40 protein-coding genes, 5 tRNA genes and 1 pseudogene are annotated in these 54,008 nt (G+C 70.3%); 21 read left to right on the top strand and 25 right to left on the bottom strand.

Annotation, left to right across the window (positions count from 1 at the left end; all coding sequences use genetic code 11):
* Positions 1–372 precede the first annotated feature (372 nt).
* The 4 genes and pseudogenes from AB0M29_RS37065 to AB0M29_RS37050 all read right to left on the bottom strand — a co-directional run.
* A pseudogene (locus tag AB0M29_RS37065) lies at positions 373–666 on the bottom strand (NUDIX domain-containing protein); the annotation flags it as partial.
* A gap of 191 nt (positions 667–857) precedes the next feature.
* Positions 858–1,241 (bottom strand): hypothetical protein, encoded by a 384-nt coding sequence (locus tag AB0M29_RS37060; protein WP_365391078.1) that lies wholly within the window; start codon positions 1,239–1,241, stop codon positions 858–860.
* Positions 1,242–1,708: 467 nt separating this feature from the next.
* Positions 1,709–2,938, bottom strand: coding sequence for a DUF3631 domain-containing protein (locus AB0M29_RS37055; RefSeq protein ID WP_365391082.1), 1,230 nt, complete (start codon positions 2,936–2,938; stop codon positions 1,709–1,711).
* 695 nt (positions 2,939–3,633) lie between these two features.
* Positions 3,634–3,867 (bottom strand): hypothetical protein, encoded by a 234-nt coding sequence (locus AB0M29_RS37050; RefSeq protein ID WP_365391076.1) that lies wholly within the window; start codon positions 3,865–3,867, stop codon positions 3,634–3,636.
* A gap of 97 nt (positions 3,868–3,964) precedes the next feature.
* Between AB0M29_RS37050 and AB0M29_RS37045 the strand changes: the two genes are divergently transcribed.
* Complete coding sequence (locus AB0M29_RS37045) at positions 3,965–4,660, top strand: helix-turn-helix transcriptional regulator (RefSeq protein ID WP_365391074.1); 696 nt, start codon at positions 3,965–3,967, stop codon at positions 4,658–4,660.
* Positions 4,657–6,216 carry a site-specific integrase gene (locus tag AB0M29_RS37040; RefSeq protein WP_365391072.1) on the top strand — a complete coding sequence of 520 codons (1,560 nt, stop codon included), beginning with the start codon at positions 4,657–4,659 and terminating at the stop codon, positions 6,214–6,216. The genes AB0M29_RS37045 and AB0M29_RS37040 overlap by 4 nt, the downstream gene beginning before the upstream one ends.
* Positions 6,217–6,271: 55 nt before the next feature.
* On the opposite strand, the gene AB0M29_RS37035 is transcribed toward AB0M29_RS37040, so the two are convergent.
* Both AB0M29_RS37035 and AB0M29_RS37030 read right to left on the bottom strand, forming a co-directional pair.
* Positions 6,272–7,303, bottom strand: coding sequence for an ImmA/IrrE family metallo-endopeptidase (locus tag AB0M29_RS37035; protein ID WP_365391070.1), 1,032 nt, complete (start codon positions 7,301–7,303; stop codon positions 6,272–6,274).
* 182 nt (positions 7,304–7,485) lie between these two features.
* On the bottom strand, positions 7,486–8,289 hold the full coding sequence (locus AB0M29_RS37030; protein ID WP_365391068.1) for a hypothetical protein: 804 nt from the start codon (positions 8,287–8,289) through the stop codon (positions 7,486–7,488).
* A 109-nt stretch (positions 8,290–8,398) separates the two neighbouring features.
* Between AB0M29_RS37030 and AB0M29_RS37025 the strand changes: the two genes are divergently transcribed.
* The 4 genes from AB0M29_RS37025 (at position 8,399) to AB0M29_RS37010 (ending at position 11,710) form a co-directional block, all read left to right on the top strand.
* Positions 8,399–9,289 carry a hypothetical protein gene (locus AB0M29_RS37025; RefSeq protein WP_365391066.1) on the top strand — a complete coding sequence of 297 codons (891 nt, stop codon included), beginning with the start codon at positions 8,399–8,401 and terminating at the stop codon, positions 9,287–9,289.
* 224 nt (positions 9,290–9,513) lie between these two features.
* The gene (locus AB0M29_RS37020) at positions 9,514–10,425 is read left to right on the top strand and encodes a hypothetical protein (RefSeq protein ID WP_365391064.1); all 912 of its coding nucleotides are present in this window, start codon (positions 9,514–9,516) and stop codon (positions 10,423–10,425) included.
* The gene (locus AB0M29_RS37015; protein WP_365391062.1) at positions 10,422–11,393 is read left to right on the top strand and encodes a DUF4365 domain-containing protein; all 972 of its coding nucleotides are present in this window, start codon (positions 10,422–10,424) and stop codon (positions 11,391–11,393) included. Before AB0M29_RS37020 ends, AB0M29_RS37015 begins: the two co-directional genes overlap by 4 nt.
* 41 nt (positions 11,394–11,434) lie before the next feature.
* Positions 11,435–11,710 carry a hypothetical protein gene (locus AB0M29_RS37010; RefSeq protein ID WP_365391060.1) on the top strand — a complete coding sequence of 92 codons (276 nt, stop codon included), beginning with the start codon at positions 11,435–11,437 and terminating at the stop codon, positions 11,708–11,710.
* Between the two features lie 263 nt (positions 11,711–11,973).
* Here the strand turns inward: AB0M29_RS37010 and AB0M29_RS37005 are convergent.
* The 7 genes from AB0M29_RS37005 to AB0M29_RS36975 form a co-directional block, all read right to left on the bottom strand.
* A tRNA-Lys gene (locus AB0M29_RS37005) sits at positions 11,974–12,046 on the bottom strand.
* Between the two features lie 126 nt (positions 12,047–12,172).
* A complete protein-coding gene (locus tag AB0M29_RS37000; RefSeq protein WP_365391058.1) occupies positions 12,173–15,328 on the bottom strand; it encodes an FG-GAP-like repeat-containing protein in 3,156 nt (1,051 codons plus the stop codon).
* A complete protein-coding gene (locus AB0M29_RS36995; protein ID WP_365391056.1) occupies positions 15,325–18,411 on the bottom strand; it encodes an FG-GAP-like repeat-containing protein in 3,087 nt (1,028 codons plus the stop codon). The genes AB0M29_RS37000 and AB0M29_RS36995 overlap by 4 nt, the downstream gene beginning before the upstream one ends.
* A gap of 231 nt (positions 18,412–18,642) precedes the next feature.
* Positions 18,643–21,360 (bottom strand): FG-GAP-like repeat-containing protein, encoded by a 2,718-nt coding sequence (locus tag AB0M29_RS36990; RefSeq protein ID WP_365391054.1) that lies wholly within the window; start codon positions 21,358–21,360, stop codon positions 18,643–18,645.
* A 471-nt stretch (positions 21,361–21,831) separates the two neighbouring features.
* Complete coding sequence (locus tag AB0M29_RS36985; protein WP_365391052.1) at positions 21,832–24,018, bottom strand: DEAD/DEAH box helicase; 2,187 nt, start codon at positions 24,016–24,018, stop codon at positions 21,832–21,834.
* Positions 24,019–24,346: 328 nt separating this feature from the next.
* Positions 24,347–24,826, bottom strand: coding sequence for a hypothetical protein (locus tag AB0M29_RS36980; protein ID WP_365391050.1), 480 nt, complete (start codon positions 24,824–24,826; stop codon positions 24,347–24,349).
* A gap of 180 nt (positions 24,827–25,006) precedes the next feature.
* Positions 25,007–25,357: a metallopeptidase family protein gene (locus AB0M29_RS36975; RefSeq protein ID WP_365391080.1), complete on the bottom strand. Its 351-nt coding sequence runs from the start codon at positions 25,355–25,357 to the stop codon at positions 25,007–25,009.
* A gap of 218 nt (positions 25,358–25,575) precedes the next feature.
* On the opposite strand from AB0M29_RS36975, the gene AB0M29_RS36970 reads away from it, so the two are divergent.
* Positions 25,576–25,651, top strand: a tRNA-Glu gene (locus tag AB0M29_RS36970).
* Between the two features lie 195 nt (positions 25,652–25,846).
* On the opposite strand, the gene AB0M29_RS36965 is transcribed toward AB0M29_RS36970, so the two are convergent.
* Entirely contained in the window at positions 25,847–26,533 is a 687-nt protein-coding gene (locus AB0M29_RS36965; RefSeq protein WP_365391048.1) for a hypothetical protein, read from the bottom strand.
* Between the two features lie 45 nt (positions 26,534–26,578).
* Positions 26,579–28,015: a cytosine permease gene (locus tag AB0M29_RS36960; RefSeq protein WP_365391046.1), complete on the bottom strand. Its 1,437-nt coding sequence runs from the start codon at positions 28,013–28,015 to the stop codon at positions 26,579–26,581.
* Positions 28,016–28,292: 277 nt separating this feature from the next.
* Here AB0M29_RS36960 and AB0M29_RS36955 point away from each other — a divergent pair, with 277 nt between their 5' ends.
* Positions 28,293–30,047 carry a TIGR03767 family metallophosphoesterase gene (locus AB0M29_RS36955; protein ID WP_365391044.1) on the top strand — a complete coding sequence of 585 codons (1,755 nt, stop codon included), beginning with the start codon at positions 28,293–28,295 and terminating at the stop codon, positions 30,045–30,047.
* 141 nt (positions 30,048–30,188) lie between these two features.
* Positions 30,189–31,235 carry an alpha/beta hydrolase gene (locus AB0M29_RS36950; protein ID WP_365391042.1) on the top strand — a complete coding sequence of 349 codons (1,047 nt, stop codon included), beginning with the start codon at positions 30,189–30,191 and terminating at the stop codon, positions 31,233–31,235.
* A 25-nt stretch (positions 31,236–31,260) separates the two neighbouring features.
* Here the strand turns inward: AB0M29_RS36950 and AB0M29_RS36945 are convergent, their stop codons facing one another.
* Positions 31,261–31,824, bottom strand: a complete 564-nt coding sequence (locus tag AB0M29_RS36945; protein WP_365391040.1) for a GNAT family N-acetyltransferase — start codon at positions 31,822–31,824, stop codon at positions 31,261–31,263.
* Between the two features lie 58 nt (positions 31,825–31,882).
* Here AB0M29_RS36945 and AB0M29_RS36940 point away from each other — a divergent pair, with 58 nt between their 5' ends.
* Together AB0M29_RS36940 and AB0M29_RS36935 are read left to right on the top strand one after the other, a co-directional pair.
* Positions 31,883–32,860, top strand: coding sequence for a serine hydrolase domain-containing protein (locus AB0M29_RS36940; protein WP_365391038.1), 978 nt, complete (start codon positions 31,883–31,885; stop codon positions 32,858–32,860).
* Positions 32,861–32,978: 118 nt separating this feature from the next.
* Entirely contained in the window at positions 32,979–33,794 is an 816-nt protein-coding gene (locus tag AB0M29_RS36935; RefSeq protein ID WP_365391036.1) for an alpha/beta hydrolase, read from the top strand.
* A 21-nt stretch (positions 33,795–33,815) separates the two neighbouring features.
* Here AB0M29_RS36935 and lepB read toward each other — a convergent pair whose 3' ends face one another.
* Positions 33,816–34,619: a signal peptidase I gene (lepB, locus tag AB0M29_RS36930; protein WP_365391079.1), complete on the bottom strand. Its 804-nt coding sequence runs from the start codon at positions 34,617–34,619 to the stop codon at positions 33,816–33,818.
* A gap of 303 nt (positions 34,620–34,922) precedes the next feature.
* Between lepB and AB0M29_RS36925 the strand changes: the two genes are divergently transcribed.
* Both AB0M29_RS36925 and AB0M29_RS36920 read left to right on the top strand, forming a co-directional pair.
* Positions 34,923–34,997: transfer RNA gene (locus AB0M29_RS36925), tRNA-Asp, on the top strand.
* Positions 34,998–35,001: 4 nt separating this feature from the next.
* Positions 35,002–35,075, top strand: a tRNA-Phe gene (locus AB0M29_RS36920).
* Between the two features lie 33 nt (positions 35,076–35,108).
* Here AB0M29_RS36920 and AB0M29_RS36915 read toward each other — a convergent pair.
* Positions 35,109–36,185, bottom strand: coding sequence for an ABC transporter permease (locus AB0M29_RS36915; RefSeq protein ID WP_365391034.1), 1,077 nt, complete (start codon positions 36,183–36,185; stop codon positions 35,109–35,111).
* A gap of 163 nt (positions 36,186–36,348) precedes the next feature.
* Between AB0M29_RS36915 and hrpA the strand changes: the two genes are divergently transcribed.
* A complete protein-coding gene (hrpA, locus tag AB0M29_RS36910; protein WP_365391032.1) occupies positions 36,349–40,281 on the top strand; it encodes an ATP-dependent RNA helicase HrpA in 3,933 nt (1,310 codons plus the stop codon).
* Between the two features lie 81 nt (positions 40,282–40,362).
* Positions 40,363–40,437 (top strand) — tRNA-Asp (locus AB0M29_RS36905).
* Positions 40,438–41,155: 718 nt separating this feature from the next.
* Here the strand turns inward: AB0M29_RS36905 and bldC are convergent.
* Together bldC and AB0M29_RS36895 are read right to left on the bottom strand one after the other, a co-directional pair.
* The gene (gene bldC, locus AB0M29_RS36900) at positions 41,156–41,362 is read right to left on the bottom strand and encodes a developmental transcriptional regulator BldC (protein WP_003949541.1); all 207 of its coding nucleotides are present in this window, start codon (positions 41,360–41,362) and stop codon (positions 41,156–41,158) included.
* Positions 41,363–41,791: 429 nt separating this feature from the next.
* Positions 41,792–42,637 carry a hypothetical protein gene (locus AB0M29_RS36895; protein WP_365391030.1) on the bottom strand — a complete coding sequence of 282 codons (846 nt, stop codon included), beginning with the start codon at positions 42,635–42,637 and terminating at the stop codon, positions 41,792–41,794.
* 255 nt (positions 42,638–42,892) lie between these two features.
* Here AB0M29_RS36895 and AB0M29_RS36890 point away from each other — a divergent pair, with 255 nt between their 5' ends.
* Entirely contained in the window at positions 42,893–44,032 is a 1,140-nt protein-coding gene (locus AB0M29_RS36890; protein WP_365391028.1) for a Glu/Leu/Phe/Val dehydrogenase dimerization domain-containing protein, read from the top strand.
* Positions 44,033–44,381: 349 nt separating this feature from the next.
* Complete coding sequence (locus AB0M29_RS36885; RefSeq protein ID WP_365391026.1) at positions 44,382–44,633, top strand: DUF3073 domain-containing protein; 252 nt, start codon at positions 44,382–44,384, stop codon at positions 44,631–44,633.
* 78 nt (positions 44,634–44,711) lie between these two features.
* On the opposite strand, the gene purM is transcribed toward AB0M29_RS36885, so the two are convergent.
* From purM to AB0M29_RS36860, 5 genes are all read right to left on the bottom strand, one after another.
* Complete coding sequence (gene purM, locus AB0M29_RS36880; protein ID WP_365391024.1) at positions 44,712–45,779, bottom strand: phosphoribosylformylglycinamidine cyclo-ligase; 1,068 nt, start codon at positions 45,777–45,779, stop codon at positions 44,712–44,714.
* A gap of 46 nt (positions 45,780–45,825) precedes the next feature.
* Complete coding sequence (gene purF, locus AB0M29_RS36875; protein ID WP_365391022.1) at positions 45,826–47,343, bottom strand: amidophosphoribosyltransferase; 1,518 nt, start codon at positions 47,341–47,343, stop codon at positions 45,826–45,828.
* Between the two features lie 158 nt (positions 47,344–47,501).
* Positions 47,502–48,308 (bottom strand): sterol carrier family protein, encoded by an 807-nt coding sequence (locus AB0M29_RS36870; protein WP_365391020.1) that lies wholly within the window; start codon positions 48,306–48,308, stop codon positions 47,502–47,504.
* 76 nt (positions 48,309–48,384) lie between these two features.
* Positions 48,385–48,588, bottom strand: a complete 204-nt coding sequence (locus AB0M29_RS36865) for a DUF4177 domain-containing protein (RefSeq protein WP_365391018.1) — start codon at positions 48,586–48,588, stop codon at positions 48,385–48,387.
* Positions 48,589–48,725: 137 nt separating this feature from the next.
* Entirely contained in the window at positions 48,726–49,361 is a 636-nt protein-coding gene (locus AB0M29_RS36860; RefSeq protein WP_365391016.1) for a TetR/AcrR family transcriptional regulator, read from the bottom strand.
* Between the two features lie 96 nt (positions 49,362–49,457).
* Here AB0M29_RS36860 and AB0M29_RS36855 point away from each other — a divergent pair, with 96 nt between their 5' ends.
* The 4 genes from AB0M29_RS36855 (at position 49,458) to fusA (ending at position 53,915) form a co-directional block, all read left to right on the top strand.
* Entirely contained in the window at positions 49,458–51,008 is a 1,551-nt protein-coding gene (locus AB0M29_RS36855; RefSeq protein ID WP_365391014.1) for an MFS transporter, read from the top strand.
* A 99-nt stretch (positions 51,009–51,107) separates the two neighbouring features.
* On the top strand, positions 51,108–51,464 hold the full coding sequence (locus tag AB0M29_RS36850; RefSeq protein ID WP_365391012.1) for a hypothetical protein: 357 nt from the start codon (positions 51,108–51,110) through the stop codon (positions 51,462–51,464).
* A gap of 131 nt (positions 51,465–51,595) precedes the next feature.
* Positions 51,596–51,736 carry a hypothetical protein gene (locus AB0M29_RS36845; RefSeq protein WP_365391010.1) on the top strand — a complete coding sequence of 47 codons (141 nt, stop codon included), beginning with the start codon at positions 51,596–51,598 and terminating at the stop codon, positions 51,734–51,736.
* Positions 51,737–51,848: 112 nt separating this feature from the next.
* On the top strand, positions 51,849–53,915 hold the full coding sequence (gene fusA / locus AB0M29_RS36840; RefSeq protein WP_365391008.1) for an elongation factor G: 2,067 nt from the start codon (positions 51,849–51,851) through the stop codon (positions 53,913–53,915).
* Positions 53,916–54,008: the final 93 nt, after the last annotated feature.

The raw sequence follows: 54,008 nt of genomic DNA, 5'->3' as shown, positions 1-54,008 counted from the left end.
AGTTGTCTGGCGATGCGCCCGGTGTACTCGTCGGGCTGCCCCTCGATCTTCGGGCCGACAGGCACGGCGGGCACTGAGAAGATCGAAGCGTTGTCGGTCTCGGACAGCACGGCCACCCCCCCCGGGTGCTCACTCCGCCAATCCCGGCGGAAGTGTCGATAGTGCCGAGGCGGCAACCTTTGCGCCACATGGCAAAAGAAACGAGTCCGACATAGGGGTCCCGAGAAGGAGAAACGGCCGAAAGTCGTCAGTCTTGCGAGGCGGGCGATCCTGCCGTCGCGGCAGTCGTCCGGCGAGCGGTGTCGTAGCCGGGCCTCCGCTTGCAGCAGATCCGCACCCATGTAGATCTGGCGAAGGCATCCCAGCGGCGGCTCAGTCGAGGCAGGAGTAGGTGCCGGCGAGGTAGTCGCCGACTTGCTGGCGCATGCTTGCGTGGATGTCGTACGCGTTGAGGTCGGAGGGATGGATACAACGAACATCGTCAGCTTCGTCGTTGCTGGTGGGTTCGCCGCCGGTGGGGCGGCCGATGTAGGTGTTCTCGCACTGCTCACGGATCTCGCCGTCGGTGTAGGCGACGATGTGTTTAGGGTTGGTGTAGACGCCGAGGAAGCCGGTGATCTCAGCGCTGATGCCGGTCTCTTCAGGGCATTCGCGGATGGCGCACTGTAATACTCAGTCCTGCCCATGCGTCTCCTCCAGCCTCAGACGTCCACGGGTGTGGCCGACCCAGACGGCGTAGAAACTGCGAGCGCAGTCCTCCAACCAGCCGCTGGTCTCTGCCCGCTTGAGGTGGAGGACGCGATTGGCGCTGGCGAGCTGCCGGACACGCAGAGGGTGCCCGGCAGCCAACAGGGGTGCTACTCGTCCGTGGGGGCGAAGAGGTAGCCGTCGGGGGCGAGGATGTCGCGGAGCCGGTCGTATGCGGCGCGGTCCTCATCGCTCATCTGGGGGAGGACGTCGCTGACGGTGGAGCCGTCGGGGACCTGGGCGAGGTAGGGAAGCAGCAGCTTGGGCAGTGCCTCGACGGCTTCCTCGTACTCGCGGTGGTAGTCGACTTCGCGGTTGATCTGGTCAGCGGCGATCATGAACTCCTCCCGGGTGGCGCTGAAGGCGAGGGCCTGCTCAGCCTTGCTGAAGGGCCGGCCGTCGCGGTGTGACCACCTGTTGGTGTCGGGGCGGCGGCGGAAGTCCGCGTCGCACAGCAGAGTGACGACGTCGAGGCGGATGTTGCGGTGGGTCAAGGAACTCCTTGTGAGGTAATTCGGGAAGGGTGTGTTCTTGCGGCGTACTGGGTGGGTGGCGTGGCTGACGCATCGCGTCGGTCGGACGACGGAGAGATCGCTTCGCGCGCTGTCAGGCGGGCGGTGGTCGGGCACTGCTTGGCCCAGGGACCTCCGAGAGGTCCGGTCCCGCCACCCCCGGGGCGGGAGTCGGCGAAGGCGCCTTCGCCGGGCGGCGAAGAGTGTCTTCGCAGATATCTTGCTCCCGCTCGCGGGGGCCTGCGAGAGCAATGCTCTCGCTATATCTTGCTCCTCTCGATTCGGGCGGTGGGTCGACCGTCAGCGACGTGTCCCACCCGTTGCGGGGCTGGTCAGGGCAGCTACGGGTCACCGTCCTGGTACGGGTTGACCCGTCACACCCGTGCCACCCGTCCCACGCTGACCTGCGGCGGGACGGGTGATGCGGGTCGGGGAGGGTCGGCTGCCGGTCAGCGGCGCGGACCCGTACCAGGCGAGGGTGGTGGCGGTGGCGGCCTGCCCGAACCCGGCAATTTGGACCTGGCCTCCGGGAGTGACGTCAGCCGGGCCTGAACGTCACTCCCGGCTGTCTCGGCGAGGGCGAGGGGTAGGGTCGGCTGGGGTTCGGGGACGGTAGGGGCGGTGTGTTCGGGCAGGGGGCAGTAGCGGTTCCAGGGGTCGATGAAATCGGCCTTGGCGTAGCCGCGGCGCTGGGTGCCGTCGGGGAAGCGGCGGTTGGCGGAGTGGATCTCGTAGTCCGCCAGCAGGATCTGGAGTTTGCGGGCGGTCAGTCCGGCCGGGCCTTGTTCGTGCCAGGGCGCTTCGGGGTCGGCGTTCAGGGTGTGCAAAAGCGTCTCCGTGGCCAGCAGGGGTGGGTCGCCGTGCCGGGCGAACGCGGCCCGCAGGTCGGCCAGGATCCGGACCTTGGCACCCCTGTCCTGCTCGTTGCCCTTCTCCCGCTCCGTCATCACCCGGCACGCCGTGCGCGCCCGCTGCGGCCACGCACCGCCGGCCAAGTCGGCTACCGCGACCAGCGGCTCCCACGTGTCCGCTGCCCGGTCCCGCACCGGCATCGCAGGGACCAAGTCGGATGCCTCCTCCAGCAGGGGGACCAGCCAGTCAGCGAGCCGGTCCCGCACGGTCTGCAGGAACGGCACGTCGGTGCGGGTGCGGAAGTCGTCCACGTGCTCGGTCTCCAGGCGCTTTCGCATCCGGATGATGACGGCCCGGTCCATGATCGTGTCGGGCAGGTCACCGATCCCGGCGATCGCCGCCATCGCGAAGGTCGGGAACCTCACCGGCTTGTGCTCCGCCCCCATCACACGGGTGGTGGGGCGGTTGCGCTGGTGGCCGGCGTTGAGCAGCCCTCGCATCTCCTCGTTCTTCTCCGCGACCTTGGCGCTGCCAAAGATGGTGTCGGCTTCGTCCACCAGCAGCGTCGGCGGCTCCTCTGTGATCGACCGGAAGATCGCCGCCGGAGTCGAGTTCACAGTGATGAACGGAGCGTGGACCGTCTCGTGCAGCACGTCCAGCAGCCGCGACTTCCCGCACGCCTTCGTCGGCGCCACGATCGCAAGCCGCGGTGCGTGCTGCCACGCCGGCTGCAGATGTGACGCCGCGATCCACAAAGTGATCGCATCCAGAGCCTCGGGGCTCGGCGGAACCACGTATCGGGCCACGGCGGACCGCAGTTCGTCCAGCGGTCTTGCCCCGTCACCCGACGAACGGTCCGGCGTCGGCTGGTCTGGTCCGCGCGGACCAGACGGCTTCTGGTCCGCCGGTCCGGTCCCCGCGCCTGGTCCGCTGTTCCCCTCCGCTGGTCCGCGGTCCGGTCCCCCGGCTCCGCTGGACTGGTCCACAGCCGCTTGGCCCGGACCGGTCGGTCCGCCCACGTCATCACCGCCGGTCCGCTGACCGGAACTTCCGGTCAGCGCTTCAAGTGCCGGAGCGCCGTGGTCCGCGGTGTCCAGCGTTGTGACCTGCGGGGACCACGGCCGGTTCGCGCCCTGGTCCGAGCCGGTCGCTGGTCCGGACACCAGCCTCTCGTTGCGGGTCCGGTCCGCAGCCTGCGGACCGCCAGTCCGGTCCCCAGCCGCACCGGCGTGGATCTTGTCGGACCAGTCACCGCCGGTCCGCCGGACCAGCCTCCTTGTGGTCCGCTGGTCCGCCGACCGCTCGCGGTCCGGTCCGTCCGCTTCAGCCAGTGGTCCGCTCGTCACTCTGCCTGATCCGCCGGGTATCGCGGCTGGTGGCCACGCGGGTGTCGGGGGTGCGCCGTCGGCGCCTGGGGTCATACGGGGCATGCATCACTCCTCGGAAGGTGGGGTGCAGGCAGGAACGCCCGTCCCACCGGTATTGGTTGTCCAGGACGTCGTGCGGGCTGAAGGAACGGGCCTCAGGCCGCCAAGCCGAGCAGGGTCTGCAACTCGGCAGTCACGACTCGATAGGCGTTGCCCAGCCGCAGCACCCGGCACGGGTACTCGCCCCTCTTCGCCAGCTCGTAGCCCTTGCTGCGGCCCAGGCCCAGTGCCCGGTTCGCTGTCTCCAGGTCGACCGCTGCAGGCAGTGCCAGCAACTCGTCCCGGCTCATTCCCCTGGTTATCGGACGGGCCGTATCGGCCACACCCATGCATAACTCCGCTCGTTTCGTGGAGCTCTCGGCGAACACCGTCTGGTGCTCGTTCTCCCGGCTCCAGAAACAATCATGGTGAAGGTATTGTGTCTCTGTGACACAGATCGATTCCGAAGATGAAGAGGCCGACTACTACGAGGGCGAGGAGGAGAACGACGATGTCCCAGAGTGGACCGATCAAGTCATGGCGACCGTCGCAGCCGAAGTCCGACGCCGCAGGAAGGAGCAAAGCCTGAGCGCACAGGAACTGGCGGACGCCTGCGCGGCGATCGGCCACCCGATCCCCCGCAACGTGATCGCCAACATGGAGTCCGGGCGTCGCTCCGTACTCCCCCTCGTTGACGTCATCGTGCTCGCGGAGGCACTCGATACCCACCCCGCGTTGCTGATCTACCCGTTGGGACACGTCCGCGAACTGCAACGCCTTCCCCTCCAGCACCCCATCTCCCCCTGGGACGCGATGAGTTGGTTCGTCGGAGAATCTGGCGAGGGCCAGGACTCAGCTCTCGTTAACGCTTTCCACGAGTACCGACGACATGAAGCCGTTGCCTTCAACGCGTGGAATGCCATGGGCAACCACCGTCACGAAGCGCGAATCGCCACCGACCCGAAGACGCGCGCACAAGCCCAGCGCGGCGAGGAGCAAGCCATCAGGCGCCTCGAAACAGCAGTCGCCCGCCTGCAGACCACGCGCTCGCGCCTTCAACGCATCCTCGGTCCATCGAGGAACTTGCCCCCCGGACTCGAAATGCTCACCGCCGATATCCCCGACGGAAAGGACTCCATTTGAAGGGCTCCACCCACCGTCGCTGCTACTGCCGCGACCCCGAGACCGGTCGACCGCTCGGCAAGAACTGTCCGCAGCTCGCCACGCGAAAGCACGGCTCCTACTCGATACGCCAGGAGCTCCCGCCCCGCGAAGACGGCACCCGCCGCTCCTTCAGCCGCGCCGGCTACGAAACGCTCAAAGCCGCTCAGACGGACCTCGACCACGTCCGTGCCCTCCTCAGCCTCGCCGACACCGACGACCTGGACAGCGTCGAACGCGTCGCGGCCCTTCTGGAGCGACTGGTCAAGGAAAGGGCGCCGCTGCCCAACGTCGAGGAGATTCGCCGACGCCTCCGTTCCGGGCTCGACCTACGTGGCGGCACAACCGTCGGCGAATGGCTCGACCTCTGGTTCGCCTCCAAGAAGCGCAGGAGGACGACCCTCAACGGCTACGCCTCGCACATCAACGTCCACCTCAAGCCCCGGATCGGCCACATACGACTCGACCGGCTGAACGTCGGCCATCTCGTGGAGATGTTCGACGGGATCGCCGACGCCAACGAGATCATCGCGGCCGAGAACGAAGCCCGCCGGGACCAGATCGCCTGCTGCAGGCCGCGTACGTCCGGAAGGCCGGTAGCCACCGAACGGGCGCGGCTGGCGCCAGAGCGAGCCAAGCTGGCCGGGATGCCGCCCTTCCGTAAGGTAACCGGCCCCGCCACGCAGCAGGCGATACGTCGCACTCTGCGCGCCGCGCTCAACTCCGCCATCGCCCAGCAGCTCATCACCTTCAACCCGGCGTCCCACGTCGAACTCGCCTCCGGACGACGGCCGAAGCCACTGCTGTGGACGGACGAACGCCTAAGGCGGTGGCGGCAGACAGGCGAACTCCCCGGCCCAGTCATGGTCTGGACGCCGCAGCAGTTCGGCATCTTCCTCGACGCCGCCCAGGACGACCGCCTGTACGCGCTATTCCATCTCGTCGGGTTCCGAGGCCTGCGCCGCGGCGAGGCCGTCGGTCAGGACTGGAGCAACGTCGACCTCAAGGCCGGTCTCATTACCCCGGCCAAGGAGATCGTGGTCGACGGCTGGGATCCATACGAAGCCGACCCCAAGACAGACGGTAGCGCCAACACCATCGCCCTCGACAGCCTCACCGTTGCGGCCCTCCGCGCCCACAAGAAGCGTCGGAAGAAGGACCGCAAGAAGTGGGGTCCGGCCTGGAACGACACGGGCAAGGTCTTCACCCGTGAAGACGGCTCCTGGCTCCACCCCGAGACGGTCTCCGAGACCTTCCGCCGCATCCTCGCGACGACCGACCTCCCGCCGATCACCTTCCGCGACCTCCGCCACGTCGCGGCCACTCTCACCCACGCGGGTGGTGGCGACATCCACACGGTGAAGGAGGTCCTGCGCCACTCCACGATCGCCCTGACGTCGGACACGTACACCAGCCTCCTGCCAGAACTCGACCGCGAGGTAGCGGAAAAGGCCGCTGCACTTGTTCCCCGTGCACAGCCTATGAGCGTCAAGGCAACCGCTGTTCCTCCCGCGATCGGCCGCTCCCCGCGCAGGTAGGAACTTCTCGCACACGTGCGCCCCGACCTCGGAGGCGGTCAGGGCGCACGGGCATTCACTTGATGGCGCTTCCGCCAGTCTCGGCCTGTTGCCTGCGTTCCAGCAGCGAAACCACCCGGCTGCTCACCTGTTGAGCGTTGGCTGTGGAGGTGGTTGGTACAGGGAAATCGTTGTCAGGCGTGCGAGCCGCCACGGTGCCGAATAGATACGGCGGTACGCGGCACTGCTCAACCAGTCTGGCCTCGGCGATGCCTTCCTGTGTCAGCAGTTCTACGGCCCTGGGGAGAAGCGACGGCTGCTCGATCGCGCTAACCAAACCTGGTTCGTTCCGGCGCCAGCCGCGGGTCGAAATTGTCGTCATCGCATTGCGGTAGGACACGTCGCTGAGCCGGCCAAGCCAGCGGGCCCGATACAGCAGAGCCTGGATGCTGACGCCCCACTGCTCTTTCAGGCGGGCCAAGACCCGCCAAGCAGTGCCTCCCATCGCGGCTGGCAGTAGGTCACGGATCTGATCGGCAGGCATGAGCAACTCGGCGGCAAAGCGGTGGGCCTGGTCTTCAACGATCCGGCCTCCCGGCTCGGCGTCACTGTGCATGACGAGGTGGCCCAGTTCGTGCGCAACGTCGAAGCGTTGACGGTAGTAGTCCCGCTTGATCGGATTAAGGACCACGACCGGCCGCAGTCGGCTGTCGAACGAGTAGGCGTCGACCGAGGCTGCCTGTGGCGGACTGAAGACCACAAGGACCCCGTGATTCTCCAGCAGCCGCACAAGGTGGCCGGCAGGGCCGGACTCAATTCCCCATTGCTCCCGGACAAACCGCGCGGCCCGCTCTGGGCCGTCGCCGTTCTGGTCATCCACGGACACCGGAAAGCTCGGCACGTCGGGATGAGGGAACTCGACGTGTCGCTCGAGGCTCGCTGCGATGTCCACGGCGAGCTGGCCGTAGGCGAACGCCTGGTCCCGTGCCAGCTGGCTGGTCGAGCGCAGCGAGCGAAAGTGCGGCGTGGTACTCAGCGCCGCAACATCCTCCGGACGGACCGCGAAGAAGCCCGGATCAACAGACAGGCTCAATGCCAGCTGCGCCACCGTGGGAGCAGTGGGCCGTTTGGCCCCTGACTCCCACGCCGCCACGGCAGTCGCACTCTTGTCGACGAGGCCCGCAAGATCACTCTTGCGCAGCCCGGCCAGATGCCGGGCCAATGTCAGCCGAGCCCCGTCGAAGAATGGAGATACCTCCGCCGCGCGGTCAGAGCTGGACGTACGAGGGCTCACTGCCCATCACTTGCGCGGTCATCACGCACTTCTTCTGCCGGACGACGCAGGCGAACTGGGGCGTCCGGCACCGTGTTCGGGCCAGTGGGCATAGGCGCATCGTCGATACGACGTCCGCCGTCGGCGGGCGGGGTCCCCATGAGGTCGTGGCGCCAATGCCAGGCCTGACCACCGCCAGGGTTCAGACGGGGGCGTCCCAAGAGCAGCTCGGACAGTCGGCTGAGCGGATCAAGGCTGTGGGCTACGACGTAGGTCGTGAGGTCAAGTTCCTCTACTGCCGCCAGGGCCGCGATGAGCCCGCCGATTTCCTCCGGCGCGAAGTCCTCGAACAGCGAAGGTTGCGGCGGCTCAGGATTGCGCTGGCGAGCTACCCGCTGCTTCGTCGGGCTCTTCTGCGGCCAAGGAATCTGGCCGAGCTTGCCGTAGGGGCCCGATGCAAGCAGGATGCGGGTCCGTCCACAAGCCCAACCAGGACTACCGTTCAGGTTGGAGCGGCAAACCTGAACGGCGTCCAGCCGAGGCATAGTCTCGATGTCCACTTCGGACAACTGGTCGTACAACACGTCCAGATCAGCGTCGGCGTTGCCGGAGTGCACGGCATAGCGCTCACAGGCGAAGACACGGTCCAACCGGTCCCGGTACAGAGTGAACCTGGTGTTCCCGAGCCAGGCGGCGTCATGCCCGTCGCCCTCGGAGTACGTCTCCAGCGACCGAGCGGTGGCTGACACATGCGCCCAGCGCAAGGCAGCCAGGACCCCGGCGCCGCCGAGCTCCGCGATAACATCCTCTTGTTCGCTCACGGTGAGAAAGCTACACCATAACCAGTAATTCATGTGCCAGACTCAACCGTATCGGCGCGCCTGAACATCGAACCACACTGCGCCGCCCGAACGAAGTGAGGCTGCCAAGGTGCGCGCAACCAAGCGTGAGGTGGACGAAGTCCGTGAGTACGTCGTGGGCCAGGCCGACGAGGAAGTCGTCCACCTCGAGAAGGTGGCATCCGAGTTGGTGGGACCAGTACGTCACGACATCTGGGACGTGCACTGTCCGGACAGCCGGTGGTGGGTGGTCACCAACCCCACCAACCTCTACGACCAGACGGACTTCAAGAGCCGTGACGTGGTGCTGACCTTCCACATCGGGCTGATGCTTCGCGTGGAGTACGCGCAGGAGCGCGACGTACCGGTCGCGCCCGGCTCTGCCGAGCTACTGCCTGGTTCTTGGCGGCGCTGGCAGCAGGCCTTCGACGCATACGACAGTGGCGACGAGGCGGAGACCTTCCAGTCGGTGGGCGTTCGACTCCGGGAGTGTCTTGTCTCCTTCGTCGGCGAGACTCACGACGATGCGCTGGTGCCCGCCGGGCAGACGCCGCCGAAAGCAGCCGACTTCAAGGGCTGGACCGATCTGCTGGCTAACAGCATGGCGCCAGGCGACTCATCGGCTCGACTTCGCTCGTATCTGAAGAAGCTAGCGGTAGAGACGTGGGAGTACGTCAACTGGCTGACACACGCTAAGAACGCGGTACGGATGGACGCCGAGATTGGGCTGAAATCGGTCGAGCACCTGCTCGGCATGTTCACGGCAGCGCGAATCCGGTTTGGGACGACTCCGATGCGGTGTGGGGCGTGCGGTTCGTACAAGGTTGTAGCCGGTACCTGCCGACACTGCCAGTGGGGTGATCCCTCCTACGTCCCGCCTGGGCTGCATGAGTGGTCCGAGGAGGAACAAGCTCGGCGACTGGCGGAACCGTGCACGCCAAGCTCGGAGATCTCGACGTTCATCAGCCCGAACGACTTCTAGCAACCGCTGAGGGAAGCGCCTTCATGCCTACTTGTCCCTTCTGCGGATCCACCGGCAAGCTGACCGCCGAGCATGTCCTCGGGGACTGGCTGTCACGGACTGGCCTGGACTTGAAGCCCGTGCCTCATGGAGCCGGTCCACTGAATCGGGTCGGACAGGAACTCGGCGTACGTCCGCCCTTCCGTCAAACAGTGCGCGTCTGCGCCGACTGCAACAACGGATGGATGAGCCGCCTTGAAGAAGTGGCCGGGCGGATCCTGCGGCCCTTCATCATCGGCGAGCCCGGGCAGATTGAGGCCCAAGACATGGGAGCAATCGCAGCGTGGATCCAGAAGACAGCGCTAACGGCCATGCTCGTCTCGTCCGAAGACCAACGGAACGCTGGCTACGGACTCCCTTCGTCCGAGTATCGGGAGCTGCGAGGACTACTACGGGACGAGGTGCAGCCCCTCCCAGCCAGCCAATTCTGGATAGGACGGCACGAAGGGGTTCGTGGCTGGTCGGTTCGGGTGACGCCGCTGATCGTAACTGCGCAGGGGCTACCAGAGCCGCAGCAGCCTCAGGGCTACGCCATGACCGTCGTGCTCGGACAGGTGATACTGCACGGAGTGCGGTTTACGACGCCGAGCCTGCAGGTCGAATTGACCACGCGGCATCATTTGCCACAGCTATGGCCAACAACGGGGCCAGTCACATGGCCTCGCGGAGCGCCTGTGGTTGATGCGGGCTTTCTGGGCTTCGCAGGGGGCAAGGACCTGCAGTCCACCGAGCATCAGATCCAGGTGCTGCCGTGGAAACCCGCAACCGACCTACCCCAGAGCAGAGCCGTCGACGGCATGGTGGAGCTGCCCGTCGCCTGTGGCCAACACATGGTCTACTACCCCGCCAGGCTGGCGGACGAGGCCGTGCACGGCAGGTTCTATGCGTTCGGGACAGCGTGTGAATGCTCCACGGCCTACATGATCCACACCGAGCCTGACGGTGCCCATTGCAAGGCCATAGGCACGGCCGAAGGCATCAGCAACTTGTACGAGAACCTAGCGGGCGAGGAGATCATGATCCGTGATCAGCATGGCTGGTTTCTCTGTAAGCGATTGACAACCTCTGAACTGTTTGAGGAGAAGAGGCCCTCATGATGCGTCGTACGCCTTCCGCCAAAGTCGCCAGCGAGGGAGTAACCCGCGTCCAGCAGGCCATCGAGACCAAACTGGGCTGGCTGTTTCGTAACCAGCCCACCGAGGACTACGGCATCGACGCCCATGCCGAGATTGTCGACGGAGAGGATGTACGCGGCCGACTCCTAGCGCTCCAGATCAAGAGCGGCGAAAGCTGGTTCAAGCAGTCAGGCCCGGGCGGCTGGTGGTTTCGGCCCGACACGGAGCATGTGCAGTACTGGCTCAATCACTCCCTGCCGGTCGTAGTGGTGCTCTTCCACCCGGCGACGCAGCGGTGCCACTGGCAGTTGGTGGACCGAACGACGCTGCAGGAAACGACCGCCGGCAGCTGGAAGCTGCTGGTACCGGAAGCCCAAGTGCTTGACGAAGGAGCGGCTATCCCCCTCCACGCCGCAGCCGAAGGCGATCCGTACGTCCTGCGTATTCGGGAGCTGCAACTGGCGCGCCCATGGATGGAAAGGCTGGCCCAAGGCGAACGGCTGGTCATCCACATCGAGGAGTGGGTCAACAAGACCTCAGGACGCGGGATGATCTCGCTCGGAGTGGACAACGAGGATGGCAATGATCCCGAGGAACTCGTGCGCTGGCACATCATGCTCGGTCTCGCCAGCTACGCCGAAGTAGTGCCGAGGCTATTCGCCTGGGCAGATGTCAGCATGCACGAGGAGACGTACGGCGACGCTGAGCACGACGAGTACGAAGCCGAGTACGTGATCTTCGACAGCGAGGGAGAAAATTTCGACAACTTCGACATTGAACGCGAGAGCGACTGGCAGAGGTTTCAGGTGGCAGAGAAGTTACGCCCATACGCAAATGGCGCCGGCGAGGTGGATTTCTGGCGGCTTGAGCTGAGGCTGAACGAGCTGGGCAGGGCGTTTCTGCTAGTCGACAAGTTCGGGATGGAGGGCGGGAGGCAACTCGTGCGCTAACCCCAAGCAGCCCCATCGACCTTGCACGCTACGGTGCCCGGGTGGACGACGAAGCGATCATCAAGCTGTCGCATGACCAGGCGTTCGTACTGTCTCACTGGTTCTATGAGGTGGAGAACTCTGGTGAACTCGACGCCATCGTTAGGGACAGGGCGGTCTGGTCCCCACTGCATGCCATCTCAGGCGCGCTCGAAACAACCCTGGCGGAAATGTTCATGCCGGACTACTGCCTCCGGCTGGAGGAAGCAAGGGAGCGTTTGGTGACTGCCACCTATGGCGACTCGGTCGAGGCACCAGGCGCCGACGCCGCCTCGTAACCGGGACGCTCCACGCACGCACGCCAGGGACCAACACTGGGAAAACTTGATGAGCCGGTCGTGAGTCCGCGCCGCAGCCGATACCGGCCGACCGCCCCCAGCCTGGTCGGCCAGGTCTGCCGATCACCGTGCCGACCCGCCGACCGTACAGCCGCTCACGCATCGCTCACGCACGGCCCCCGGCTTGCCGGTGTCCCGGCCATCTTCCGACGACCGGGACACCATACCCGCAGGTCAGCGGCCTCCAAGGAGGCCCGACCCGGTAGGCCGTGTGGGACTCGAACCCACAACCAATGGATTAAAAGTCCACTGCTCTGCCAATTGAGCTAACGGCCCGCACGCCGAAGCATAGCTGGGACCTGGGGCAGGCTCCGAGTCATATGGGGTCAGGGGGGTGGGGGACCGTCGGAGGGGTGGGCCCGCCGACCCCTCCGACGGTGCCCCACCTCCCGGCCTCTCAGCTCACAGCAGCGCCTTGTACGCCTGCCAGCCCCAGCCGATCTTCACGCGGGGCGTGAAGGTCCCGTCGCCCTTGCCGTCATAGCGCCACAGATTGCCGTCGCCGTCGCGGGCCACGAGGTCGTTGCGACCGTCACCGTTGAGGTCGCCGGCGCCGACGATGGCGTTGTAGACGTTCCAGCCCCCGCCCACCCGCTGGCCGGGGCCGACGATGTCCATGTTGCCGTCGCTGAAGTACCGCCAGAGAACGCCTGCCTTGTCCCTGGCGAGCACTTCGCTGCCATAGCCATAGCCGTTTTGGGCGTTGGGGTTCTGCGCTCCGACGAGGGTGTCGTAGACCTGGTAGCCGTAACCGATGTTCCTGGGGGGAGCGAACGTCCCGGCGCCCGTGCTCGCGTAGGAGAAGAGATCGCCCTTCGTGTCGCGGGCGATGAGGTCGGGCCAGCCGTCGTTGTTCATGTCGCCCGGTGAGACGAGGGAGTTATAGATGTTCCAGCCGCCGCCAATCACGTGGTGGGGGCTGCTCGGGGTGAACGCGTGCCCGGGCGTGCCGTCGTAACGCGTGAGGTGGCCGGAGGCATCGCGCACCAGCAGGTCGCTGGGGCCGTCGCCGGTGAGGTCGCCGGTCGGGATGAGCAGGGACGTGGAGGGCCAGCCCGAGCCGGACGCGCTGGTCGCCCGCACCCCACCGGGGGCGGTCCCGGTGCCGGGCCGGACGTCGAGGCGCCCGGTGGAAGTGAGCGCCAGCACGTCTCCGGCACCGTCACCGGTGTAGTCGTGGGCGGGCCCGGCGTGGCCGATGACGGGGACCGTGCCGGTGGTGGCCGCTGGGGATCCCTGCCCGTTCGCGGGCGTGAGGGTCAACGTCCAGGTGTAGTCGCCGTTGGCGACAAGTCGCCCGGCCGGGTCTCTGCCGTCCCAGACCGCGGCCACGACACCCCGTGCGGCACCGCCGGTCAGCGTCCGCACGATCGTCGACGTGCCCTTGCGCCGCAGGTCGACGCGCCACGAGGCGACCGGGCCGCTCGTCGTCCACTGTGGACTCCAGCCGCTCGTGAAGACGTTGGCGGTGGTCGTCGTACCCGTGCTCGACAGCACCGCGATCGGCGACTGCGGCACGCCGGACGGCACCACATGCGTGGCGGCCTCCGCGTCCGAGTACGCCAGGAAGCCGCGGTACTTGTCCACGGTCCAGGTGATGTTGCGGTCGTCGTCGTACGGTCCGGCGGGCAGATCGGCCACCTTGCGGTCGGCGGCAGCCGTACCGGCGTGTACGTCGGTCAGCAGCAACTGCCCGTCCGCGTGCCGCAGTACGAACCCGTCGCCCAGCAGGGCGTGACCGGACGGCACACGCACCGACTTGCCCGACGTGCTGTCCCACACTCCGGCCGGACCGTCCGCGCTGCACGACCAGTACAACCAGCGGCCCAGCACCTGCAACTCCTGCGGCACGCAGGGCGCGTCGGTGGTGACCGTCCTGGCGCCAGTGCCGTACACAGTGTTCTCAGACGTGAAGCGACCCGCTGTGGTTGTCGCCGTCCAAAGGGTGTCGCCCCACAGTGCGGCCGCCACGATAGGCCGCACTCGGTGCGTGGCCTCGGTATTGGGGCTCAGGAGGTACTGCTTGCCATCGGAGCTGTTGTCATAGAGCACGAGGTCGCCACTGGCCGAGACGATGCGGCCGCCAGGCGGCCCGATGGGGGTGTTCCAGCTGGGACCGGACGTGTTCATGTACGCGTGCCCGATGGGGTCGATCCACGTGTACGCGGCCCCCGTGGCGCCGCCCCCGTCGACCAGTTCGACGCAGCGGTCCTGGCCGCACCGGGGAATCTCGTCGTCCCACAAGGAAGGGCGGCTCATTCGGTCAGTGGTGGCCGGTGGTTCGGGGGTCTCGGCGACCCCCACATCGGCCTGTGTGCCGTCGGCCCCCGTCTCCTCGTCGGAGGCGTGGACCTGGACACGACGGAGTTCGCCCCGTGCGAGGGACAGGCCGACGTTCTGCGGATGGGCCGTGGTGAACGGCTCCAGCACCACCGGCGGTCCGCCATCCGCCGGAATCTTGTAGGTAGCCCATGTCTCGGGCGCGGGCTGGGCATCGACAAGCCCGCCACCGTCGGTCGCCGTGCGCACTGCGCCGGCGGCCGTCAGCAGGACGCTCGGCGTTGTGCCGTCGAGCGGCACCGAGTAGAGCGGGCGGCCGGATGCGGTGTTCAGCGGGGAGTTGATCCCCGCCACGATCAGTGCGGAGTCGGTGAGCGCCATCGAGAAGTTGCCGAGGGCGCCAGCAGGCACGCTCAGGTTGCGCGGCGCCGCCTGTGGATCGTCGACGCTCCGCAGGACGGCCGTCCCGTCCCGGTGGCCCCAGCCGAAGTCCCGGTGGCTGAGCAGCAGGCTGCCGCCCGTGGGGCCTGTGTACGTGACGGTGGCCTTGTCGGTGTCGATGAGCACCGACTCCGGGGAACTGCCTGCGGTCTGCAGGAACAGCCTGCCCGGTACGGCGGCGGTCGCTACGAAGGAGTTCGACACCCCGGCCGACTGCCAACCCTGCACGGGCTGGTCGGACAGGCCACCGTCAGGATCCGGCGCGTACAGATGCAGAGCCGCGCCCGAGGCCCCGTCGGTTGCGCCCTTGACAGGGACAAGAACCGCCAGCGACCAGCCCTTGGACGTCGGGACGATGTCGAGGAACTGCGCGCCGGTCGCCGAGGCCGGAAGCGCGTAGGTGGTCCAGCTGGCCGCTGCGGCGTCGTACACGCGCAGTTGGCCGGGGTCGGCGAGAATCCACATCACGCTCGTCCCGCGCCCATCCGCAGACATCCGCACGGCCTCGGCGCCGAAGTCGTGGACGGCGCCGCCGTCCGCCGGGTGCCACACATCGTGCCGCTTGTGCACGCCGGAGAAGTCCTGCTCGTCCTCCAGCAGATACCCGTCCGCCCCCGCACCCGCCACCGTCGGCCCGACCGGCGCCGTCACGAAGGTCGACGGAATCGTCACCTCCCCCGACGGCGCGGTGTCCGCGTGCGCGAGCTGGGGCAGCGGGCCGGTGGCGGCCACGACGGCCGCGAACGCGGCCACCAGCCCCCGCCGGAGCGCGGCCGAAGGCGAGGTCCGGCCCATGGTCGTACGCATCTCGAAGTCCTTCTTCCGCAAGGCGCTCACACGAGCGCCTTGTACGTCTGCCAGCCCCAGCCGATCTTCACGCGGGGCGCGAGGAGTCCGTTGCCGCGGCCGTCGTAGCGCCACAGAACGCCCGCGCTGTCGCGGGCGAGGAGGTCGTTGCGGCCGTCGCCGGTGATGTCGCCGACGCCGACGATCGCGTTGTAGGTGTTCCAGCCGGAGCCGATGCGCACCCGCGGGGCGAGGAGGCCGTTGCCCTTGCCGTCGTAGCGCCACAGCACCCCGGACGTGTCACGGGCCAGGAGGTCGGGGATGCCGTCGCCGGTCAGGTCCTGGGCGCCGATGAGGGAGTTGTAGGTGTTCCAGCCGCCGCCGATCCGCACCCGGGGGGCGAAGAGGCCGGTGGTCTGCCCGTCGTAGCGCCACAGGACGCCGGAGGCGTCACGGGCGAGGAGGTCCGGGCGTCCGTCGCCGGTCAGGTCGCCGGGGGAGGTGAGGGCGGTGTAGATGTTCCAGCCGCCCCCGATGAGCGTGTGGCGGGAGGTGGGGTCGAGGAAGGCGCTGTAGCCGCCGTCATAGCGGGTGAGCCTGCCCGCGGAGTCGCGGACGAGCAGGTCGTTGGTGCTGGTGCCCTTCTGGTCTCCGATCGGGATGTACGTGGAACCGGTGGCCCAGCCGGAACTGCGCCAGTAGGAGACGCCCGCGACGCCGCCGCTTCCCGTGCCCGTGCGGAGGTCGAGGCGGCCGGACGGAGTGAGGGCGAGCAGGTCGCCGATGCCCTCGTCGCTGTAGTCGCGCGGGGCCTGGGCGGACCGCCGTCGGGCGAAGGCGCTCGTACGGCGCATCGCCGGGCCCACGCCGTCGGCAGGGGCGACGGTCAGCGTCACGACGTACGGGCCGTCGTACACGATGTGCCCGGCGTCGTCCTTGCCGTCCCACTCGGCGGTGATCTGGGAGCGTTCGGCGCCACCGCTGATCGTGCGGACGAGTGCCCCGCTCCCCGCCTTGCGCACCTCGTACTTCCAGGAGGCCGCCGGGCCCGAGAGCACCCACAACGGCGCGTCGAACATGCCGCTCATCAGCGTGTCGAGCGGGGAGGACGCGGTGCCCGACGGGATCAGGTGGATGATCGCGTCCGGGGCGATGTACGCGATCTGGCCGCGGAACTTGTCGACGGTCCAGGTAACCCCGCGGTCGCCGCCGGGCAGCGTCGAGGCGGGCAGCGCGGCCACCGTACGGGTCGTACCGGTGCGCACGTCGGTGGCCTGGAGCGCGCCACCGGGGTGGCGCAGCACGAAGCCGTCCCCGAGCAGGGCGGGACCCGCGGGTACGGCGACCGACTTCTTCGCCGTGCGGTCGTACACGCCCGCCGGGCCGTTCGCCCCGCAGGACCAGTACAGCCAACGCCCCAGCGCCTGGACGTCCTTGATCGCGCAGGGCGCGAGTGTGGTGACCGGCGACAGGGCGATCGGCCCTCTCGTGTCGTCGCTGCGCAGGTCGGTCTGGGCGACCTGCCCCTTCGTGCCGGTCGCGGTCCACAGCGTGTCACCCCACAGCGCCGCCGGGGCGATCGGCCGGGTGAGCAGCACCTTCCGGTATCCGGGAGAGATCACGTACTGCTTGCCGTTCGAACCGCTGTTGTAGAGGTCGGTGTACTCGCTCTCGTCGACGATCCGGCCGCCCGTGGAGTCGAGGGGGACGCCTTCTTGCCCATAGCCGTACGTCGTGCGGACGGTGTCCTTGCCGTCCGCGGTCCGCTGGACGTACGCCGTGCCGTACGTCCAGCTGCCCGCGGCGAGTGCCACCGAGCAGTGGTACTCCGCGTCACAGGTGTCGGTGGGCTGCCCGGCGAGGTAGCGGTAGGTGAACGGTGCGCCGGGCTGCGGGACGGGACCCACGCCGACGTCCAGGCCCTGGAGTTGACCGGCGAAGGAGCCGTTGTCGTCCGGGATGCCCTCCATGTACGTGAGCCTGCCGCGTGCGAACGCGAGCCCGTAGCGCACCGGCTTGAGGACCTTGTTGGGGTGGAAGTCCGTCGGGGCGCCGCCGGACGGTGCGATCCGGTAGGTGTCCCAGCCGTCCGCACCCGAAGCGGCGTACACGAAGGCGCCGCCGTCGGACGTGGCCTGCGGCCCCGCGGCATCCGCCAGCATCACGGTGGCCGGGCCGCCGTCCAGGGGCACGGCGTAGAGCGGATCCTGCTGCCCGTCCTCGTAGCCCGCCTCGTGCCGGACGGCGAGCAGCGCGCTGTCGGTCAGCACCACGTCGTAGGCGGTGGTGTCGGCGTGCGCCTCGGGCGGGAGTGTGACGGTACGCGGCGCGGCCTGCGGGTCCTCCATCGAGTAGACCTGCGCCGTGCCGTTCGCGTACGTGGCGAACGCGTCGCCGGTGTAGCGGATCACGGGGCTGGCGCCGGTGCCCACGGACTCGTTCGCGGTGTACGTGACGGCGCCGGTGGTCGGGTCCACGAGGCTGAGCCTGGCTTTCCCGTCGACGGTGTTCACCAGGACCAGCCGCTTGGCCGCCTCTCCGGTGGGCGCCACCCTGGCAGCGGGCACGTTGTGCGTCACGCCGGATAGCGGGACCTCCCTGAAGGCGTCCCCTTCCGCGGCCAGGAGATGGTAGTCGTAGCCGGTGAGATGGCCCGCCGCGTCCACGTTCGTGGTGGCGGCGGTCACGGCCCAGCCGTCGGGCGTGCCTGTCGCGTTCATCACGGCGAAGCCGGTGGGCAGCGTGAGATCGGTGGCCGTGCCCGTCGCGGGGTCGAGCAGACGCTCGGTCCTGGGCGACGGCTGGTAGGCGACGCGCTCGGTACCGTCGGGCAGGCGCACCGGATAGAAGCCGCTGTAGGACACGCTCAGCGCCCGCGTCGCCCCACCGCCGTACGGCACCCACGTGTAAGTGTTCGCCGTGTCGCGCACGTAGCCCGTGGCCCCCGCCAGCCACACCCGGTCGGCGGGGCTCGGACGCGCCTTGTTCACCGGCGGGATCGCCACGTCGTACGCCCCGGGAGCGGCCGGTGTCTCCGCCGACGCCTCCCCGCCCACCACCCCGAACAGGGGCGCCGCCAGCGCGAGCGAAACCGCCGCGGCGAGCCCGCCGCGGACAACGGCGCGTGCCGCCACTACTGCCTCCAGTGCTACTGCTTCAGAGGAGGCGGCATTCCGGCGGCGCGGCAGCGACTGCCGCGCGACACGCTGGACTGCTGATACGAGAAGCCCCCGGCCCCCCGGCCCCGACCCCCGTCGCCCCCCGGTCGACCTTGATCGACCCCCATGCGAACGTCCGCACTGTAACAGCAGCCACCCAGGTCACGGCAGGGGTAGGGGGGTTCGGGGATTCAGGGATGCAGAGGTTCAGAGGAGCGCCTTGTACGTCTGCCAGCCTCCGCCGAGCGACACGCGCGGCGCGAACAGGTAGTCCCGTGTGCCGTCGTAGCGCCACAGCCCGCCCGCTGCGTCGCGCGCCAGCAGTTCCGGCCGACCGTCGCCGTTGAGGTCGCCCACTCCGACGACGGAGTTGTACACATTCCAGCCGCCGCCGATCCGGACCCGCGGCCGAAGGGCACCGGTGCCGTTGCCGACGCCGTCGTAGCGCCACAGCACGCCGGACGCGTCTCGGGCAAGCAACCGCCCGACTCCGTTGGGTGTGTTGATTCCGGTCATCAGGGTGTAGATCCCGTAGCCGTAGCCGATCTTCACACGCGGCGCGAAGGCTCCGGCCCCACTGCTCTCGTAGAGGTACAGGTTGCCCGCGGTGTCACGGGCCACCAGGTCAGGATGGAAGTCGCCGTTGAAGTCCCCTGCGGATATCAGGGTGTTGTAGATGTTCCAGCCGCCGCCGATCAGCATGTGGGGCGAGGACGGGGTGAACGGCTTGCCGGGCTGTCCGCTGTACCGCCACAGCTTGCCCCCGGAGTCCCTGACCAGGATGTCGTTGTACCGGTCCTCGTCGAGATCGCCGAAGGGAACGATCGTGGAGGACGTCGGCCACCCGGAACCGGTCGGGCCGGAACCCAGAGTGCCGCCGTTGCTGGAGCTGCCCGTACGCATGTCGAGTCGGCCGCTGGGCGTGACCGCCAGCAGGTCGCCGAACCACTCGCCGTTGTAGTCCCGCGCCCACGCGTACCCGGAGACGCTCAGGTGCTCCGACGTCACGACGGCCGCGCCCTGCCCGTCTCCCGGCTGGGCCGTGAATGAGACACGGTACGAGACGCCGTTGGGTGCCTGTTTGCCGCCCGACGTCGACCCATCCCATGTCGCCTCCGCCCTCGCGCCGCCGTGCGCGGTTCCGCGCAGGCTCGCCACGACGGCGCCGGTTCCGTTCGTGATGGTCACCGACCATGTGCGGGACGGGCGCGAGAGTTGCCACCGCCCCTGCCATGTGCGGTGTTCGGGCGAGAGCCACGGCGAAAGGTCGAGCCACCCGTTCTCCCCTCCCCTCGACAGCAACGTCATGGGGCTGCGCGGTACGGCTACCTGCTTCACATGAATACGCTGATCCGCGTCCAGGTAGGCGACGTCACCGCCGTACTTGTCGACGGACCAGGTGATACCGCGTTGGGGAGCCGACGCGCCCGTGGGCACATCCGCGAAATCGCTCGTGGCGGCCGTTCCGGAGTGGAAGTCGGTGAGGAGCAGCTTCCCGGCTGCCGTGTCCTGGCGTACGAGATAACCGTCTCCGGGGAGTGCGTCGCCGGTGGGGACGGCGATGCTCCGGCGCGCATTGCGGTCGTAGACGCCTGCCGTGGTCCCGCACGACCAGTAGACCCAACGACCCGCCGCCTGCAGGTCGTCCGGCGTGCAGGATGTGCCGGTCGTGACGGATTCTGTGGTCTTGAGCGTGGTGAGATCGGTGGCGGTGAGGGTGCCCGGGGCCGCGCCGAGCGCCCAGAACGTACTGCCCCAGACCGCGGCCGCCGTGATCGACCGCTTCAGCAACTGGGGCAGGCCGGAATCGGCGGAGAGGACCAACTGCTGATGGCCACCGGGGTCGTCGGCCACGACGTAGCGGTCGGAGGCGTCCCTGATCGAGGCGCCGGACTGCAGGTCGCGCTGAGCACCAGAACTCGGCACGTAGATGCGGGTGTACGGTGCGCCGTCCCCGCCTGTGCCGTCGTGGGTATAGGCGGGCTTGTCGTTGCCCATCCCCTGGAGGGCCCCGCACCCGCTGGTCATGTAGCTGTCGCAGTCGCTGTAGTACTCGGCGAGCTTGGAGGGATCGGTCGCCTTGGGCGTGCCCCGGAAAGACACATCCTGCTGATACGCCTGCTTGTTCTGGACGTAGGTCAGGCGACCGCCGCTGAGGGTGAGTGCCGTGACGTGGCCCGGCGTTGGGGGGATCTTGTAGCTCTCGGTCGCGGTCGGCACACCGTCGGCCCCGACGCCCACCCGCCAGATGCCCCAGTGGGTCGCGTCGGTTCCACCGGAGACAAGGGCGGTTCCGTCAGGCGCGGTGAACAGCCCATAGGCGTGAGCGAGCAGGTTGCGGCTCGGCGAACCGCCATGGATCGGGACGGCGACCGCCGCACCCTCACTCGCAGGGTCCGTGTCCGTGGTTCCGGAGCCGGTGTAGATGATCCAGTCGCCCGCCACTGCGACGGATCCCCTGGTGGTGAGGAGGGGGATGGTCACCGTGATCGGTGCCGCGCCGAGGTCGTGCCGCGGCACCAGTTGTACTGTCGTCGCCGTCTTCCGGATGGCGATGTAGTCGGCGCTGAGGACATCCGTGGAACAGTCCGAGCCGGGGATGGCCTTCACCGTCGCCGTGGCGTAGTCCAGATAAGCGGTCCTCCCCGTACCCGGCCCGGCGCACAGCAATGCGCCGTTGGCGTCCTGCCCCTGTTGGCCGATGGTCTCGGGATTGCCGGAGATCGAGCCGTCACCGGTGACGGGTCGGTCCACCGTGGCTCCGTCGACTTCGCTCAGCAGATGAAGCGGGCTGCTCTCACCCGGCGCCATGCCTGCGAACGTCACCACGTACTGGTCGTTGAAAGCACCCGTCCAGTACTGCCGTGCGGGCAGCGTCACGGTCGAACGGGCAACGCCGGTGACCGTGTCGCTGAGAGTGGCCAAGTCGCTTCTGTCCTCGGCCGAGTGGAAGAAGAGCGAGGTGCCTCCGACGAACGATTCCCTGAGACTCCCCCACTTGACCGGGATGCGCGACGACCGTCTCGCCCGTCGCGTAGGACGTCCACAGCAGGGTGGACCCGTCATACGTGTGCAGGAACCCGTCCGCCGAAGCAGCCCAGGCGGCTTCGTCTCGGGGTGCCACACCCACGTCGGTCGGCAGCACCAGTTCGGCGGGGGTGGCCGGAGCGGCCTGGGCGACCGCGCTCAGCGGGCCGAGACCGGCGGTCAGGGCAAGCGTCACCAGCGAAGTGAAGGCAGCCCGCGTGAAGCGGTGGTGGATCATTCGGTTCCCCCCAGGAATCCTCCGCCCCCCGGCAGAGTCCGCCGACTCTAGCAACACCCGCCTCACCGCACGCGAAAGGGCCCGCCCGGAACTCACGTTCCGGGCGGGCCCTTTCAAGGGGTCAGGCGGCGTCAGCCGTTGCGCTTCCAGCGCGGCTTGCGGTCGACGGAGCCGGCGGAGCCGGTGCTGGGGCGGCGGTCGTCGCGGTTGTAGGCCGGGCGGGAGTCGCGGTCGCCGTAGGAGGGGCGGCTGCTGTCGCGGCGGTCGCGGTTGACCGGGCGGTCGTCGCGGTTGTAGGCCGGGCGGGAGTCGCGGGTGCCGTACGACGGACGGGAGTCGCGGTTGCCGTAGGACGGGCGGCTGTCACGGCGGTCGTCACGGTTGCCGTAGGACGGACGCGAGTCGCGGTCGCCGTACGACGGGCGGTCGTCACGGTTGCCGTACGAGGGGCGCTCGTCGCGGTTGCTGTACGACGGACGGCTGTCGCGGCGGTCGTCACGGTTGCCGTACGCGGGGCGGCGGTCGTCACGGTTGCCGTAGGACGGGCGGGAGTCGCGGCGGTCGTCACGGTTGTACGACGGACGGCTGTCGCGGTTGTACGAGGGACGGCTGTCGCGGCGGTCGTCACGGTTGCCGTAGGAGGGGCGGCTGTCGCGGCGGTCGAAGTTGCCGCGGTCGTCGCGCCGCTGGAAGGGGCGCTCGGAGGAGCGGTCCTGGTAGCGGTCCTCGCGCTGCTCGGGGACGACCGGCGCGGCCTCGATGGCGGCGGCGGCCTCCGCGGCCTTGGCGGCCACGGCCTCCTCCGGGTCCTCGCCGCGCTCGCGGGCCGAGCGGGCGGTGAGGCGGTCGGCCTCCTCGCGCAGTTCGGTCGCGCGGCGCTGCAGGCGCTCCAGCTGGCGGGTGGCCTCGGCGACCTCGCGCTCGGCCTGGGTGGCGGCGTTCTGGACGGCGTCGGCCTGGACGTCGGTGAGGGAACGGGCGCCGGTGATCCGGGCGACGTCCTCGTCGAAGACGCCCGCGCCGCCGATGATGTGGCGCGAGGCGTCGACGCCCGCGTCCTCCATCAGCCGGAAGATCTGCTTGCGCTGGTGCGGCAGGGCCAGGGAGACCACGGTGCCCGACTCACCGGCGCGCGCGGTGCGGCCGGAGCGGTGCAGGTAGTCCTTGTGGTCGGCGGCCGGGTCGACGTTCAGGACCAGGCCGATGCCGTCGACGTGGATGCCGCGGGCGGCGACGTCGGTGGCGACCAGCACGTTGACGTGCCCGGCCTTGAAGTCCTCCAGGGTGCGGGTACGGGCGCCCTGGGTCATGCCGCCGTGCAGCGCGTCGGCGCGGACGCCGGACTCGATGAGCTGCTCGGCGACGCGGTCGGCGCCCATCTGGGTGCGGACGAAGATGATCGTGCGGCCCTTGCGGGCGGCGATGGCGGCGGTGACCGGCGCCTTGTCCTTCGGCTTCACGACCAGCACGTGGTGGGACATGGTGGTGACGGCGCCCTGGGCGGCGTCGACCTCGTGCGTGACCGGCTTGACCAGGTAGCGCTTGACGAGGCTGTCGATCTCGTTCTCCAGCGTGGCGGAGAACAGCAGGCGCTGGCCGCCGGCCGGGATGAGGTCGAGGATCTCGGTGACCTCGGGCAGGAAGCCCATGTCGGCCATCTGGTCGGCCTCGTCGAGTACGGCGATCTCCACCGCGTCGAGCTGGGCGGCGCCGCGGTTGATCAGGTCACGCAGCCGGCCGGGGGTGGCGACGAGGATGTCGACACCGCGCTCCAGCGCGTAGATCTGGTTCTGCATGGACGTGCCGCCGCAGACGACCTTCATCTTCAGGCCGAGGACGTCGCCGTACGGCTGCAGCGCGTCGGCGACCTGCATGGCCAGCTCGCGGGTCGGGGTGAGGATGACACCGCGGGGGCGCTTGCGGTCGGTGCGGCCGCCGGCGAGCTGCGTGAGCAGCGGCAGGCCGAAGGAGAGCGTCTTTCCGGAGCCGGTACGGCCGCGGCCCAGGATGTCCTTGCCCGCCAGCGCGTCCGGGATGGTCGCGGCCTGGATCGGGAAGGGGGTGGTGACGCCGTTCTGCGCGAGCTTGCGCACGATGGCGTCGGCCAGGCCGAGGTCGCCGAAGGTCACGCCGGGCTCTTCGGTGGCGTCGTCGTCGGTGGCGTCGTCGATGGTGTCGGCGGCGTCGGTGGTGGTGTCGGTGTCCTGCAGGGGCAGGGGGGTGGCGGTGTCGGCGTCGGTGATGTCCGCCGCCTCGTTCACGGCGATGATCTCGTCGTTCTCGGGCATGACGGAACGGTCGGCACTGTCAATGGACATGCTGAAGCAAAACCTCTCGGAGACTTACGGCACGCGCCAGCTCCGTAGGTTGCTTACAACCGCCTCGATGCGGTCAGCCACAGGAGAAAAGGAACGCGCCACGCGGCGCGCATCGGTTCAGGCGCCAGGCAAGGGGATCAAACGATCTACCAGCATACGCATCCGGCGGCCCTTTTCCTAATCGCTTCCAGGGCCTGCTGTTACCGGTGCTCTGACCAGCGGCGATGCTGGCCGAACACGGATGAGCGCCGGGGTGCTCACTGCCGGGTACCACTCCATGGTGCCAGACGGCCGGGCAGACCGGCGACCGGCGTGACCGCCGTCACTGTCATCCGCCGGAGTCGGAGCTTCCGCTGGGGTCGGCCGTCGCGGACTGGCTCGGCGGGTCGGTCGGCCCGGCGGGGGTGGTCGGGGGCGGCGGGGTCGTGGCGGGCGGGGCGCCGGTCGGCGACTGCTGGGCGGAGGGCTGCGGCGCGGAGGAATGAGGGGCGGCGGGTGAGCCGCCGGGTCCGGCCGTCTTCCCGCCGCCCGGCTTGACCGTGCCGGACGGCGAGGCGCCGGGCGAGGCCGTGCCCGAGACGGTCGCCGAGGGCGACATCGCGCCCGTCCACCGCCGGGGCAGGCCCTGCCCGCCGTCGTTTCTGGACCCCTCCGCGACGCTCCCGGCACTGGCCGGGGCCCGGTGGGGCGCCTTCTGGTCGGACTCGCTCCCGGCGCTGACGCACGCCGCGGCGCTCGCGGCCACCAGCGTGACGAGGACGGCGGAGCGCAGCACCGTACGGGTGCCGCGGCTGGGGACTGGGAGCACGTGCATGCACCTCGGGCTCGCTACGGGGGGGGTGCGTACGGTCGTACGGCCGTGCGCGCGGACGGCTGATCCCCGTGTCCAACGCCCCTCGCCCCGCCAGGACACGCCCGGCCGCCCCACCGGCCGAGCGCCCGGCCGCCGCACCGGCCCGCCGCCCCCCGCCCCACCGGCGCCGGGGGCTCACCCGTAACCGAGCGCGTGCAGCCTCTCGTCGTCGATACCGAAGTGGTGGGCGATCTCGTGGACGACGGTCACCTCGGTCTCGGCCACGACGTCCTCGCGGGTGTCGCAGATCCGCAGCGTCGGCCCGCGGTAGATGGTGATGCGGTCGGGCAGCACCCCGGCGTACCACTCGCCGCGCTCGGTGAGCGGCGTGCCCTCGTACAGGCCCAGCAGGTCGGGGTCGCCGGGTGCGGGCTCGTCCTCGACGAAGACGGCCACGTTGTCCATCAGACGGGTCAGCTCGGCGGGAATCCGGTCGAGCGCCTCGCCGACCAGTTCCTCGAACTCCTCGCGCGTCATCTCCAGCACGCGTTCATTGTCGGCCAAGGACCGCTCCCCGGCGAGCACCCGGCCGTACCCGGGACCCCCACGTCAGAACCCCGCCGGACCAGGCACACCGGCCGCGCCGGAGCCCCGCCGCACCCGTCCGCTCGCGCTGCCAAACCGTTTTGGCGATACCCCGACCGATCCCATATGCTTCTCGCGTCCCCGACGTGCGCCACCTGGCGCTCACGGCAGGCCAAAGAGCCCTCATCGTCTAGTGGCCCAGGACGCCGCCCTTTCAAGGCGGTAGCACGGGTTCGAATCCCGTTGGGGGCACCACAAAGTTTTCTACGAATCCGCAGGTCAGACACACGTCTGACCTGCGTTTTGCGTGCGGGCACCCCGCCACGGCCCGGTGTCCTGGCGATCAACGACTTCGGCCGCTCCATGAAGGTGACCCCCGGCGGCACCACCGCGCTGCCGCTGCGCGTCACCAACCTGGGCAGCCGCGACGCCAAGGGCGTCGTACGGTGCTCAGCCGATGCCCTGCCGCAGCCTGCGGCGGGTGCCGTCCGCGACGAGCAGGGCCCACAGGAGCCAGACGCCCCCGACGCCGTAGACGCCGACGGCGAGGTCGGAGTAGTCGAAGTCGTCACTGATCGGGGGCACCCAGCCGGCCGGGTCGACGACGACGGTACGGGTGCTGCCGATGTCGGAGAACGCGTCGCAGCCGTCGCCGGAGAACTTGGCGTGCGGCAGCGGCTGTCCGTCGGTGCGGCGGATGTGGCACGTCCAACTGAGGCCGCCGCCCTTCTTCTTGTAGCTGCGCTTCGAGGTGATCGCCACCTCGGTGGACACCCCGCGGTGCTTCATCACCTCGAACTTGAAGACCTCGCCGGGGAGCGCGATCAGGACGATGCCGAGCGCCACCCCGGGCCACAGCATCCATCCGCTGGTGCGGACGAGCATGAGGCCGCCCAGGGCGACGATCAGGATCAGGACGGCGAGGATGATGCCCAGCGGCCCGTAGTCGGGGTTGGTGGCCAGGATCGCCAGACCGATCAGGGCCGGGGGGACGGCGACGGCGAGCGGCACGGCGAACCACAACAGCCGGCGCCGGGTCAGCCACGGTGGCCGCTTCTTGCGGACGTCCGGCTTGGGCGTGCCGAAGCTCCCGTCCTTGTACGGTCTCTTCTGCCGCTTCTTCTTGCTCCCGGACATGGCATCCCCCCGCTCGGTCAACCGGACAGCCACCCTAGGGCCTGCCTAGAGCGACGGTTCCACCTCCTTCGCCTCGGCCGCCGCCAGGGCGATCTCGGCGTCGAGGTCGATCGTGCGGGCCAGCCACCAGTAGAGGAGGCCGGAGATGGGGAGGCCGATGAAGAGGGAGATGTCGGCGCCGTCGAGGGCGTGGGCGGCGGGGCCGGTGTAGAGGGTGCCGACGGCGAAGAAGGGGATCATCGCGGCGAAGCCGACGAGGTAGGAGATGATCCCGCGCCAGCCCCAACGGCCGTACAGACCGTGCGGGTTGAAGATCTCGGCGATGGCGTAGTGGCCGCGCCTGACCACGTAGTAGTCCATCAGGTTCACCGCGGTCCAGGGGATGAACAGGTAGAGGACCAGCAGCAGGAAGTTGTTGAAGTTCTCCAGGAAGTGGGAGGTCGCGGCGAGCGCGCCGACCAAGGAGAGCGCGGCGGTGAGGCCGATGGTGACCACGCGGACCGAGAGCGTCGGGCGGATCTTGCGGAAGGAGTCGGCCGCGCTGATCAGGGTGAGCGAGCCGCCGTACATGTTCAGGGCGGTCACCGAGACGAGGCCCAGGGCGGCGAAGATCAGCACGATCGCGCCGAAGCCGGAGAAGACCTTGTCGCCCGCCGCGTTGATCGCGGAGATGGTGTCGAAGTCCTTCGGCCCGGCCCAGGCGGCGAGCAGCGCGCCGAGGACCATCAGCCAGGCGCCGCCGAGCGCGGAGCCGAAGTAGGTCCAGTAGAAGGTCTTGCGGACCGTGACGTCCGGCGGCAGGTAGCGGGAGTAGTCGGAGACGTAGATCGCCCAGCTGATCTGGTAGCCCGCCACGACCCCGAACTGGGCAAGGAACGGCGTCCACTTGAAGCCGCCGAGGTTGAACGAGCCCGCCGGGTAGTGCAGGGTGCACAGCACGCCGACGGTGAAGACACCGAAGACGGCCAGGAAGGTGTACGTCAGGAACTGCTCGGCGCGGTGGATGACGTCGTAGCCGACCAGGGCGATCACAAAGGCCAGTACGGTGATCGCCGCCACCCACCACTTGACGCCGCCGTGCGCGGTGGAGTGCATGGCCTGCCCGGCCAGGATCGAGTTGAAGACGTTGAAGCCCGCGTACTGCACGTACGCGAAGAGCCAGACCAGCAGCGCGCCGACGTAGCCGAACTGCGGGCGGGACTGGATCATCTGCGGCAGGCCGAGCTGCGGGCCCTGCGCGGAGTGGAAGGCCATGAAGAACGTGCCGAGCAGGGTGCCCGTCACGATCGCGATCAGCGACCAGATCAGGTTGCCGCCCGCGGTGATGCTGGTCAGTCCGACGGCCAGGGTCGCGATCTGGGCATTGGACATGAACCACAGGGGGCCGAGGTGCCAGAGCTTGCCGTGCCGTTCGGCCAGCGGGACATAGTCGATCGACCGGGTCTCCAGACCCGTGACCCGCGGTTGCTGCGATGTCGACACCGTTGTCTCCTTCGCGTGTGCATGACCACTTCCTCGATCCAGACACCGTCCTGGACAGTGTCGCGGCCGTCAAGATCCGCGACGTGCACCGGCGTTACGGGTCTGGACACGACATGTTCATGCCTTGGTCAATCTGGGTCGAGACTCTGGCGGACGGTCGTTACCGGCTGGTAATACACCCTGTGTACGCCACGCACCTCCCCCGTGCGCCCCGGTCACGAAGCCGTCGGCGTGCACCGACCATGCACGCTCGCCTCACCACCCAGGAGACTTCGGCATGCGCCCCTACAGCAGACGTCAGTTCGTCACCGGTTCCTCAGCCGTGGCCGCCGCGGCGGCGCTGACGCTGATGGACAGCGGGTACGCCTCCGCGGCCGAGCGCGACCGCGCGCTGGCCACCACCGCCGCCCGCGCGGTACGGATCGGCGGTACGACGCTGGAGCAGGTCGCCACCCCGGCCGGCGCCAGCACCGGCAGCTACCGGCGGCTGGCGGCCGGACCCGGCTGGCCGGTCGTGGTCCGCACCGAGCTGGCCGCCGCGTCCGCCGGGCGCGACGCGCGCCGCACCGGACTCGCCTCCTTCGTCCAGTTCACCGACCTGCACCTGGCGGACACCGAGTCGCCGGTCCGCTTCGAGTACCTCGCCCGCTACATCGACTCCGCCCACCGCCCGCAGGAGGCGCTGACCGTACGCGGCGCCTCGGCGCTGGTGGAGCGGGTCAACTCGCTGCCCGGCGGCCCGTACACGGGCATGCCGTTCTCGATGGTGATGGCGACCGGCGACAACACCGACAACCACGAGCTGATCGAGCTCGACTGGTACCTGTCGGTGATGAGCGGCGGCCGGATCACCCCCGGCAGCGGCGATCTCACACGCTACGAAGGCGTCCAGAACTCCGGCGCCACGGGCTACTGGAACCCCGAGTCGTCGTTCCAGGACGACTACAAGAAGGCCGGGTTCCCGCAGGTGCCCGGGTTCCTGGCGGCCGCGCAGCGGACGTTCACCGCACCCGGTCTGCGCACCCCCTGGTACACCACCGTCGGCAACCACGACGACAGCATCGAGGGCACCCTGCCCGACCTCGGGCTGCTCGGCTCGCTCTACACCGGCGACAGCAAGATCGAGGGCGTCGACGACGCCACCGCCGCCAAGCTGGCCGACGCCATCCAGCACGACCCGGCAAGCGCGGTGATGATCCTGCTGCAGCTCCTGGAGGGCGGCGGCCCGGTCCGGCACGTCACGCCGGACGCGCGGCGGGCGACCTTCACGCCCAAGCAGTTCGCGCAGGCACACCTCAACCCGGCCGTCACCGGCCCCGGCCCGGTCGGCCACGGCTTCACCGCCGCCGCGGCCTCCAGCGGCAAGCTGTACTACACCTTCCCCGTCTCCGAGGGCGTGCTCGGCATCAGCCTGGACACCACCAACCGGGCGGGCTGGGCCGACGGTTCACTGGGCACCGCCCAGCTCCACTGGCTGGAGTCGGTCCTCCAGACGTACAGCAGCCGCTGGTACGACACCAACGGCAACGTGGTCAGGCGCGGTTCGCAGGACCAGACCATCGTGATCTTCAGCCACCACACCAGCACCACCATGGGCAACCTGCTGCCCGACCCGTACAACCTCTTCGAGGGCCGCCACTCCGGCGACGAGCTGGTCGCGCTGCTCCAGCGCTACCCCAACGTCGCCGCCTGGGTGAACGGCCACACCCACGCCAACCAGATCACCCCGCACGGCCACGCCGTCCCCGAGCGCGCCTTCTGGGAGATCAACACCGCCTCCCACGTCGACTTCCCGCAGCACGCGCGGATCATCGAGATCGCCGACAACGCCGACGGGACGCTGTCGCTCTTCACCACCCTCGTCGAGTCCTCCGCCCCCTACGCCACGGACTTCGGCGACACCTCGGACGCGGGCCTGGGCGCCCTCTACCGCGAGCTGTCCTTCAACGACCCCTTCGCGACGCCGTCGGCGAAGCTGGGCGGCACGGGCGACCACAACACCGAGCTGCTGCTGACGAAGCCTGGCAGCTAGGGCCTACCCGGCCGGGAGGCCGTCGATCGGGAGCGCGTCCGTACTCCGCGAGGAGTATCCGGGCGCGCTCCTGTGGTCTGACGCGGTGCGCGGGGGCGGCCTGCGAGAGTGGTGGGACGACCGGGGAGGGGGTGACGAGCGATGGACGCTACGAGCACCGAGGAAGCTGCGGACCCCGCGGTGGAAGCCACTGCGGAGTCCGGTCCCGAGTCCGCGGCCGGGTCGCTGTGGCCCGCGCGGCTGCGGCGCTGGGTGCGCAGGACCGCCTTCGCCATGGCCGTCACGCTCGTCGTGGTGACCATCGCGTCGTACACGTACAACGCCTTCACCGACGGGCGCGCGGCGCCGCCCAAGGGACTGAGGTACGTACAGGCGGCCGATGTCCGTACCCGCTACCAGACCTGGGGCGCCAAGGGTTCGCCCGTCGTCCTCGTGCACGGCGCATTCGAGCAGGTCGACACCTGGTCCAAGGTCGCGCCGCTGCTCGCCCGCGACCACCGGGTGTACGCGCTGGACCTGACCGGCGCCGGCTACAGCCAGCGGCGCGGCCCGTACACCGTCGACCACCTCACCCGCCAGCTCCTCGGCTTCCTCGACGCCATGCACCTCGGCGGCCCCGGCGACAAGCCGATCCTCGTCGGCCACTCCAGCGGCGCCGCGATGATCACCGAGGCCGCGCTGCGCGCCCCGGGGCGCGTCGGCGGCCTCATGCTGCTGGACGGCGACGCCCTCAACACGGGCGCGGGCCCGCCGCCCGGGCTGCACTACGTGCTGATCGACCCCTTCCGCACCAGCATCCTGCGCCTGGGGCTGAGCACCGACTGGATCATCCGCCGCGTCTACGGCTCCCAGTGCGGCCCGAGCTGCCCGAAGCTGGACGCCGCCGGAGTCGACGAGTGGCGCCGGCCGCTCCAAGTGGCGGGCGCCGAGGGCGCGTTGTGGAGCATGCTCTCCGAGGGCGTGCCCGGACTGTCCGCCGGCCAGGTCGCCCGGCTGCGCGGGGTCGACATCCCCAAGTCCGTGGTCTTCGGCGCCCAGGACGACGTCTTCTCCCGCACCACCCCCCAGGAGACCGCCGCCCGCATCGGCGCCCCACCCCCCACCCTCATCCCGGCCGCCCACCACCTCGCCCTCCTCTCCGCCCCCACGGCGGTGGCCGCGGCGGTGGAGGCCCTGGCGGCGCGATAGACGTTGACCGGCCCCCCGCCCCCGCTCACCCCTTGCGCACGTCCCCGACGTCCTCCCACGCCATCCGGAACTTCCGGGGCGCGCCGCACAACCGCTCCGGGACGCCGCCGGGCGGACCCACCAGCACCGTCTCCACATGCTTGGCGCCGAGCGCGCGATAGAAGCCCTGTGCGGCGGTGTTCTGCTCCAGCACCCACAGATAGACCGCGCGGCCCGCCGCCCGTTCGTCAACGGCACGCGCGGCACGGAACATCAGCTCGCCCCCCACTCCCGTACGCCGACTGGCGTTGCTCACGTGCAGGTTGTCGATGAGGCTGCCCCACCGCGGGTCCTCGTCGAAGACGACATGGACGAATCCGACCAGCCCACCGCCCTCGCCGTCCGGCGACTCGGCGACCACCGTCACCCGCTCCTCCGCCGCTTCCAGGCGGCCGTCACCCCACACGGCCAGCCGGTCGGCGACCACGTCCCCGTCGAGATACGCGTCGGCGTACGCGCCGCGGTAGTGCCGCCGCCAGCTGTCCGCGTGCAGCAGCGCCACCCCCTCGGCGTCGGCCGCCTCCGCCGCCCGGTACCGCACAACTCCCACCGCACTCCCCTTCCGTCGCCCCCGCCGCCCCGACCGTCACGCTAGTAGTTTGATCACCGTGACTCTCCAGAATTTCCTCGACGGACAGGCGGGCCTGCGGGAGGTCCCGGCCGTGGCGGCGGGGCTCTCGGTCGCGGGAACCCGAAGCGTGGCGACACGCGGGACGGTCGAGGTGACCGCCGACTCGTGCTTCCGCATCGCCTCCCTGACGAAGGTCTTCACCTGCCTCGCGCTGCTGCGGACACTGCGGGAGAAGGACGTACCGCTGAGCACGCCCGTGATCGATCTGCTGCCGGGCCTGGCGGGCGACTGGCGCGCCGACCCGGGCCTGACCGTCGAGCAGATCCTCGGGCAGGTCTCGGGTCTGCGCGAGTCCGTGGACGCGGACACGGCGCGGGCCCTCGGCGCGGGCCCCGCCGCGCTGCACGAAGCCGCCCGGCTCGTCGTGGCGGCGGGCAACGACCGTGAGCCCGGCGCCCGTTGGTCGTACTACAACGGCAACTACTTCCTGGCCGGCGCCGTCCTCGCCACCCTCAGCGGCACCTCGTACGAGGACGCGCTGACGCACTCGCTGCTCGAACCGTGGGCGCTGTCCCGTACCGGCTTCGCCACTCCGCCGCACGACGCCGTCACCGGCTGGGACGGCCGGGACGCACTGCCGCCCCTCGCGTACCCCCGCACCCGCCGCCCCAGCGGCGGCCTGTGGTCGTCCGTCTCCGACCTGCTGACCGTCGGCGAACGCCTGCTCGCCGACCGCGCCCTCCTCACGGAAGTCCGCACCCCCCGCACCCGCCCCGACGACCCCCACCCGTACGGCCTGGGCTGGGCGCTCGGCCCCTCCGGCCAGATGTACCTCAACGGCCGCCTGCCGGGCTACCGCGCCGCGATGCTGCTGCTCCCCGACAAGGCCCACGTCAGCGTGGTCCTCACCAACCACCAGCAGGCACTCCCCGCGGCCTCCCGCGCCCTCAGCGACCTGCAGCAACCGCTGACCGGCGACGACCTCGGCACCGCGATCGACGCCTTCGCCGCATGAGCCTGAAGAAGGCCTGAAGAAGGCAAGCGCCACCGCCTCGCCGCCCACACCGGCTCGCCCTCCCCCTCGTTGATGCACGGAGAGCCGCTTGCGGGCGGCGGTCGGGTGAGGGAGAGCCGTGAGGAAGACGCTGGATGTCGGGGACGCGCGGATCGGGTACGCGGACGACGGCGAGGGGGAGGTCGTGCTGATGCTGCACGGGTCCTTCAGCGCGGACTGGTTCACGCCCGCGGGGCGGCGGTTGGTTGCCGGTGGGCACCGGGTGCTGAATGTGCGGCGGGCGGGGTACGGGGGGAGCTTGGATCTGGGCGGCGGGGCGTCGGTGGCGGCGCATGCCGGGCACGCGGTGCGGGTGCTGGAGGCGGCCGGGGTGGGGCGGGCGCATCTGGTGGGGCACTCGTCCGGTGCCGCGGTGGCGCTGCAACTGGCCGCCACCCGGCCGGACTTGGCCGCCTCGCTCGTCCTGCTGGACGCCGCCTTCCCGTACACGCCGGACGAGCCCGCCCATCCGGCGATGCCGCGGGCCCTCGACGCGGCGGAGCAGGGCGACTACCAGGCGGGCTTCGACCTCTTCCTCGGCGGCGTGAGCGGCCCCGGCTTCCGGGAGGTGTTCGTCCGCGAACTCGGGGAGGACGGGCTGCGGGAGGCGGTGGCGGGGAGCCGGTACTTCTTCACCGTCGAGGGGCCCGCGCTGCGGGCGTGGTCCTTCGGGCCCGAGGAGGCGGCGGCCGTCACCGCCCCCGTACTGCTGGCCGTGGGCGGTGAGTCCGAGCGACTCGGTACGGCCTACCGGGCGCGCGGCGCCCAACTCGCCTCCTGGCTCCCGGACTCCGAGCTACGGCTGCTGCCGGGCCTCAGCCACGCGCTGCCGCTGGAGGACCCGGCGGTGGTCGCCACGACGGTCGCGGAGTTCGCGGCGCTCCACCGCGGTTGAGGGCCCGGCCCGTACCCCGGCCTACGACCGCCTCCGCCGGCGCCACAGCACGAACGGCGCCGCGCCCGCCAGGCCCAGCGCGCCGGGGGCCACGTCGGCGGCCGCCCGCGCTCCCGGCTGGGAGGAGGTGCCGGGGATCGGCAGCGTGGACCAGTGGGTGACGGGCCAGGCGACGACGATCGCGCGGCCCACGACGTTGCCGACCGGCACGAAGCCGCGGTCCTTGTCGTTCTGGTGGTACCGCGAGTCCGCCGAGAACTGGCGGTGGTCGCCCATGACCCAGAGCATGCCCTTCGGCACGGTGACCTTGAACTGCCCGCCGCCGCGGTCCGCGGTGCACGGTGTGTTCCCGGCGGCGACGTACGACTCCGCCAGCGGCTTGCCGTTGACCTTGACCGGCCCCGTCCCCTCGCACTCCACGGTGTCACCGGCGACCCCGATGACCCGCTTGATCAGGTCGTGCTCGGTCACCGACGGCATGACGCCCACAAAGCTCAGCGCCTTCTGCACGGGGTTCGCGTGCGACGCCCCCGCCTCGTCCAGCAGCCAGTTGTCCGGGTCGTGGAAGACGACCACCTCCCCGCGCGTCGGCTTCGACCCGAACCACGGCGTCAGCTTGTCGACCAGCACCCGGTCGCCCACCCGCAGCGTGTTCTCCATCGACCCCGAGGGAATCGAGAACGCCTGCACCAGAAACGTCTTCACCACCAGCGCGAGCACCAGCGCAATCCCGACGAGCACCGGCAGCTCCCGCCACATGGACCGCCCCCGCCGCCGCCCCTCACCCCCGCCCGCCTCCGTGCCTTCCGCCGCCGCCTCGCCCACCGGCGCCACCCCATCCGTCCCGACCGCGCGCTCCCCCACACCATCCCCCTCAGTCGTGTCGTCCCCGATACCAACGAACGGGAGTTCCTGAGCCGCCGCGTGAGCCGCCGCCTGGGGCGCAGGTCACGCGTGCGGGAGGGGGTGGGGATTCTGATACGCTGATCCAGCGACAACGGCCTGCCGGAGTACGCGGCCGGTCACCGGGAGTCACGGGGCTGGAAGCGGTGGATCCGGTGACTGGGGTCGCGAAAAACGGTGCGAGACCAGTGTTCAAGTTGTGCAAGACTTGTCCCGCGCTAGCTTGGTCCTGTGGAGCAGTTTGGAGTGCTCGCCACCCTGTCAAGGTGGAGGCCGCGGGTTCAAATCCCGTCAGGACCGCTGCGGCTGGGTAGCTCAGTTGGTACGAGCGACCGCCTGAAAAGCGGTAGGTCGCCGGTTCGACCCCGGCCCCAGCCACCGCACGACGTAGGGCCCGCCGAAAGGCGGGCCCTACGTCGTTTTCGTGTGCGGGCGGGTGCGCAGCAGGAAGACGGCCGTCGCCGTCAGGGCCCAGGCGGCCAGGACGAGGAACGGGAAGGCGTGTTGGTGGCCGCCGAAGTAGACGGCGGTGTGCTGGGCGTTCACCGAGGCACCCGGGGGAAGCCAGCGGCCGATGCGGCCGAGCAGCGACGGCAGCAGCGGCCAGGAGACGGCGCCGCCCGAGGACGGGTTGCCGAGCAGCACCATCAGGCCCCAGGTCGGCAGCAGCGCCCAGCGGCCGATGAGGGTGTTGAACATCGTGAAGACCATGCCGGTGGTGAAGAGGGTGGCGGCGAGGATCGCCCAGGACTCGGCGAAGGGCAGCCGCAGGGCGCCCAGGCCCCAGTCGACGATCGAGGCGATGGCGAAGGCGCCGAGCATGGCGTAGCCGGCGGTGAACGCGACCCGGGCGATCGGGGTGAGGGTGCCCGCGTTCACCATGAGCTGGATCGCGCCGACGAAGCCGAGGATGACGGCGGCCAGGGACACGTAGAAGATCGCCAGGCCGCGGGGGTCGCCGTGCTGCAGCGGGTTGATGTCGGTCACGGTGATCGGTACGCCGTTGGCGGCGCCGACCCGGGGCGCGGACTCGGTCAGCAGTTGGGCGACGCTGGCGCCCGACGCGGAGGAGACGTAGAGGCGGGGGAAGGGCTGCCCGGGGCCGGGCTCGCGCAGGATCGCGAACACCCGCTGCTCCTCGACCGCGTCCCGGGCCTGGTCGAAGGTGTCGTAGTGGTGCAACTCCAGCGACGCGCCGAGTGCCTCCTGCATTCCGGCCACGAACCGCGCCCGCTTGACCTGCGAGGTCGGCACCCCGGTGACGGCGGTCGGGATGTGCCGCGGGGTGGGGTTGGCCATGGCGTAGGTGTACGAGCCCGCGAAGAGGCCCGCCGCCGCGGCGATCAGCAGGACGAGCACGCAGGCGGCGAAGTACGGCGACCCCCGAAAGGCGGTCCAGGCGCTTTCCCCGGACCCGGCCCTGGACCCGGGCCCGGCTCCGGATCCGCCCGGCGCCGGGCCCGCCTCCGTGCCGCCGCCGTCGCCCATGGCCTCACGCTAGGTCGGCCGCCGCACCCCCGCCACAAGGGCGCGGCCAACCGCCGGGAGCCCCGCACCCCACCGCGCGAGGACCCCGCACCGACCACCCACCCGACCACCCCGCGAAATGCGTTCGCCCTCACTCCTCCGCGGATGCGATCCTGGACCGCGTATGTCCAGCCAAGCCACCACCTCTGATCTCGCCGAACGCCTGCCGTCGCTGACCTTGCGCGATGAGCAGCGCCTCGGCCGCCGACTCGACGGCGCACGCAGGATCCGCAAACCCGAGGCGCGGGCGGCGGTGCTGGAGGAGATCGGCCGGGAGATCGAGAAGGGCGCGCTGCGGGTCGAGGCCCGGCGGGCGGCCGTCCCGGAGATCACGTATCCCGCGTCGCTGCCGGTCAGCCAGAAGAAGGACGACATCCTGGCGGCGATCCGCGACCACCAGGTGGTGATCGTGGCCGGGGAGACGGGCTCGGGCAAGACCACCCAGATCCCGAAGATCTGCCTGGAGCTGGGCCGCGGGGTGCGCGGGCTGATCGGGCACACCCAGCCGCGGCGGATCGCGGCCCGTACCGTCGCCGAGCGGGTCGCGGAGGAGCTGCGCACCCCGCTGGGCGAGGCGGTCGGCTGGAAGGTCCGCTTCACCGACCAGGTGGGCGACTCCACCCTGGTGAAGCTGATGACCGACGGCATCATGCTCGCGGAGATCCAGACGGACCGCGAGCTGCGCGCGTACGACACGATCATCATCGACGAGGCGCACGAACGCAGCCTCAACATCGACTTCATCCTCGGCTATCTGGCCCAGCTGCTGCCCCGCCGCCCCGACCTCAAGGTGATCATCACCTCGGCGACCATCGACCCGGCGCGCTTCTCCCGGCACTTCGGCGACGCGCCGATCGTCGAGGTCAGCGGCCGTACGTATCCGGTGGAGGTGCGGTACCGCCCGCTGCTGGAGGAGGGTTCCGAGGACAGCGACCGCGACCAGATCACGGCGATCTGCGACGCGGTCGACGAGCTCCAGGCCGAGGGGCCCGGCGACATCCTGGTCTTCCTCTCCGGGGAGCGCGAGATCCGCGACACCGCGGACGCGCTGAACAAGCAGAACCTCCGCTCCACCGAGGTCCTGCCGCTCTACGCCCGGCTGTCCTCCGCAGAGCAGCACCGCGTCTTCCAGCAGCACGCCGGGCGCCGGATCGTGCTGGCCACCAATGTGGCGGAGACCTCGCTGACCGTCCCCGGCATCCGGTACGTGATCGACCCGGGCACGGCCCGGATCTCCCGCTACAGCCACCGCACCAAGGTCCAGCGGCTGCCGATCGAGCGGATCTCGCAGGCCAGCGCCAACCAGCGCAAGGGCCGCTGCGGCCGTACCTCGGACGGCATCTGCGTCCGGCTGTACGACGAGGACGACTTCCTGGCGCGGCCGGAGTTCACGGACGCGGAGATCCTGCGGACCAACCTGGCGTCGGTCATCCTGCAGATGACGGCGGCCGGTCTGGGCGACATCGCCAGGTTCCCCTTCATCGACCCGCCGGACAGCCGCAACATCAAGGACGGCGTGCAGCTCCTGGAGGAGCTGGGCGCGCTGGACCCGCAGGAGAAGGACCCGAGGAAGCGGCTGACGCAGACCGGCCGCAAGCTCGCCCAGCTCCCGGTGGACCCGCGGCTGGCGAGGATGGTGCTGGAGGCCGACCGCAACGGCTGCGTACGCGAGGTCATGGTGATCGCCGCCGCGCTGTCCATCCAGGACCCGCGCGAGCGCCCTGCCGACAAGCAGCAGCAGGCCGACCAGCAGCACGCCCGCTTCCGCGACGAGACCAGCGACTTCCTGGCCTTCCTCAATCTGTGGCGGTACGTGCGCGAGCGGCAGAAGGAGCTGTCGTCGTCGGCGTTCCGCCGGATGTGCAGGTCGGAGTATCTGAACTACCTGCGGATCCGCGAGTGGCAGGACATCTACAGCCAGCTGCGTACGGTCGCCAAGCAGCTCGGCATCAGCATGGCCGAGGAGACGGCGGACGCCGACCCGCAGCACGTCCATCTGTCGCTGCTGGCGGGGCTGCTCAGCCATCTGGGCCTGAAGGACACCGACAAGAACGAGTACCTGGGCGCCCGCAGCGCGAAGTTCGCGGTCTTCCCCGGCTCGGCGCTGTTCAAGAAGCCGCCGCGCTGGATCATGTCGGCGGAGCTGGTGGAGACCTCCCGGCTGTGGGCGCGGGTCAACGCGCGGATCGAGCCGGAGTGGGTCGAGCCGCTCGCCCAGCACCTGGTGAAGCGCACGTACAGCGAGCCGCACTGGGAGAAGGACCAGGCGGCGGTGATGGCGTACGAGCGGGTGACGCTCTACGGTGTGCCGCTGGTCGCCCAGCGCAAGGTGAACTACGGGCGGATCGACCCCGAGGTCTCCCGCGACCTGTTCATCCGCAACGCGCTGGTCGAGGGCGACTGGCGCACCCACCACCAGTTCTTCCACGATAACCGCAAGCTGCTCGGCGAGGTCGAGGAGCTGGAGCACCGGGCGCGGCGCCGCGACATCCTGGTGGACGACGAGACGCTCTTCGACTTCTACGACGCGCGGCTGCCGCAGGACGTGGTCTCCGGCGCGCACTTCGACTCCTGGTGGAAGCGCAGGCGCCGCGAGGAGCCGGAGCTGCTCAACTTCGAGCACTCCATGCTGATCAACGAGAACGCGGAGGCGGTCACCAAGGCCGACTACCCGGACTCGTGGCGGCAGGGGGCGCTCAAGTTCAAGGTGACGTACCAGTTCGAGCCGGGCGCCGACGCGGACGGCGTGACCGTCCACATCCCGCTCCAGGTGCTCAACCAGGTCACCGCGGACGGCTTCGACTGGCAGATCCCGGGCTTGCGCGAGGACGTGGTCGTGGAGCTGATCCGGTCGCTGCCGAAGGCGATCCGGCGGCACTACGTGCCCGCGCCGAACTACGCGAAGAAGTTCCTGGAGCGTGCGGTGGCCGGGCCCGACCCGCTGCCGTTCGTGCTGGCGCGCGAGCTGCAGCGGATGGTCGGGGTGCCGGTCACGGCCGAGGACTTCGACCTGGCGCGGGTGCCCGACCATCTCAAGATCACCTTCCGGGTGACCGACGAGCGGCGCCGCAAGCTCGCCGAGGACAAGGACCTGGACGCGCTGCGGCTGCGGCTCAAGCCGAAGACGCGTGAGGCGATCACCAAGGCGTTCGAGTCGTCGGCCGACCCCGCGCTGTCCTCGCTGGACCAGCGCACCGGGCTCACCGACTGGACGGTGGGCACTCTGCCGCGCACCTTCGAGACCCGGCGCGCCGGCCAGCCGGTCAAGGCGTATCCGGCGCTGGTCGACGAGGGCGCCACCGTCGCCGTACGGCTCTTCGACACCGAGCCGGAGCAGGCCGAGGCGATGTGGCGCGGCACCCGGCGGCTGATCCTGCTCAACGTGCCGGTGAACCCCGCGAAGTTCGCCGCCGACCAGCTCTCCAACCAGCAGAAGCTCGCGCTGTCCCGTAATCCGCACGGCAGTGTGCAGGCGCTCTTCGAGGACTGCGCCACCGCCGCCGCGGACCGGCTGATCGCCGACCACGGCGGCCCGGCGTGGGACGAGGAGTCCTTCCGCAAGCTGCACGACGCGGTGCGGGCCGACCTGGTGGAGCTGACCGGGCGCAGCGTGCAGCGGGTGCAGCAGGTGCTGGCCGCCTGGCAGTCCTGCGAGCGGCGGCTGAAGGACACCACGAGCCTGGCGCTGGTGGCGAACCTCCAGGACGTACGGGAGCAGCTCGCGGGCCTGGTGCACGCCGGTTTCGTGACCGACACGGGGCTCAAGCGGCTGCCCGACCTGATGCGGTATCTCGTGGGCGTGGACCGGCGGCTGCAGCAGATGCCCACGGGCGCCCAGCGGGACACCACGCGCATGGAGAAGGTCCGGGAGATCCAGGCGGAGTACGCCGAGCTGCTGGCCGCCCAGCCGCCCGGACGGCCCGTTCCCGCGGCGGTCCGCGACATCCGCTGGATGATCGAGGAGCTGCGGGTCAGCTACTTCGCCCACGCCCTGGGCACGGCCTTCCCGGTGTCCGACAAACGGGTGTTCAAGGCCCTGGACGAGGCGTGGGGCTGAGCCTCCGTATCGGGTTCGACCGCACCCCCTGACCTGCTGTACAGTCTGTCTCGCAGCCGAGCACATGGGGCTGCGAAACCTGGTCCTGTGGAGCAGTTTGGAGTGCTCGCCACCCTGTCAAGGTGGAGGCCGCGGGTTCAAATCCCGTCAGGACCGCACGAAACGAAGGCCCGCACCCCTCAGGGGGAGCGGGCCTTCTCGTTGTTCCCGTCGCCCCTGAGGGGCCGCTGACGGTCTTCTGTGTTGCTCACCCCACGCGTACGCTGACGCTCTTCCGACAGCGCCTCTGGCAGCCTCACCGAGAGCCTCACCCACACCGTGCGCCGGTCCGCGCTCCGGCGCACGTCGACTCCCCAGCGGGCGGCGCCAGTTCACTATCGCATCGGGCGAAAGATCCACAAGACCCGTGCGTGTGACGGGAGTCACGCGAACTCGTTTCGGAAGCGCGGAACCTGACGCCCTCCGGAAGGGTGTCGATTTAATATGTGCAATTGCACCTCCCCTGGGACGACTCCGGCACCAGCGCGCAGGAGCCCCCAAGACCCCACAGACCCCGCCGCTACCGGCCCCACATCACCGCGCAACACCACGCAACGGACGCCCCGCACACCCCCGGGGGACCCCGAAAGGTACACACCAACGACACGTCAGGCGCACATCTCGGCCACACCGCCCGCACAAGAAGCACACAAAAAAAGAGATCGCACCGGACCCGGCGGAGTCCGATGCGATCTCTGTGGAGCAGATGAAGCCGGTGTAACTGGTGGAGCGTTGAGCTGAAGTGCGCTCCGTCGGGCGTCCCTGATGGGGGCAGGTGGGCCGTCGGGCGGGCGACGTATGGGGTGGGGGCCCCACAAGGCGCCCAAAAGGGCTGTCAGGCCTCGCTGCGCTGCTGCGGAATGCCCGCCAGCAGTGCGCGGACCTCCGCCTCGCGGTAACGGCGGTGCCCGCCCAGCGTGCGGATGGACGTGAGCTTGCCGGCCTTGGCCCAGCGCGTGACCGTCTTCGGGTCGACGCGGAACATGGTGGCGACCTCAGCAGGGGTAAGCAACGGCTCGGCATCAGGGGTGCGAGCGGTCATGAGCGGCCTCCTCGAGAGAACCGAACCAACGCGGTTCTTTCCTCTAAATTCTGCACCTTGACCCACGTTGCCCGAAATGGCGGACGCGGGCCGAGTCGGTAATAGGACGAACGGCTTGTCCTCGGCACTACAACTACACCATCCGTCCAGCCGCTTCGGCCAAACCGATGGAATTGCCCTCTCAGGTGTTCAAGCTCGGCGGAACCCGATGGACCATGCCATAACGGACAGTCACACCAGTGTGACGATCAGTCACAGCGTGATCATCCGTCCCATCCCCACCGTCGAATTGAGTCCGAGGCGGACCCGATGTCCCATTTTGGCATGACAGATGGGGATGCAGGCAAGGGATCAGTTACGTGCTCTCCGTCACCCTTGGGCCAATGGCCGAATTTGAGACCCTAGCGGCTCGGCAGTCCCACGCGCACCTCAGCTGGAGAACTGGAGCTCGCGGATCGCCCGCCACCGCTCGGTCAGGCGTTCGTACGCCTCCCCCGCGGCGCCCGAGTCACCCCTGCGCAGCGCCGCCAGCCCCTCGGCGACGTCGGCGGCCGAGCGGTCGGCCGCCAGCCGGTCGGGACCCATCGCGTGCACCAGGCCGCCGTAGTCCAACTCGACCAGCGAGCGCGGGTGGAACTCCTCCAGCCACCGCCCCACGTCGATCAGCCCGTCGATCAGCGGGCCCTCCTGGAGTGTGTCCTTCAGCACTCGCAGCGCCCGCGCCACGCGCCGGCGCGCCTGGACCATCGGCGTGCGGTAGCGCAGCAGGGGCTCCTTGGACTCCCCCGCGCCCGCCGGCTCGTACTCCCGCTCGTCGTCGCCGACGAGCGTGAACCAGCGCACCGGCACGTGCCAGGTGGCCGAGCGGATCCACGGGCGCGCGTCCGGATTTCGCTCCCGCCACGCCTCGTGGTCGGCGCTCGCCTGGAGCCGTACGACCGGCGGCAGCATCGCGTCGAGCACCGACTCGGGCAGCAGCTCGCCGAGTTCCTCCAGGGCCAGCCAGCCGCGCAACCGGGTGCGCCAGGGGCAGATGTGGGTGACGCCCGCCACCACCGCGACGAAGGCGTCCCGGCTCTCGTGCACGGGGACGGCCACCGGCGGCACCGGCACCAGGTCCGCGAGCGACTGCCGCAGTTCGTCCTGTGCGGTACGCGTCAGGCCCGCGGCGGCGTAGCGGTACCAGTGGCTGCGTTCGGGCTCGGGAAAGGCCGCCAGCGGCTCGTAGACCCGCAAATAGGCCGCGTACGGGACCAGTACCGGTGAACCGCCCACACCCGCTCCCTCGCCACCACCCCGACGCCCGTCCTTCGGCGGTCTCGCCTCCGGCTCCGGGCCTCGATCGTCCCACGCGGCACCCCCCGTCGGAGGTGATCCCGGCCACTCTGTGAGACGGGTGGGACGGTTGCCGGACTCTCCCCTCATGATCGGCTCCCCAGGGCCTACCCTTCTGCTACCGGCCCTCCGCCACCCGCACGGGGGGCGGCCCGACCACCGGGAACACCCGGATCATCCGGCCACCACTGGACTATGGGAGTCACCACCGTGACCGACGTACGACAGACCGAAAGTGTCGTCGCCAAGCTGTTCCGATCGGAGCAGGGCGGACACGAGCAGGTCGTTCTGTGCCAGGACCGCGCCTCCGGCCTCAAGGCCGTCATCGCGCTCCACTCCACCGCCCTGGGCCCGGCCCTCGGCGGCACCCGCTTCCACGCCTACGGCTCCGACGACGAGGCCGTCGAGGACGCGCTCAACCTCGCCCGCGGCATGTCGTACAAGAACGCCCTCGCCGGGCTCGACCACGGTGGCGGCAAGGCCGTGATCATCGGCGACCCCGACGCGCTCAAGTCCGAGGAACTGCTGCTCGCCTACGGTCGCTTCGTGGCCTCCCTCGGCGGCCGCTACGTCACCGCGTGCGATGTCGGCACCTACGTCGCCGACATGGACGTCGTGGCCCGCGAGAACCGCTGGACCACCGGCCGCTCGCCCGAGAACGGCGGCGCGGGCGACTCCTCCGTGCTCACCGCCTTCGGTGTCTTCCAGGGCATGCGCGCCGCCGCGCGCACCCAGTGGGGCGAGCCGACGCTGCGCGGCCGCCGGGTCGGTATCGCCGGTGTCGGCAAGGTCGGCCACCACCTCGTGGAGCACCTGGTGGAGGACGGCGCCGAGGTCGTGATCACCGATGTGCGCGCCGACGCCGTCGACCGGATCATCGCCCGCCACCCGGGCGTCGTCACGGCCGTCAGCGACGCCGAGGTGCTGGTGCGCACCCCGCTGGACGTCTACGCCCCCTGTGCCCTCGGCGGCGCCCTGGACGACGCCACTGTGGCCGCCCTGACCGCCACCGTGGTGTGCGGCGCGGCCAACAACCAGCTCGCCCACCCCGGTGTCGAGAAGGACCTCGCCGACCGCGGCATCCTCTACGCGCCGGACTACGTGGTGAACGCCGGTGGTGTGATCCAGGTCGCGGACGAACTGCACGGTTTCGATTTCGACCGGGCCAAGTCCAAGGCGACGAAGATCTACGACACGACTCTGGCCATTTTCGATCGTGCCGCCACCGACGGGGTTCCCCCGGCCGTGGCCGCCGACCGGCTCGCCGAGCAGCGGATCTCCGACCGGACGCCCGCGGCGGAATGGCTGCGTCCGCAGGACCCGGCCGCCTCCTGACGCGGGCCTGACCCGGGCCTGACGCGGGCCTGACGCGGCCTCCCCGAAGGGCTCCCGACGCGGTTCGCGAGCCCTTCACGGCCCCTTCACCGCGGCTTGGCGTGACCGACAGCACGGCCCGATAGCAAGTTCGCGCTAGAAGAAGGTAAAATCGGGCCTGACCAGGCAGGACAGGGTCGTCAATGGCCCCTGATCCGACGCGCGTCGTGCGGGCGACGTACCGTGCGGCGTCGGAAGCAGGTACCGTTGTGGGCCTACGGACCGGTCTCTCTCCGGAGAGGTCGCTCCGAATCATGAACGCGTGTCAAGACTCGGGGCCACTGAGCCCCGCCGTTAAGGGGGTCGAGCCATGGGGCGCGGCCGGGCCAAGGCCAAGCAGACGAAGGTCGCCCGCCAGCTGAAGTACAACAGCGGCGGCACGGATCTCTCACGTCTGGCCGACGAGCTGGGCGCATCGTCACCGCTTCCGGTGAATCCGGAACCTGTCGAGGACGATGACGACGAGGATGACGACCCGTACGCACAGTACGCGGATCTCTATGACGACGACGATGACGAGGACGAGGAGTCCGAGTCATCGCCCCAGCGCCGTCACGCTTGACACTGAAGCAGCGTTGTCGACCCGGTCCGGGGCCCGCCCCGGACCGGGTTTCGTCGTGAGGTTTCCGCTGTTTCCGCTCTACAGCGCGTAGTCGCCGGTCAGTTCGACCGCGGCCGCGCCATTTTCGCGTGCGCTGATCTCGCCACTGACCCATGCGCCGACCCCGCGGTCGGCGAGGGTGGCCAGTGCCACGTCGACGGAGTCCTGCGGCACCACGGCGATCATGCCGACGCCCATGTTCAGCGTCTTCTCCAGCTCCAGCCGCTCGACCCCGCCCAGCTCGCCGACCATCCCGAAGACGGGGGCCGGTGCCCAGGTCGACCGGTCGACGGTGGCGCGCAGGTGGTCGGGGATGACCCGGGCCAGGTTGTTGGCCAGGCCGCCGCCGGTGATGTGCGAGAAGCCGTGCACCTCGGTGGTACGGGTCAGCGCCAGGCAGTCCAGCGAGTAGATCTTGGTGGGCTCCAGCAGTTCCTCGCCCAGGGTGCGGCCGAACTCCGGCACCTCGCGGTCCAGCTCCCAGCCGGCCCGGTCGAAGAAGACGTGCCGGACCAGGCTGTACCCGTTCGAGTGAAGTCCGGAGGACTCGATGGCGATCACCGCGTCACCCGTACGGATACGGTCCGCGCCGAGCACCGCGTCGGCCTCGACCACTCCGGTGCCCGCGCCGGCCACGTCGAAGTCGTCCGCGCCGAGCAGCCCCGGGTGCTCCGCCGTCTCGCCGCCGACCAGTGCGCAGCCGGCCAGGACGCAGCCCTCGGCGATGCCCTTGACGATGGCCGCGACCCGCTCGGGGTAGACCTTGCCGACGCAGATGTAGTCGGTCATGAAGAGCGGCTCCGCGCCGCAGACCACCAGGTCGTCCACGACCATGCCGACCAGGTCGTGCCCGATCGAGTCGTAGACGCCCATCCGGCGGGCGATGTCGACCTTGGTGCCGACGCCGTCGGTCGCCGAGGCCAGCAGCGGGCGCTCGTACCGCTTCAGCGCGGAGGCGTCGAACAGTCCGGCGAAGCCGCCGAGTCCGCCGACCACCTCGGGGCGGGTGGCCTTGCGCACCCACTGCTTCATCAGGTCGACGGCGCGGTCGCCCGCCTCGATGTCGACGCCTGCGGCGGCGTAGCTGGCACCGGTGGTCTCAGACATAGCTGGGGAACCTTCGTGTCGTTCGTACGTACAACGGACGGGAGCGTTACGGGCGCCGCAGTGCGTCCGCGGCGTCCGCGCCGCCGGCCAGCTCGGTCTCCAGGAGCTGCTTGCCGAGCAGTTCGGGGTCGGGCAGCTCCATCGGGTACTCCCCGTCGAAGCAGGCCCGGCACAGGTTGGGCTTGGCGATGGTGGTCGCCTCGACCATGGCGTCGAGGGAGATGTACGCGAGCGAGTCCGCGCCCAGCGAGGTGCCGATCTCCTCGACGGTCATACCGTTGGCGATCAGCTCGGCGCGGGTGGCGAAGTCGATGCCGAAGAAGCAGGGCCACTTCACGGGCGGGGACGAGATCCGGACGTGCACCTCGGCGGCGCCCGCCTCGCGCAGCATCCGCACCAGCGCGCGCTGGGTGTTGCCGCGGACGATCGAGTCGTCCACGACCACCAGCCGCTTGCCGCGGATGACTTCCTTGAGCGGGTTCAGCTTGAGCCGGATACCGAGCTGCCTGATGGTCTGCGACGGCTGGATGAACGTACGTCCGACGTAGCTGTTCTTGACCAGGCCGGAGCCGTACGGGATCCCGCTGGCCTCCGCGTAACCGACGGCGGCCGGGGTGCCGGACTCCGGCGTCGGTATCACCAGGTCGGCCTCGACCGGGGCCTCGGCGGCGAGCCTGCGGCCCATCTCGACCCGGGAGAGGTAGACGTTGCGGCCCGCGATGTCGGTGTCGGGGCGGGCCAGGTAGACGTACTCGAAGACGCAGCCCTTGGGCGAGGCCTCGGCGAAGCGCGAGGTGCGCAGGCCGTTCTCGTCGATGGCGATCAGCTCGCCGGGCTCGATCTCGCGGACGAAGCTGGCGCCGCAGATGTCCAGGGCGGCGGTCTCGGAGGCGACCACCCAGCCGCGCTCCAGCCGTCCCAGCACCAGCGGGCGGATGCCCTGGAGGTCGCGGGCGGCGTAGAGGGTGTGCTCGTCCATGAAGACCAGGCTGAAGGCGCCCTTGACCTTGGGCAGCACCTCGATGGCGGCCTGCTCGACCGAAAGCGGGTTGCCGTCCGGGCCCACCTGGCCCGCGAGCAGCGCGGTGACCAGGTCGGTGTCATTGGTGGCGGCGACCTTGGTGGCCCGGCCCGGGCCCTGCGGCATCGAGGCGACCAGCTCGGCCAGCTCGGCGGTGTTCACCAGGTTGCCGTTGTGGCCGAGCGCGATCGAGCCGTGGGCGGTGGCCCGGAAGGTCGGCTGCGCGTTCTCCCACACCGAGGCGCCGGTGGTCGAGTAGCGGGCATGGCCGACCGCGATATGGCCGGTCAACGAACCGAGGGAGGTCTCGTCGAAGACCTGGGACACCAGTCCCATGTCCTTGAAGACCAGAATCTGGGAGCCGTTGCTCACTGCGATGCCCGCGGACTCCTGTCCGCGGTGCTGCAGGGCGTACAGCCCGAAATAGGTGAGTTTGGCGACCTCTTCGCCGGGGGCCCAGACACCGAAGACGCCACAAGCGTCCTGGGGGCCCTTCTCGCCGGGGAGCAGGTCGTGGCTGAGTCGTCCATCACCACGAGGCACGCCACGAGTCTAGGGCAGGATTGCCCATCGTCCGAACGAGGGACCCTTCGATTCCGCGGTTCTATGCGCGTAGCCCCATGGGGCAAACGGCCATGTGACGTGGGCCCCCCGTTCGGGCCAGGGGCCCCGGCGGGCGGCTCTGGGGGTCAGCGTCCGCGTCAGCCGAGGATCGGGAGGTACGGGGTGAGGTCGGCGCGGTCGCCGCTGGCGGAGATGGTGGGGGTGGAGAGGGCGGCGGGCCAGGTGGTGCGGCCGGTGGCGAGGCGGATCCAGGTGAGGGGGTCGGTCTCGACGACGTTGGGCGGGGTGCCGCGGGTGTGGCGGGGGCCCTCGACGCACTGGACCGCCGCGTAGGGCGGGATACGGACCTCCACCGCGTTGCCGGGGGCCTTGGCGGCGAGCGCGTCGGCGAGCAGCCGGACCACGGCGGCGACCGCCTGCCGGTCCAGCTCCACGGGCCGGCCCGTCGCGCGGGCCAGGTCGTCGCTGTGGACGACCAGCTCCACGAGGCGGGTGACGGTGAAGTCCAGCGCGCGCATCCCGTTGAAGGGCCGCGCCAGCAGCCGGTCGGTCCGCACCGCCTCGGCCTCCTGTGCCGCCAGCGTCCGCGCGGCCTCGTCGAGCGCCGCGACCGGATCGGCCATGGCGGCCGCCGCGTCCTTCGCCGACGCGTCGAGCTGGTCGGAGATCGTCGCCGTCGACACCGCCCACGCGTCCAGATCCGTCAGCCCCACCGCCGACCCCCGCGGCGGCTCCGCGAGCAGCTCCTCGACCACCGCGATCTGCCGCACGACATGCGCCACCAGCGTCCGCACATCCCACCCGGGCAACCCGGACGCCAGCCCCCACTCCTCCTGCCCCAACCCCCGCACGGCCTCCCGCACATGCCCGACCTGCGCGATCAACGCGCCCCACGTCCTGGCGGGGTCGTACGTACGGGCACGGGCGCGGTTCCGAGGCGGCATGGGGGCGAGCCTAGTGCGGGGGTACGACACGGCCGGGCGGCGCCATGCACCACCCGGCCGCTCGCAGCGCCGGAGCTCAGCCCTGGCGGGGGCGCTCGAAGGTGAGGAGGAGGCCCTCGACGGCGCCGGGGCCTATGCGGCCCTTGACGTCGGCGGCGGTGATCGACTTGAGCGCCCAGCCGTCGGCGGCCTGCTTGTTGAGCGTCTTCTCCAGCTTGTCGCCGTCGAGAGCGTCGCCGATCAGCGACTCACGGAAAGAGACGACCTTGTACTCGAACATGCCCGAGCCCCTCGCTTGTGTGTGCGTACGTGCGTGTGCGGAGGACAGCCAACCACGAAGGGCGCCCAAACGGTCAGAGTGCGCGGAACCAGCCGCGGCGGGGAGTTGGGGCGGCGGGCGCGGTGGTCCGCGGGGGATCAGCGGACGGCGTAGCCGCGCAGGCCGTTCTCGGCGAGGGCGAAGGCGCGTCCGGCGCGCTCGACGGCGCCGGGGTGGACCTGGTCGGGTGTCTCTCCGGCGAGCAGGAGGCGGTGGTTCTCGCCGATCAGGACCGAGCGGACGCCGATCAGCTGGACGGCGGCGACCTGGGCGAGGAGGGGGTCGCCGGTGTCGGACTCCAGCTCGGCGGCGAGGAGGGCGGCGCTGCGGGCGGAGAAGTCGCGGACCCGGAGCACCAGGGAGGGCGTCTCGTCGACGAGGCGGCGGACGCGCAGGACGTACGGGTCGGCGTTGAGGCCGACGGAGGCGTCGTGGGCGTCGAGGGCGGCGATGAACTGGCGGCGCATGGCCGCGACCGCGGACTCCCCGGCGGGCCGGTCGCGGACGACGGCCGCGGGGTCGCCGACGTGTTCCTCCATCGGGCCGAGGACCAGGTCCTCCTTGGTGGAGACGTAGTTGAAGACGGTCATCTTCGACACGTCGGCGGCGGCCGCCACCTCGGCGACCGACACCTGGTCGTAGCCGCGCTCGCTGAACAGGTCGATGGCCGCCGACCAGATCTTGCGACGCGTCTGCTCCTTCTTGCGTTCGCGCAGTCCCGGTTCCTGAGTCACGGCATCACTGTACCAGGATGAATTTTGAGCCGGGCTGATTTTTGATCTGAGATGAACTCTTGACTCGGTACAGCTTTCTCGGCCAAGGTGGTGCCCATGAAGACCACAGCCGAGAACACGGCGGCCACCGCCGCCCCCCTGATGTCCGAGCGGCAGCGCAAGACCGCCTTCGTCCTGTGCCTCGCCACGATCGTGCTGGCCGTCCTCGACCAGAACATCGTGTCCGCGGCCACCGTCCCGATCGTCCGCGACCTCGACCCGGCCCACGGCGTCGACCTGATCCCCTGGCTGATCAGCGCCTTCGCGCTGGCCTCCACCGCCGTCCTGCCGCTCTACGGCAAGCTGTGCGACACCCTCGGCCCCAAGCGGGTCTACCTCGGCGCCATCGCCGCCTTCCTCACCGGTTCCGCGCTGTGCGGCGCCGCGCAGTCCATGGGCCAGCTCATCGCCTTCCGTGCGATCCAGGGCATAGGCGGCGGCGGTCTGATGAGCGTGACCATGGTGGTGATGGCCCACCTCAGGGCCCCCGGCGAGAAGCCCGGCGGCGGCAAGAGCGGCAGCATGGGCGGCATCGTCGCGGGTGCGGGGCTGGCCCTCGGCCCGCTGGTCGGCGGCCTGCTCGCCGACCACGCAGACTGGCGCTGGATCTTCTACATCAACCTGCCGCTGGGCCTGGTCGTCCTCCTGCTGTCCGCCCGCGTGCTGCGGCTGCCCGTCCGGACCCGCGGCCACCGCGTCGACTACCTGGGCGCGGCGCTGGCCGCCGCCTTCTCCACCGGGCTGCTCCTGGTCACCCAGTGGGGCGGCAAGCAGTACGGCTGGACCTCGCCCGTCGTCCTCGGCCTGATCGCCGGCTGCGTCACCGCGCTCGGCCTCTTCCTGTGGCGGCAGGCGACCGCCGCCGAGCCGATCCTCCCGCTGCCGCTCTTCCGCGACCGCGTCCTGCGCATCGGCTTCGCCGTCCAGGCGCTGATGGGCATGGCCCTGACCGGCTCGATGGTCTACGTGCTGATCTACCTCCAGGTGGTCCGCGGTCTGGGCGCCACCTCCGCCGGGCTCTTCCTGCTCCCGATGGCCGCCGGGATGACCGGCATCGGGCTGCTCGCGGGCCGTCTGGTCAGCGCGGGCTGGTCGCAGCGGGCCTTCGTGATCTGCGGTTCCGGCAGCGCGGCCGTCGCGATGCTGCTGCTGGCCACCACGCACACCGACACCAGCCTGTGGCTGATCCGGGCCGAACTGCTGCTGCTCGGCGTCGGGTTCGGCCAGCTCATCGGCCAGCTGATCCAGCTCGTGCAGGCGACCGCCCCCGCCCACCAGCTCGGCGTCGCCACCACCGCGGTGCGCTTCTTCCAGACGCTCGGCGGCGCCCTGGGCGCCTCGCTCTTCGGCACCCTGCTCGCCCGCGCCTTCGCCGACCGCTCCCCCGTGCCCGGCGCCGACACCAGCAGCCTGCCCCTGCTGCGCGGCGCGGAGCGCGTCGCCGCGCTGCACGCCTTCACCTCGGCGACCGACATCGTCCTGCTCAGCGCGGCCGGTGTGATGGCGCTCGCCTTCGTCCTGGCGCTGCGGCTGCCGCGCCCCGCGAAGGCCGGGCAGGGCGCGGCCACGGGAGAGGACGCGCGGACGGACCTGGAGATGGCGGCGTGAGTGGCCCCACCCGCGGCGAACGTCCCCCGACCGGACCCGGTCGGGGGACGATTCGTGAAGCCGGGGGACCGTCCGGCCGGGCGGTCGTAAATTGGGTGAATGGTCAACGACAGTTCTGCGCCGCAGTCTCCGCTGCGGACGGCTCAGTTCATCGCCGCGTGCCTGCCGGGGCAGACCCGGCGGCACGCGGACGGGGTGATCCGGGTGGTCGCCGCGACCTACGGGACGGGCGACGAGTGGCCGATCCGCGTCCGCGCGACGCTCGTCGGGCCCGGCTGGGAGGCACCGCGGACCTGGGAGCGGGAGTTCGGCCCCCAGGACGCGGGGGGCTGGTCGCCCGAGACGGACGCCGTCACCCTGGCGGACGCCTTCCTCACCCTCGTACAGGCCCACTTATCGGCTGACGCCGCCCCCTCCTCCCCATCCCCCGACTCCGGTGTGCGCGAGGTGGAGTGACCATCCGAAGGCTGCCGCCCGCCCGGTGAGAAAACCCGGTGCCCCGCGTGCGGCGTCCTCACTACACTCGCCACACATCGCGCGCCGCTCTCCGATCGCGGCGCCCCGTGACGAACGAGGGGAGCCCGGCCATGCGTCACCGCACGGCTGTCATGCGCCCCGTCGTCGTCCCCGTCACCGCACCCGCGTCGCGGTACGACGTGATCCTCGTGTCCTCACCCCTCCGGTACCGGCTGCGCGGCCGGTTCCGGACGCCCGCGACGACGCACTGACCCCCGCGCGCTCCATCGAGCCGTAGCCGGGGGCTGCCCGCTGCCCGAGCGGGCCCCGCCGTCCGGGAATTCGCGCCGCCCCATTCCGGATCACTCCGAAAGGCCGAGGGCCGTGCGTACCGACCTGCACACCACGACGACCACCACGACAACCACCGCGCTGACCACCGTCCGCAACCTGGGCATCCTCGCCCACGTCGACGCGGGCAAGACCACCGTCACCGAACGGATCCTCTACGCCACCGGCACCACGTACAAACGCGGCGAGGTCCACGACGGCACCACCGTCACCGACTTCGACCCGCAGGAGCGCGACCGCGGCATCACCATCTTCGCCGCGGCCGTGAGCTGCGACTGGGACGGCCACCGGATCAACCTGATCGACACCCCCGGCCATGTCGACTTCGCCGACGAGGTCGAACGCTCGCTGCGGGTGCTCGACGGCGCGATCGCGGTGTTCGACGCGGTCGCGGGGGTCGAGCCGCAGAGCGAGTCGGTGTGGCGGCAGGCCGACCGGCACGGCGTACCGCGGATCGCCTTCGTCAACAAGCTGGACCGGCCCGGCGCCGACCTCGACACGGCCGTCGCGTCGATCCGGCGGCGGCTCCATCCGGCGCCGCTGGTCGTCCAGTTGCCGATCGGCAGCGAGGACGGCTTCACCGGCGTGGTCGACCTGCCGCGGATGCGGGCGCTGGTGTGGGCCGACGGCGACGGGCGCTACGACGAGGGTCCGGTGCCCGACGCGCTGCTGGACGAGGCGCGGCGGCGGCGCCGGGCGCTGGAGGAGGCGGTGGCCGAACTCCATCCGGCGGCGCTGGAGGAGTTCTGCGCCGCGTCCTCGCTCTCGGCGCGGACGCTGACCGCGGCGCTGCGCGACCTCACCCGTACCGGTGAGGGCGTGGTGGTGCTGTGCGGTTCGGCGTACCGCAACCGCGGGATCGAACCACTGCTGGAGGCGGTCGTGGCCTATCTGCCCTCGCCGCTGGACGTGCCCGCGGTCCGCGGCACGCACGGCGACGCGGTGGCGGAGCGGCCGGCCGACCCGGCGGCGCCGTTCGCGGCACTGGTGTTCAAGGTGAACTCGACCGCCACCGGGCGGCTGACGTACGTACGGGTCTACTCGGGGACCCTCACCAAGGGAGAGGTGGTGCTGGACGTGGGCGCGCCGCGCACCGAGCGGGTCAGCCGGATCCTGCGGGTCCAGGCCGACCGGCACGCCGAGGTGGACCGGGCGGTCGCCGGTGACATCGTCGCGCTCGTCGGGGTGAAGTCCGCCCGGGCCGGGGCCACTTTGTGCGGACCCGACGCCCCGCTGGTCCTCGAACCGCCGACGGTCGCGGAGCCGGTCGTCTCGGTGGCGGTCGAGGCCCGCAGGGGCACCGACACCGACCGGCTGACGGCGGCGCTGGCACGGCTGGTCGAGGAGGACCCCTCGCTGGTGGTCAGAACCGACCGCGAGACCGGCCAGACGGTGCTGTCGGGGATGGGCGAACTCCATCTGGAGGTCGCGGTGGAGAAGGTGCGCCGCGCCCACGGGCTGGAGATCGGCGTCGGCCGCCCGAAGGTCACCTACCGGGAGACGGTCGCCCGCGGGGTGTCGGGGCTGGTGTACCGGCACGTCAAACAGGACGGCGGCGCCGGGCAGTTCGCGCATGTGGTGCTGGACGTGGAGCCGGCGGAAGGGGACGGCTTCGTCTTCCGGTCCACGGTCACCGGCGGCCGGGTGCCGCAGGAGTACGTGCGGGCGGTGGAGGCCGGCTGCCGGGACGCGCTGGCCGAGGGGCCGTTGGGCGGTCACCAGGTGACCGGGCTGCGGGTCACGCTGACCGACGGGGCCACCCACCCGAAGGACTCCTCGGAGCTGGCGTTCCGGGCGGCGGGGCGGCTCGGGCTGCGGGAGGCGCTGCGCGCGAGCGTGATGGCGCTGCTGGAACCGGTGGTCGAGGTCACCGTCACCGTGCCCGACGACGCCGTCGGCGGGGTGCTCGGCGATCTGGCGGCACGGCGCGGCCGGGTCTCCGGCTCGGCCGCCCGCGCCGGTACGGCGGTCGTCACCGCGACCGTGCCGCTGGCCGAGCTGTTCGGCTACGCGACGCGGCTGCGCAGCCGCACCCAGGGCCGGGGCACCTTCACCGCCCGGCCCACCGGCTACGCCCCGGCGCCCCTCCCGGCGCCATGACACCCGGGGTGGGCCCGTCCGTTCACGGGCGGGGCCACCCCCCCGGGGCGCGGAGAGATCGGTAGAGACTCGGGGGTGGGAAAAGGGGTAAAA

The organism is Streptomyces sp. NPDC051976, assembly GCF_040680795.1.
Classification (GTDB): Bacteria; Actinomycetota; Actinomycetes; order Streptomycetales; family Streptomycetaceae; genus Actinacidiphila.
The sequence above is the reverse complement of the archived record's forward strand: the minus strand, read 5'-3'. Positions and strand labels throughout refer to the sequence as shown.

What these genes read in the sequence shown, in the direction of transcription:
- AB0M29_RS37050 (WP_365391076.1), bottom strand. Translation starts at nt 3,867, where the DNA reads ATGGGTGTGGCCGATACGGCCCGTCCGATAACCAGGGGAATGAGCCGG.
- AB0M29_RS37020 (WP_365391064.1), top strand. Translation starts at nt 9,514, where the DNA reads ATGAGCCGCCTTGAAGAAGTGGCCGGGCGGATCCTGCGGCCCTTCATC.
- AB0M29_RS37015 (WP_365391062.1), top strand. Translation starts at nt 10,422, where the DNA reads ATGATGCGTCGTACGCCTTCCGCCAAAGTCGCCAGCGAGGGAGTAACC.
- AB0M29_RS36985 (WP_365391052.1), bottom strand. Translation starts at nt 24,018, where the DNA reads ATGTCCATTGACAGTGCCGACCGTTCCGTCATGCCCGAGAACGACGAG.
- AB0M29_RS36965 (WP_365391048.1), bottom strand. Translation starts at nt 26,533, where the DNA reads ATGTCCGGGAGCAAGAAGAAGCGGCAGAAGAGACCGTACAAGGACGGG.
- AB0M29_RS36955 (WP_365391044.1), top strand. Translation starts at nt 28,293, where the DNA reads ATGCGCCCCTACAGCAGACGTCAGTTCGTCACCGGTTCCTCAGCCGTG.
- AB0M29_RS36950 (WP_365391042.1), top strand. Translation starts at nt 30,189, where the DNA reads ATGGACGCTACGAGCACCGAGGAAGCTGCGGACCCCGCGGTGGAAGCC.
- AB0M29_RS36915 (WP_365391034.1), bottom strand. Translation starts at nt 36,185, where the DNA reads ATGGGCGACGGCGGCGGCACGGAGGCGGGCCCGGCGCCGGGCGGATCC.
- hrpA (WP_365391032.1), top strand. Translation starts at nt 36,349, where the DNA reads ATGTCCAGCCAAGCCACCACCTCTGATCTCGCCGAACGCCTGCCGTCG.
- bldC (WP_003949541.1), bottom strand. Translation starts at nt 41,362, where the DNA reads ATGACCGCTCGCACCCCTGATGCCGAGCCGTTGCTTACCCCTGCTGAG.
- AB0M29_RS36890 (WP_365391028.1), top strand. Translation starts at nt 42,893, where the DNA reads ATGGGAGTCACCACCGTGACCGACGTACGACAGACCGAAAGTGTCGTC.
- AB0M29_RS36885 (WP_365391026.1), top strand. Translation starts at nt 44,382, where the DNA reads ATGGGGCGCGGCCGGGCCAAGGCCAAGCAGACGAAGGTCGCCCGCCAG.
- purM (WP_365391024.1), bottom strand. Translation starts at nt 45,779, where the DNA reads ATGTCTGAGACCACCGGTGCCAGCTACGCCGCCGCAGGCGTCGACATC.
- AB0M29_RS36870 (WP_365391020.1), bottom strand. Translation starts at nt 48,308, where the DNA reads ATGCCGCCTCGGAACCGCGCCCGTGCCCGTACGTACGACCCCGCCAGG.
- AB0M29_RS36865 (WP_365391018.1), bottom strand. Translation starts at nt 48,588, where the DNA reads ATGTTCGAGTACAAGGTCGTCTCTTTCCGTGAGTCGCTGATCGGCGAC.
- AB0M29_RS36855 (WP_365391014.1), top strand. Translation starts at nt 49,458, where the DNA reads ATGAAGACCACAGCCGAGAACACGGCGGCCACCGCCGCCCCCCTGATG.
- AB0M29_RS36850 (WP_365391012.1), top strand. Translation starts at nt 51,108, where the DNA reads ATGGTCAACGACAGTTCTGCGCCGCAGTCTCCGCTGCGGACGGCTCAG.
- AB0M29_RS36845 (WP_365391010.1), top strand. Translation starts at nt 51,596, where the DNA reads ATGCGTCACCGCACGGCTGTCATGCGCCCCGTCGTCGTCCCCGTCACC.